This is a genomic window from Acinetobacter soli, from assembly GCF_000760595.1.
Lineage (GTDB): Bacteria > Pseudomonadota > Gammaproteobacteria > Pseudomonadales > Moraxellaceae > Acinetobacter > Acinetobacter soli.
Map to the genome: position 1 here is coordinate 115,344 of NZ_BBNM01000002.1, position 57,671 is coordinate 173,014.

Annotated in this window: 53 protein-coding genes (1 of these 53 only partly in view); 19 read left to right on the top strand and 34 right to left on the bottom strand. The window is 44.4% G+C overall.

Features of this window, described 5'->3' with window-relative positions; all coding sequences use genetic code 11:
* Positions 1 to 51 precede the first annotated feature (51 nt).
* Positions 52 to 663, top strand: a complete 612-nt coding sequence (locus Aso01_RS02980) for an NAD(P)-dependent oxidoreductase (RefSeq protein WP_004934372.1) — start codon at positions 52 to 54, stop codon at positions 661 to 663.
* 184 nt (positions 664 to 847) lie between these two features.
* Positions 848 to 2,998, top strand: a complete 2,151-nt coding sequence (gene yccS, locus Aso01_RS02985; protein ID WP_004934369.1) for a YccS family putative transporter — start codon at positions 848 to 850, stop codon at positions 2,996 to 2,998.
* A gap of 8 nt (positions 2,999 to 3,006) precedes the next feature.
* Here the strand turns inward: yccS and craA are convergent, their stop codons facing one another.
* Entirely contained in the window at positions 3,007 to 4,236 is a 1,230-nt protein-coding gene (gene craA, locus Aso01_RS02990; protein ID WP_004934367.1) for a chloramphenicol efflux MFS transporter CraA, read from the bottom strand.
* Positions 4,237 to 4,739: 503 nt separating this feature from the next.
* Between craA and Aso01_RS02995 the strand changes: the two genes are divergently transcribed.
* Both Aso01_RS02995 and Aso01_RS03000 read left to right on the top strand, forming a co-directional pair.
* A complete protein-coding gene (locus Aso01_RS02995; protein ID WP_004934366.1) occupies positions 4,740 to 5,366 on the top strand; it encodes an NAD(P)H-dependent oxidoreductase in 627 nt (208 codons plus the stop codon).
* Positions 5,363 to 5,674 carry a putative quinol monooxygenase gene (locus tag Aso01_RS03000; RefSeq protein ID WP_004934363.1) on the top strand — a complete coding sequence of 104 codons (312 nt, stop codon included), beginning with the start codon at positions 5,363 to 5,365 and terminating at the stop codon, positions 5,672 to 5,674. The genes Aso01_RS02995 and Aso01_RS03000 overlap by 4 nt, the downstream gene beginning before the upstream one ends.
* 44 nt (positions 5,675 to 5,718) lie before the next feature.
* Here Aso01_RS03000 and Aso01_RS03005 read toward each other — a convergent pair whose 3' ends face one another.
* From Aso01_RS03005 to Aso01_RS03030, 6 genes are all read right to left on the bottom strand, one after another.
* Positions 5,719 to 7,266: an anti-phage dCTP deaminase gene (locus Aso01_RS03005; RefSeq protein ID WP_004934361.1), complete on the bottom strand. Its 1,548-nt coding sequence runs from the start codon at positions 7,264 to 7,266 to the stop codon at positions 5,719 to 5,721.
* 120 nt (positions 7,267 to 7,386) lie between these two features.
* Positions 7,387 to 8,061 carry a DUF799 domain-containing protein gene (locus tag Aso01_RS03010; RefSeq protein ID WP_004934360.1) on the bottom strand — a complete coding sequence of 225 codons (675 nt, stop codon included), beginning with the start codon at positions 8,059 to 8,061 and terminating at the stop codon, positions 7,387 to 7,389.
* A complete protein-coding gene (locus Aso01_RS03015; protein ID WP_004934356.1) occupies positions 8,058 to 8,426 on the bottom strand; it encodes a DUF4810 domain-containing protein in 369 nt (122 codons plus the stop codon). Before Aso01_RS03015 ends, Aso01_RS03010 begins: the two co-directional genes overlap by 4 nt.
* 17 nt (positions 8,427 to 8,443) lie before the next feature.
* Positions 8,444 to 9,118 (bottom strand): CsgG/HfaB family protein, encoded by a 675-nt coding sequence (locus Aso01_RS03020; RefSeq protein WP_004934354.1) that lies wholly within the window; start codon positions 9,116 to 9,118, stop codon positions 8,444 to 8,446.
* A gap of 169 nt (positions 9,119 to 9,287) precedes the next feature.
* The gene (locus tag Aso01_RS03025; protein WP_004934352.1) at positions 9,288 to 9,662 is read right to left on the bottom strand and encodes a hypothetical protein; all 375 of its coding nucleotides are present in this window, start codon (positions 9,660 to 9,662) and stop codon (positions 9,288 to 9,290) included.
* 102 nt (positions 9,663 to 9,764) lie between these two features.
* Positions 9,765 to 11,174 carry a D-2-hydroxyglutarate dehydrogenase gene (locus tag Aso01_RS03030; RefSeq protein ID WP_004934350.1) on the bottom strand — a complete coding sequence of 470 codons (1,410 nt, stop codon included), beginning with the start codon at positions 11,172 to 11,174 and terminating at the stop codon, positions 9,765 to 9,767.
* A gap of 358 nt (positions 11,175 to 11,532) precedes the next feature.
* Between Aso01_RS03030 and serA the strand changes: the two genes are divergently transcribed.
* The 3 genes from serA (at position 11,533) to Aso01_RS03045 (ending at position 14,620) form a co-directional block, all read left to right on the top strand.
* A complete protein-coding gene (gene serA / locus Aso01_RS03035; protein WP_004934348.1) occupies positions 11,533 to 12,765 on the top strand; it encodes a phosphoglycerate dehydrogenase in 1,233 nt (410 codons plus the stop codon).
* 90 nt (positions 12,766 to 12,855) lie between these two features.
* A complete protein-coding gene (locus Aso01_RS03040; protein ID WP_004934344.1) occupies positions 12,856 to 13,731 on the top strand; it encodes an EamA family transporter in 876 nt (291 codons plus the stop codon).
* Between the two features lie 22 nt (positions 13,732 to 13,753).
* A complete protein-coding gene (locus tag Aso01_RS03045; RefSeq protein WP_004934342.1) occupies positions 13,754 to 14,620 on the top strand; it encodes an EamA family transporter in 867 nt (288 codons plus the stop codon).
* A 39-nt stretch (positions 14,621 to 14,659) separates the two neighbouring features.
* Here Aso01_RS03045 and Aso01_RS03050 read toward each other — a convergent pair whose 3' ends face one another.
* The 3 genes from Aso01_RS03050 to truB form a co-directional block, all read right to left on the bottom strand.
* Positions 14,660 to 15,109 carry a hemerythrin domain-containing protein gene (locus Aso01_RS03050; RefSeq protein WP_004934341.1) on the bottom strand — a complete coding sequence of 150 codons (450 nt, stop codon included), beginning with the start codon at positions 15,107 to 15,109 and terminating at the stop codon, positions 14,660 to 14,662.
* Between the two features lie 155 nt (positions 15,110 to 15,264).
* On the bottom strand, positions 15,265 to 16,035 hold the full coding sequence (locus Aso01_RS03055) for a sulfite exporter TauE/SafE family protein (protein ID WP_004934338.1): 771 nt from the start codon (positions 16,033 to 16,035) through the stop codon (positions 15,265 to 15,267).
* Positions 16,036 to 16,048: 13 nt separating this feature from the next.
* Positions 16,049 to 16,954, bottom strand: coding sequence for a tRNA pseudouridine(55) synthase TruB (gene truB / locus Aso01_RS03060; protein ID WP_004934336.1), 906 nt, complete (start codon positions 16,952 to 16,954; stop codon positions 16,049 to 16,051).
* 148 nt (positions 16,955 to 17,102) lie between these two features.
* On the opposite strand from truB, the gene Aso01_RS03065 reads away from it, so the two are divergent.
* Positions 17,103 to 18,140 (top strand): lipase secretion chaperone, encoded by a 1,038-nt coding sequence (locus Aso01_RS03065; protein WP_004934331.1) that lies wholly within the window; start codon positions 17,103 to 17,105, stop codon positions 18,138 to 18,140.
* Positions 18,141 to 18,274: 134 nt separating this feature from the next.
* Positions 18,275 to 19,246, top strand: coding sequence for a lipase family alpha/beta hydrolase (locus tag Aso01_RS03070; RefSeq protein ID WP_004934328.1), 972 nt, complete (start codon positions 18,275 to 18,277; stop codon positions 19,244 to 19,246).
* Between the two features lie 66 nt (positions 19,247 to 19,312).
* On the opposite strand, the gene rplS is transcribed toward Aso01_RS03070, so the two are convergent.
* From rplS to ispH, 12 genes are all read right to left on the bottom strand, one after another.
* Positions 19,313 to 19,684, bottom strand: coding sequence for a 50S ribosomal protein L19 (rplS, locus tag Aso01_RS03075; protein ID WP_004934323.1), 372 nt, complete (start codon positions 19,682 to 19,684; stop codon positions 19,313 to 19,315).
* Between the two features lie 209 nt (positions 19,685 to 19,893).
* Positions 19,894 to 20,628: a tRNA (guanosine(37)-N1)-methyltransferase TrmD gene (gene trmD, locus Aso01_RS03080; RefSeq protein ID WP_004934319.1), complete on the bottom strand. Its 735-nt coding sequence runs from the start codon at positions 20,626 to 20,628 to the stop codon at positions 19,894 to 19,896.
* Positions 20,629 to 20,676: 48 nt separating this feature from the next.
* A complete protein-coding gene (gene rimM, locus Aso01_RS03085; protein ID WP_004934317.1) occupies positions 20,677 to 21,225 on the bottom strand; it encodes a ribosome maturation factor RimM in 549 nt (182 codons plus the stop codon).
* Between the two features lie 17 nt (positions 21,226 to 21,242).
* Positions 21,243 to 21,500 (bottom strand): 30S ribosomal protein S16, encoded by a 258-nt coding sequence (gene rpsP, locus Aso01_RS03090; protein ID WP_004934313.1) that lies wholly within the window; start codon positions 21,498 to 21,500, stop codon positions 21,243 to 21,245.
* 141 nt (positions 21,501 to 21,641) lie between these two features.
* Positions 21,642 to 22,085 (bottom strand): type IV pilin protein, encoded by a 444-nt coding sequence (locus Aso01_RS03095; RefSeq protein WP_004934311.1) that lies wholly within the window; start codon positions 22,083 to 22,085, stop codon positions 21,642 to 21,644.
* The gene (locus Aso01_RS03100) at positions 22,079 to 22,549 is read right to left on the bottom strand and encodes a type IV pilin protein (RefSeq protein WP_004934308.1); all 471 of its coding nucleotides are present in this window, start codon (positions 22,547 to 22,549) and stop codon (positions 22,079 to 22,081) included. The genes Aso01_RS03095 and Aso01_RS03100 overlap by 7 nt, the downstream gene beginning before the upstream one ends.
* Before the next feature lie 65 nt (positions 22,550 to 22,614).
* A complete protein-coding gene (locus Aso01_RS03105) occupies positions 22,615 to 26,970 on the bottom strand; it encodes a PilC/PilY family type IV pilus protein (protein ID WP_004934306.1) in 4,356 nt (1,451 codons plus the stop codon).
* Positions 26,971 to 26,987: 17 nt separating this feature from the next.
* A complete protein-coding gene (locus tag Aso01_RS03110; protein WP_004934303.1) occupies positions 26,988 to 27,656 on the bottom strand; it encodes a PilX N-terminal domain-containing pilus assembly protein in 669 nt (222 codons plus the stop codon).
* A complete protein-coding gene (locus Aso01_RS03115; RefSeq protein WP_004934300.1) occupies positions 27,653 to 28,621 on the bottom strand; it encodes a PilW family protein in 969 nt (322 codons plus the stop codon). Before Aso01_RS03115 ends, Aso01_RS03110 begins: the two co-directional genes overlap by 4 nt.
* Entirely contained in the window at positions 28,622 to 29,158 is a 537-nt protein-coding gene (gene pilV, locus Aso01_RS03120) for a type IV pilus modification protein PilV (RefSeq protein WP_004934294.1), read from the bottom strand.
* A complete protein-coding gene (locus Aso01_RS03125; RefSeq protein ID WP_004934293.1) occupies positions 29,155 to 29,601 on the bottom strand; it encodes a GspH/FimT family pseudopilin in 447 nt (148 codons plus the stop codon). The genes pilV and Aso01_RS03125 overlap by 4 nt, the downstream gene beginning before the upstream one ends.
* A gap of 120 nt (positions 29,602 to 29,721) precedes the next feature.
* Complete coding sequence (gene ispH, locus Aso01_RS03130; RefSeq protein ID WP_004934289.1) at positions 29,722 to 30,672, bottom strand: 4-hydroxy-3-methylbut-2-enyl diphosphate reductase; 951 nt, start codon at positions 30,670 to 30,672, stop codon at positions 29,722 to 29,724.
* Between the two features lie 135 nt (positions 30,673 to 30,807).
* Between ispH and gmk the strand changes: the two genes are divergently transcribed.
* The 6 genes from gmk (at position 30,808) to bfr (ending at position 35,804) form a co-directional block, all read left to right on the top strand.
* The gene (gene gmk / locus Aso01_RS03135; RefSeq protein ID WP_004934286.1) at positions 30,808 to 31,431 is read left to right on the top strand and encodes a guanylate kinase; all 624 of its coding nucleotides are present in this window, start codon (positions 30,808 to 30,810) and stop codon (positions 31,429 to 31,431) included.
* A 68-nt stretch (positions 31,432 to 31,499) separates the two neighbouring features.
* Positions 31,500 to 31,781 (top strand): DNA-directed RNA polymerase subunit omega, encoded by a 282-nt coding sequence (rpoZ, locus tag Aso01_RS03140; protein WP_004934284.1) that lies wholly within the window; start codon positions 31,500 to 31,502, stop codon positions 31,779 to 31,781.
* Positions 31,782 to 32,169: 388 nt separating this feature from the next.
* On the top strand, positions 32,170 to 34,284 hold the full coding sequence (locus Aso01_RS03145; RefSeq protein ID WP_004934280.1) for a RelA/SpoT family protein: 2,115 nt from the start codon (positions 32,170 to 32,172) through the stop codon (positions 34,282 to 34,284).
* A gap of 75 nt (positions 34,285 to 34,359) precedes the next feature.
* The gene (ridA, locus tag Aso01_RS03150) at positions 34,360 to 34,743 is read left to right on the top strand and encodes a deaminase RidA (RefSeq protein WP_004934278.1); all 384 of its coding nucleotides are present in this window, start codon (positions 34,360 to 34,362) and stop codon (positions 34,741 to 34,743) included.
* 152 nt (positions 34,744 to 34,895) lie between these two features.
* Entirely contained in the window at positions 34,896 to 35,090 is a 195-nt protein-coding gene (locus Aso01_RS03155; protein WP_004934275.1) for a bacterioferritin-associated ferredoxin, read from the top strand.
* A 249-nt stretch (positions 35,091 to 35,339) separates the two neighbouring features.
* Complete coding sequence (gene bfr / locus Aso01_RS03160; protein ID WP_004934272.1) at positions 35,340 to 35,804, top strand: heteropolymeric bacterioferritin subunit Bfr; 465 nt, start codon at positions 35,340 to 35,342, stop codon at positions 35,802 to 35,804.
* Positions 35,805 to 35,840: 36 nt separating this feature from the next.
* On the opposite strand, the gene Aso01_RS03165 is transcribed toward bfr, so the two are convergent.
* Complete coding sequence (locus tag Aso01_RS03165) at positions 35,841 to 37,409, bottom strand: PglL family O-oligosaccharyltransferase (RefSeq protein ID WP_162179347.1); 1,569 nt, start codon at positions 37,407 to 37,409, stop codon at positions 35,841 to 35,843.
* A 106-nt stretch (positions 37,410 to 37,515) separates the two neighbouring features.
* Positions 37,516 to 37,953: a pilin gene (locus Aso01_RS03170; RefSeq protein WP_004934263.1), complete on the bottom strand. Its 438-nt coding sequence runs from the start codon at positions 37,951 to 37,953 to the stop codon at positions 37,516 to 37,518.
* A gap of 825 nt (positions 37,954 to 38,778) precedes the next feature.
* Between Aso01_RS03170 and Aso01_RS03175 the strand changes: the two genes are divergently transcribed.
* The 4 genes from Aso01_RS03175 (at position 38,779) to Aso01_RS03190 (ending at position 45,123) form a co-directional block, all read left to right on the top strand.
* Positions 38,779 to 39,645 (top strand): carbon-nitrogen hydrolase family protein, encoded by an 867-nt coding sequence (locus tag Aso01_RS03175; protein ID WP_025094673.1) that lies wholly within the window; start codon positions 38,779 to 38,781, stop codon positions 39,643 to 39,645.
* A gap of 61 nt (positions 39,646 to 39,706) precedes the next feature.
* Positions 39,707 to 42,496, top strand: a complete 2,790-nt coding sequence (locus Aso01_RS03180) for an aminotransferase class I/II-fold pyridoxal phosphate-dependent enzyme (protein WP_004934259.1) — start codon at positions 39,707 to 39,709, stop codon at positions 42,494 to 42,496.
* 137 nt (positions 42,497 to 42,633) lie between these two features.
* Positions 42,634 to 44,097, top strand: coding sequence for a biotin carboxylase (locus Aso01_RS03185; protein WP_039909783.1), 1,464 nt, complete (start codon positions 42,634 to 42,636; stop codon positions 44,095 to 44,097).
* Positions 44,098 to 44,106: 9 nt separating this feature from the next.
* On the top strand, positions 44,107 to 45,123 hold the full coding sequence (locus tag Aso01_RS03190) for a C45 family autoproteolytic acyltransferase/hydrolase (protein ID WP_004934253.1): 1,017 nt from the start codon (positions 44,107 to 44,109) through the stop codon (positions 45,121 to 45,123).
* Between the two features lies 1 nt (position 45,124).
* On the opposite strand, the gene Aso01_RS03195 is transcribed toward Aso01_RS03190, so the two are convergent.
* From Aso01_RS03195 to Aso01_RS03240, 10 genes are all read right to left on the bottom strand, one after another.
* Positions 45,125 to 45,685: a TPM domain-containing protein gene (locus tag Aso01_RS03195; RefSeq protein WP_004934250.1), complete on the bottom strand. Its 561-nt coding sequence runs from the start codon at positions 45,683 to 45,685 to the stop codon at positions 45,125 to 45,127.
* Positions 45,679 to 46,761, bottom strand: coding sequence for a TPM domain-containing protein (locus tag Aso01_RS03200; RefSeq protein WP_004934248.1), 1,083 nt, complete (start codon positions 46,759 to 46,761; stop codon positions 45,679 to 45,681). The genes Aso01_RS03195 and Aso01_RS03200 overlap by 7 nt, the downstream gene beginning before the upstream one ends.
* Before the next feature lie 23 nt (positions 46,762 to 46,784).
* The gene (locus tag Aso01_RS03205) at positions 46,785 to 47,375 is read right to left on the bottom strand and encodes a LemA family protein (RefSeq protein ID WP_004934245.1); all 591 of its coding nucleotides are present in this window, start codon (positions 47,373 to 47,375) and stop codon (positions 46,785 to 46,787) included.
* A 128-nt stretch (positions 47,376 to 47,503) separates the two neighbouring features.
* A complete protein-coding gene (locus Aso01_RS03210) occupies positions 47,504 to 48,394 on the bottom strand; it encodes a metal-dependent hydrolase (protein WP_004934242.1) in 891 nt (296 codons plus the stop codon).
* 166 nt (positions 48,395 to 48,560) lie between these two features.
* Positions 48,561 to 49,982, bottom strand: a complete 1,422-nt coding sequence (locus Aso01_RS03215; protein ID WP_004934238.1) for a glutamate synthase small subunit GltD family protein — start codon at positions 49,980 to 49,982, stop codon at positions 48,561 to 48,563.
* 73 nt (positions 49,983 to 50,055) lie between these two features.
* Positions 50,056 to 54,537, bottom strand: coding sequence for a glutamate synthase large subunit (gltB, locus tag Aso01_RS03220; RefSeq protein ID WP_004934236.1), 4,482 nt, complete (start codon positions 54,535 to 54,537; stop codon positions 50,056 to 50,058).
* Between the two features lie 455 nt (positions 54,538 to 54,992).
* Positions 54,993 to 55,841 (bottom strand): hypothetical protein, encoded by an 849-nt coding sequence (locus Aso01_RS03225; protein ID WP_004934234.1) that lies wholly within the window; start codon positions 55,839 to 55,841, stop codon positions 54,993 to 54,995.
* Positions 55,842 to 55,850: 9 nt separating this feature from the next.
* Positions 55,851 to 56,939 carry a 3-dehydroquinate synthase gene (aroB, locus tag Aso01_RS03230; protein ID WP_039909809.1) on the bottom strand — a complete coding sequence of 363 codons (1,089 nt, stop codon included), beginning with the start codon at positions 56,937 to 56,939 and terminating at the stop codon, positions 55,851 to 55,853.
* 23 nt (positions 56,940 to 56,962) lie between these two features.
* Positions 56,963 to 57,505, bottom strand: coding sequence for a shikimate kinase AroK (gene aroK / locus Aso01_RS03235; protein WP_004934229.1), 543 nt, complete (start codon positions 57,503 to 57,505; stop codon positions 56,963 to 56,965).
* A 36-nt stretch (positions 57,506 to 57,541) separates the two neighbouring features.
* Positions 57,542 to 57,671, bottom strand: partial view of a type IV pilus secretin PilQ gene (locus Aso01_RS03240; protein ID WP_004934227.1) — the 3' portion only. It continues 1,967 nt past the right edge of the window; 130 of the gene's 2,097 nt are visible here — the last part of the coding sequence; its start codon lies off the right edge, out of view — the gene reads right to left on this strand; it ends in the stop codon at positions 57,542 to 57,544.

The window sequence follows — 57,671 nt, forward strand, 5'->3', positions numbered from 1 at the left end:
AATCAGTCACTTTTATTTTTGTGCATTTTATAAACGTCAGAGGAATAAAATATGAAAATTGCATTAATTGGTGCAACAGGTATGGCGGGTTCTCGAATTTTAGAAGAGTTGGTGTCACGCGGTCACTATGTTAAGGCAATTGCTCGAGATATTCATAAAGTTGCAGAAACAGAACGCGTTATGGCGGTTGCATTAGATTTAAATGATCACGATGCTTTGGTCGATGCGTTGAAAGGCCAAGATGCAGTGATCAGTTCAGTGCGTTTTCATGGCCTCGATGCCAATGCATTGCTCAAAGCCATTTACGAATCGAAAGTGAAACGTTATATCGTGGTGGGCGGCGCAGGTAGCTTACATGTTCCGCATCAGAATGTTCGATTAATCGATACAGAAGAATTCCCAGAGGCGTATCGTCCCGAAGCTGAGGCAGCAGGACATTTTCTGGATAAATTAAAACAGATTGACGATCTGGACTGGACCTATATTTCGCCATCTGCCGAATTCGGCCCGGGTAAACGTACCGGCGAGTTTCGTTTGGGTAAAGATGAACTGCTGGTTGCCGATGATGTCAGTAAAATTTCAACCGAGGACTTTGCCGTTGCATTGGCCGATGAACTTGAACAGCGCAACCATGTTCAGGAACGCTTTACCGTAGGTTATTAATTTCAGTTTCTGATTTTCAGTCGCTGTTAATGACTGCATTCTTGTTCGCAGTTTGAAAGAGGAGCCTTCAAATGGCTCCTTTTTTACATGAGTGTGCTAGTAGCGATGATACGGTAAACGGATTGACAGCCTGTGTAAAAAAGCCCAATCTACAAACATAAAAAACTTAACAACTATAACATTTATGCGCAGTCGCTTTGAATTTTTGTCGTCTTATCAAATTAATGCAACGCTGGTGTATTGCGTCCAGATTTTTATTGTTTTGCTCGGGACCACCTTGGGGCTTCGAAGCTTAGGTCTACATGAACTGATCATTCCAGTGACGCTGGGTGCAATTGCAACCGCCCTCACCGATTTTGATGACCGCTTGACTATTCGTTTACGCAATTTAATGTATGTGTCGGTACTATTTTTTGTGGTCAGTACCATACTTGAGTTACTGGCGCCCTATCCCGCTTTTTTTATTGTGTACCTGTCGTTATCGAGTGGCTTTTTAATTTTACTGGGTTCACTTGGTCAACGTTATGCGACCATTTCATTTGGTACTGTGCTGCTGTCTGTTTATACCCTTTTTGGATTAGGAGAATACACACACTGGTATCAGCAACCTCTGTATTTTGTTTATGGTGTGCTTTGGTACGGCCTGACCTCTGTGCTGTTTTTTATGATCAAGCCTACACTTGCCGTGCAAGACAATCTGGCTCAGATTTTTCAAAATTTATCGCAAGTACTCACCTTAAAGTCACGCTTATTTGATCCCGATAATCTCGACAATGTTGAGCAGTTGCTGTTTGAACTTTCACTCGAAAACAGCAAAACCGTGCAAAGTCTGAACAGTGCCAAAAGTTCATTACTCAGCCGTTTAAAGGCATCGCGGGTCAATAAAAACAGTATGCAATGGTTACATTTATACTTTGTCGCACAAGACATCCATGAACAGGTCAGCGCCAACTATTTGCATTATGAGCAAATTCAGCGCAATTTTAGCCGCAGTGATCTGATTTTTCGAATTCAAAAAAATATTCGCCTGCAAGCACAGGCCTGCGAACAATTAAGCCAATGCATTCTGAGTCGCCAACCCTATCAGCCTAGACCGGAAATCAAACAGTCATTGCTGCAACTAGAGCTGTCGATGCAAGACTGGATTGCCGAAAACCCGCACAACATCGAGGTGAAAAATCTCAAATTAATTTTAAAGAATTTACATAATCTGGATGATCAACTGAGTAACCTCGATGATCTTCAAGCTACCTATCCACAGCGGATGCAACATCATATCGATAACCTGAACTTACTGGATGACGATATTCATGGCATACGGGATTTATGGCTTAAGTTTCGTCAGCATCTGACGCCTCAATCGGCCTTATTTCGTCATGCCACGCGTATCGCCTTTGTGTTTGCTGCCGGTTCGCTCATCTCGCTGCTGCCTTTTGCGCAAAATGGCTACTGGATTTTACTGACCGGACTGTTTGTCTGTCAGGTGACTTATTTTGCGACCAAAAGTCGCTTAAGATTACGTACGCTTGGCACCCTGCTCGGCGTTATATTTGGTTTGCCCATCCTGTATTTTGTTCCCAGCGTTGATGGGCAACTCATGATCACCGTGATCTGTGGGGTGTTTTTCTTTTATCTCAGACAAAAAAAGTACGCGCTGGCCACCAGTATGGCCACGCTTATGGTGTTGCTAATTTTTAATTTAAAAGGTGCAGGCTACGCGATTATTTTACCGCGTGTGATCGATACCTTACTCGGTTGTGCCGTGGCTTGGTTTGCGGTCAGTTTTATCTGGCCTGACTGGAATTTTCGCAATATTTCCAACAATATTCGTAACAGTAGCCAAGCCTGTGTGGCGTATTTTTCTTCTGTGATTGAGCAATATCAAACGGGCCGCAATAATAGCATGGCGTACCGGATTGCTCGGCGCTTGGCACACAACAGCCAAATTGAACTCTCGACCATGATTTCGAGTCTTAGTGCAGAACCACACCCGAACCCCGAATTAATTCATTCGGCTTTTCGCTACTTGGTTTATAGCCACAGTCAGTTAAGCTACATTTCAGCTTTGGGGAGTCATCGGGAAAAGGTGGAGGATCCAGAGATTTTGGCACTCATGCAAAAATGTCAGCAGATGCTGCATGCCGTTTTACAGCAGCACCAGCCATTGCCTCAGGGTCAAATCGAACAACAATTGCGTGAAATTGAGCGTTTGGCACAAAGCAATTCAGGCGCCGATAACCTGATGCTGGTGCTCAAACAGATCAGTTTGATTTTGGAGACCCTTCCTGAGCTGATCAACTTACGTACGCAACTGTTGCAGCAAGAGATTCGTTAAAGCTTAAGTTAGAATTGATCATTGGCTTTGCGGATACGCATTTGTTGCAGCAGTACCTTACGCGGAAAGCCAAACCACAATGCAATTAAAAACACCGAAGATAAACTAAATGCCATGATATGAAACTCGACATAAAGCGCGCGCACCAGTTCAATAATCAGGAAAAAACTAAACATCAATAACATGGATACCGCTGCGGCTACTGTGCCTTTGGCCACAGGTGAAGACATCAATGCAAAACGGTAAATCACCGAAAAGCTGAGACCTTCACCAAAACTGATCAAAGTCATTCCGAGTAATAAACATGGTATGAGATATTGCTGCCAGATCGCTCCAACCATAAGCACCAAAGTACCCAATAGCATGATCGGCAGCCCGATTAAAATGGTGCGACCTAAAGTCAACCTGTCGATGATTTTAATTAAAACAATATTGCCCGCAATCAGTCCCAGAAAAATCGGAAACTGAGCCAAACCATACTGCACACTACTCAGTTTTAGCTCATCCACTAGCATCACCGGGGATAACGCAATCCAGAGCATCAATGGCATCGCCACCAGTGGGAGTGCCAGCGTAAGGCCTAAAAAGGTGCTATCGCTGTAAATGCGTTTAAAATCATCAAATAAATATATAAATGGCTGACGCGTTACACTTTGCTGCTGGCTCGGCATTTTGGCTTTCAGCCCAAACCAGCTTAAAAAAGCTAAGGCAGCAATGGCCACAAATCCCCAGTGCCAAGAAACATAATCAATTAAAAAAGCGCCCAGTACCGGGCCAAGCAATGGTGCTAATAACGAGATATTGGCCATCAGTGCCATCACCTTAATGGCATCCCGCTCTTCGAAATTTTCCTGAACAGCCGCATAACCCACAGCAGAAATTACAGTTAAACCAATGCCTTGTAAAAAGCGTAACGCCAAAAACTGGGCCATATTGTGTGTGAGTAAAATCAGCAAACAACACACTGCAAAGAACAAGACGCCAGCCAGCAAAACACGCTTACGCCCCAAACGATCCGACAATGGCCCTAGCAGCCAAGCCACGCAGGCACCGCCAAGAACATAAAACGACATCGACGACGGCGCCCATGTGGCACTGACACCAAAGTCTTGCGTAATGGCCAACATCGCTGGCTGAATCAGATCGTTGCCGATATAGACCGCAAACTCAAACAGCACCAAGGCCAGCGGAAACATCAACGTTGCACGATTTAGGGAAGTAGTGTGTTTCTTTTGCATGATGCTCAACGTATCTCACATGCTCATTATCGAGCATCGGTATTTTTGAAAAAATAAAGCCCCTGATGACGAGCACCAAGTATTAAAAAATTGATATGAATCACGAGCTGAACTGCTCAATAAAATTCACCCTGCATACAAGGTGAGAATAAAGCCAAGATCATTATGCTGCGTGTGCGTTTTGAAGCACGATTTGCATAATGCCTGATCTGTATTTCAATGTGATGATTTTAGCATTTTTGACTTAAATCGTCGATGCAAGAATTGTTGACGGTCTGCTATGGCCACTTAAAACAGCTGATTTGTTTAAGCCTGAAATCACGCAATCACAGGCTAAATGTTCTTTTAATCCGATTGAAATTGAAGTGTAAAAATTTCAGTTCGACTGTGTAAATAGATATTTTCATGATTTTTAATCAATAATATTTTTCTCATTCCAGCATTTTTCAGCAACATTATGCGCTTTATACTGCCTTCAATTTTTACAATTTCTATCCAATCCTATGAGCAAAATTTTACTGATTAATGGTGCAAAAACCTTTGCACATTCCAAAGGTGAACTGAATGACACCCTGACCGAATTCGCCACAGACGTATTGAATGAACTGGAGCATCAGGTACAGGTTACGCGTGCAGACAGTAAATACAATGCAGATACAGAGGTTGAAAAATATCTCTGGGCGGATGTGGTGATTTATCAAATGCCTGGCTGGTGGATGGGTGCACCGTGGACAGTTAAAAAGTATATCGATGATGTCTTTACCGCAGGTCATGGCAGTTTGTATGCCAGCGATGGCCGTAGCCGCTCAGATCGTACGAAAACTTATGGATCAGGTGGCCTGATTCAAGGCAAACAGTATATGTTGTCCTTAACGTGGAATGCCCCACTTGATGCATTTGAAGATCCAGATCAGTTCTTTCATGGTGTAGGGGTCGATGGTGTGTATCTCCCTTTTCATAAAGCCAACCAGTTTTTGGGTATGACGGCACTACCAACCTTTATTGCCAACGATGTGATTAAGCAGCCAGAAGTCGAGGCCTATAAAACGGCGTATCGTCGACACCTTGAAACCGTATTTCCATCGACTGCTCTATCATCTGAGCAGCACGATCAGGAGCAGCATGCATGATTACCGTGATTGCCGAAATTAAAACCCACGCAGGTGACGAGCATCGTGAAGCCGTGCTGGCTGCTCTACACAGTATTCGCACTGAAGTGCTTGCAGAAGATGGCTGCCAAGGTTACCAGCCAATGATTGATCATGCGTCTGAGGTCAGTTTTCAACGTCACGATGCACAGTCAATCGTCATGCTTGAACATTGGGAAAGCGTTGCACATTTAGAGGCACATTTACAGACTGCACACATGCAAGCTTATCAAGCGCGTGTAAAAGCACACGTGATCGAGGTTGATATTCGTATTCTGGATCATGCGTGATAAGGCGTTAGGCCGATGTAACAGGCCCTGCATTGGGCCTTGTTTTAATTTTGGTCTTTGAGCAACTGCTCAATCTGCTGTTCTAGCTCGTGGTACGATTGACCATACATCGGCAAGCGTGGCTGCGCCGTTTTGCCATCCCACTGCAACACATACCCATCTTTGGATTTACGTTTGAGTTTACGTCCAATCCCCAGCGACACCGAAAACAGATTGACAAAGCTACGCGCACCAACGCCCACAAATGGCTCAAAGATTAACTTTGGCTGATCGGCCGCCTCTCGACCCTCCCATTTTTGCATGATGGAGTCTTCATGCATCATCAGGGCTTTACTTTTAGGGTATGGCTCAACAAAAACGACCTTTTCAATACCGGCAGAAATAATATGTTTGGCACAGTTATGACACGGAAAAGTCGTCACAAACAATGTCGCCCCTTGCGTTGAAATGTTGCTTCGACTACAGCTGAGCAAGGCATCCATTTCAGCATGGACCACCCGCCCATATTCGGTAATTTTTTTGATTTTACTTTCTTTTAAGATTTGCTGAATTTGAAGTTTTAATGGCGCTGTTCGTTCTTGCTCTACCGATTGATCAATCACCTCAGCCAGTTGCTGAAACAGGTCATCGATAATTTTATTTTTTTCAATGGTATTGGCATCGAAACCACGCATAAAATCACGGCCCGATTCGAGATCGCGTACCTCGCCGGTGTCATCATCTAGATACGGCCAGTATGTACCGCCTTGAAATTTCGGTACATCATTCGATCCCACTGCCAAAATCGTATTGTTACGCGCAATGACTGCCCCAACCTGTCGCGACAGATCGGCTGAACGTACACTGGCCGTAAACGACATATAGGTCGCAAACTCGTTAAAGGTTGGCGTGATGTACGGGTCTGCAAACAGAATTCTTAAAAAGCGTAAACACGATGCCCGTAGCTCCAGCTCAGGTTGACGTGATTGTTCAGGATTATACTTATCGAGCTTTAAAAAATAATCGGCCAAGTGAAACGCTTCACTGGTGTGCTGACCATAAGCATTGGCTTCGCCTTCGTCGCGCTCAATCAAGATGCGGGCACTTTCCGGGCTAATGCCATAATGTTGAATCAATGAACTGTGACGCGCCGTTTTTGATTCATACAACGACAGCTGAAAAAAACCATTGGTATAAATTTGTCTGAGCGCCTGAATTTCAGCTTCATGCTTTAACGAATCGATGATATAGGCTACACGGCGCTGGCTTGCATCTTGATCTGGATGTTGTGCCTGCCATGCTTGACGGTGCTTGGCAATCAGACGTGCAATCTGAAGAGCCAAAAAGTCGGTATCGTGGTCATGGCGTAGCTGATTGCCGACATCCATATAACGATAAATCCGTTCAAATGCATTCAGTGGATGTGCTGGCTCGTCGACATGCTGCGCCAGAATATCTTTGGATACCGTAATAATCTCGACGTCGTAAGCAAATTCGGTTTCTAGCAGATCGGTGAGTGTAGTGGTCAGGATGTTCAGACTACTTCCCACCGCCCCGACTAAACCGATAATCAGTTCATTGCTTACTTTTTGTATTTGCTCTAGCAACCGCATTCTCCAGCAAACAGATTGACAGACTTGATTAGTGTAACGTGTTTAGATCAAAAAAGATCGCATGCGGCACATTGGTCCGCTGCGATCTGAATGAAATCATACTTGGTAATCCACAAGCGGTTATTTCGCACTCGCCTGCTGCTGAAACTGCGGTGAACGTGGGCCATAAAGTAGCCCTATTCCCGGATTTGCAGGCGTTGGTGTAAGCATTTGATAATTGACTGCGCTGGCAATTGGGTAAGCACGGTCATTTAAGCTACTGGCAATCTGTTCGACCAATGCACCGACCAGAGCACCAATCAAACCGCCATTGCCGTTATTGCTCGACTGCGCAATTCGCTTGCTGCCACTCCAGAGCACATCTCCGGTTTTCAGATCGATCAATTTGGCATCGGCGGCCACTGTGGTCACACTCTGTAACACCTGATAGCTCGATCCGTATTCCTTCACACGGATATACAACCCGGCATCGGCCCCAAAAATCTCCTGCAACTTCTGCGGTGCAATCGATTGTGCATCGCTGCCATTGGTGACTCCGTTTTCTTTAAACATGCTGTCGACAACAGCCAGCGGGAATACATAGTAACCCGCTTCTGCAACCGGCACGGTTACACTCGACCAATAGCTGTAGGTCGCTTTGACATCGGGTGAATCATTAACCGGTGGCAAAACCAGAATGGATTTAGGCATATGCTGCTGATAGGCCGTGGTGTCTTTTTGCAATGCAGTCGAACTGGCACACCCTGTCATCAGTGCGGTTGCGGCAAGGCCAAACAACATTAAAAGTGATTTCATGAGCGTACCTGACCCGTACTTGCCGTAAGTTTTTTCGAAAGACGATCCATCAAAATGCTCGATTCAGGATACACCTGCTTCTCAAGCTGAAAATACTCGCCTGCTTTTTGGCTGTTGCCTTGCTGGAGGTACATCAGCCCAAGATGTGCATATAGTCCTGGCGGAACAGCCAGACCTTTGCCCTTCGCTTTTTCAATATCGGCTTCAAGCTTGATAATTTGCGCGGCCGGCGTGGCTTTTTGCGGCGCACTGTACATCAGGTACGACTGCTCAGGATAACTTCCCCAGCTATACAACGATTTGGGTGCAGAAACACAACCTGTAAACAGCACACTTAAGCTGCTCAATAGAATTAGTTTTTTCATTTGCGGTGGCTCGGCTATTACTGCATCGACCAACGATTCGACTGGATATCGGTCACCAAATGATTAACAGCTTCGCGTACAGCCAAATCCAGAACCTTGCCATTTAAGGTTGAGTCATATGAAGCGGTAGAGCCAAAGCCCAACACCTCACGGGCACTCAGCGCATATTCACCAGCGCCTTGCACCGAATGCACTACTTCAGAGGTGCGTACATCCACCACATTTAAATTGACTTTGGCATAGGCAATCTGCTCTTTACCACGGCCCAAAATACCAAATAACTGCTGATCGCCGACTTCCTTGCGCCCAAATTCAGAGACATCACCAGTAATCACATAACGCGCACCCTTGATGGCTTGTGTGCCGTTACTAAAGCCTGCTTCTTGTTTGAGTTCAGACAAATTATCGCGATTTAAAACCGAGAAATAGCCCGATTGCTGCAAATGCGTTTCCAAAATGGTTTTGGCTTGTCCGCCTAAACGATCGACGTTGTCTGAAAAAATCCCGCGCATGTAGCTTGAGCGATTATCAAATTTACCAATCGAAACTGGTGTTTTTACCCCTGCGTATCGTACTTGAGCTGTTGCAGCAGTAACCTGCGGGCTCTGAATTGTTTTAGATGTTTCTGTTGTTGAACATGCGCTAATAAGAGCAGATGCTGCCAGCACACTGAGAATCAATACATTTTTCATTGTTTAATTAAAGATATGGTTTTAAAGAGAACACATAGTATAAAAAAATTTAACGCGGCTTAATATCTTTAGATTGGACTTATTTTAGTGCGTGATCGGTCGAATAAATACATGCGGGTATAGCGCCATCCATCGGGCACAGATGAATCTAGACCCACATGCAATAGAATTAATCACACTTTGCCGTTTGAAAACCACGATGTGATTTAGCGCGTGCGCACTGGTAACTTAGTTGTTTATTTTGCAATTGCCATGCATTGTCGAGGCGCTTAAACATATATTCGGTACGCATCGCACGGACTGAATCGTCTAGCAAGCCGGTTTGAATCACGGTAATACGTGACACAGTCGGCGACTCGGCACGGTTAAATACCTGCTCTATCGAGGTATTTTGATAATCTTTGGCAATTTCAGGTTGCGCATGGAGCACCTGTTGCATTGGCGTTTGGCCTGCTTTGTCCTTAAACGGCATCAATTTACTGGTGGTAGCACAGCCGGTCATGAGTCCCACACATAAACCTGAAATCGCAGCTAATCGTAACATCGTCATCCAATACATCTTGAAAATAAAAAAGCGTAGCATCAAGATGCTACGCCCTAAAGGATTACAATGTGGTAACTATGTAGTCACACAGCGTGATTCTGCTTATAAATCAAAGAGTTTACCCGGATTCATAATACCTTTTGGATCAAATACTTTTTTCAGTGCTTTCATGTATTCGATTTCTTCGGCAGAACGTGAGTACTCCAGATACGGCTTTTTGGTCATGCCCACACCATGCTCGGCAGAAATCGAGCCATCGTATTTTTTAACCGTATCAAATACGTACTTATTGACCACCTGACATTTTGCAAAAAATTCGTCTTTGCTTAAGTTTTCAGGTTTTAAAATATTCAAGTGCAGGTTGCCGTCACCGATGTGACCAAACCAGCAGATCTCAAAGTCCGGATAGTTTTCTTGTACAATGGCATCAATTTCACGAATAAACGCCGGTACATGAGTAATCAACACCGAGATATCGTTTTTATACGGAATAAACGGTGCAATCGATTCTGAAATATCCTCACGCAAACGCCATAGATTGGCTGCCTGATCCAGTGTCTGGCTCATTACACCATCGTATACCCAGCCTTGTTCCATGCAGTGTTCAAAAATTTCCATCGCCTTGTCCATGATAGGCTCATACGGCGCTTCAAATTCAAGCAACACATAAAATGGGCATTGGGTTTCAAACGGACGCTGGACATGTCCGTGATCGAGCACTTTTTGCATGGCCAATTCGCCAAAGAACTCAAATGCAGTCAGGTCAATTGCTTTTTGAAATGCATGTAAAACTGGCATGACCGCATCAAAATCTGGTACGCCCAGTACCATCACCTGTAAGTTGTGCGGTTGACGCTCGAGTTTGATTTCCGCTTCTGTGATCAGGCCTAAGGTGCCTTCACCACCAATAAACAAATGCTGTAAGGCATAGCCCGTCGCATTTTTGATCATGCCTTTATTCAGACGTAAAACATCGCCCTTACCGGTGACCACGGTTAAACCGAGCACCCAGTTACGGGTCATGCCGTATTTAATTACTTTAATACCGCCGGCATTGGTGCCAATATTACCGCCAATCTGACTTGAACCCGCAGAGGCAAAATCGACCGGATAATACATGCCTTGTTCTTCGGCATAGTTTTGCAACTGTTCGGTCACCACACCTGCCTGCACACGCACCATACGGTCTGCAGGATAAAACTCAAGGATCTGGTTCATTTTGTCCATACTGATGACAATTTCACCGTTGGCTGCCACAGCACCTGCTGAAAGTCCGGTACGTCCGCCAGATGGCGTAATCGCAACATTAAAGCGGTTGGCAAGCTGAACCACAGCTTGAACTTCTTCCGTAGTCGACGGAAATACGATGATGGATGGATTCGGATCAAAATGCTTTGTATAGTCCCGCCCCCAATTTTCAAGGCTATCGGCATCTGTTTTAATGCGGTTTTCACCGACAATTGCCGTTAATTGGGTGAGTAACTCAGGTGTTAAAGCGACTGGAGCGTTCATCGTTTGCAGACCTAGCAAGAAGTAACAGGTGGGAAGAGACCATCGCATCACGGCACAAGCGCAATACGGGCAAGGCCTCTTAAGCATCTCAAGTCTGAGAGCCAAGCAGTCTATTTATTTTACATGTAAGCGCCGAGCGGATAAAGCGTATACGCACGCATAATGCATATTCGCTTTTAAAACTTGTAAGAAAACACGAATAAATCTATAAAACGCACCGCTTCGGGGCATGATGGCGCGGCATTTCCCCTGCAAATACACGCTTTCCGATGACAAGTCGGTATATAAGAAATGAACAACTTGCATGACTCTGTGATATGATACCGCGACTAAATTTGGCCTTTGTAGCGGAGCCGTAATGAGCCAACATCTATCACTACCTAAAGACAAAATTCGTTTCTTGTTGTTAGAAGGCGTTCATCAAAACGCCGTCGACACGCTTCATGCAGCGGGTTATACCAATATCGATTATCGTAAAACAGCACTGGATGGCGATGCGTTAAAAGACGCCATTAAAGATGCTCACTTTATTGGTATTCGTTCCCGTACTCAATTAACCGAAGATGTCTTTGCAGCTGCGAACAAGCTCATCGCAGTGGGTTGTTTCTGTATCGGAACCAATCAGGTAGATTTAAAAGCAGCAATGGCACGTGGTATTCCTGTATTTAACGCGCCTTATTCCAATACCCGTTCAGTGGCTGAACTGGTGCTTGCGGAATTAATCCTTCTTTTGCGTCGTGTCCCTGAAAAGTCGGCAGTCTGTCACCGCGGTGGTTGGGACAAATCTGCAGTGGGTTCGTATGAAACACGCGGCAAAACATTAGGTATTGTTGGTTATGGCTCCATCGGTTCTCAGCTTTCAGTATTGGCTGAAAGTCTGGGTATGCACGTGATTTATTACGATGCAGTAACCAAACTTCCAATGGGGAACGCGCGTCAAGTCGGTTCACTCGACGAACTTCTGGCCACTGCGGATGTAGTGACCTTACATGTTCCTGATGTACCGTCTACACGTAACTTCTTCAAGAAAGAACAGTTTGCCAAAATGAAAGAAGGCGCAATCTTCTTAAATGCGGCACGTGGTACGTGTGTGATCATCGAAGATTTAGCCGATGCGCTAAAATCTGGTCACCTTGCGGGTGCAGCTGTTGACGTATTCCCGAAAGAGCCAAAAGCAAACGGTGAAGAATTCGTATCTGCCCTGCGTGGTCTAGACAACGTCATCTTGACACCGCACGTGGGTGGTTCAACCATGGAAGCGCAAGCGAACATCGGACTTGAAGTATCTGAAAAGTTTGTTGCGTATTCAGACAAAGGTATGACGCTTTCTGCGGTGAACTTCCCGGAAATCGCATTGCCACTGACTGAAGGCAAACATCGTTTATTACATATCCATAAAAACGTGCCGGGTGTGTTGTCTAAAATCAATAACCTGTTTGCAGAGCAAAATGTCAATATTTCAGGCCAAAGCCTGATGACCAAGGGTGACATTGGCTATCTCATTATGGATGTCGATGCATCGGCGTCTCAAGAAGCCCTAGACATGCTCAATCAGGTTGAAGGCACAATTCGCGTTCGCGTCTTGTTCTAAGCCTGTATGTTTTGAAAAGCCACAGCACAGCCTGTGGCTTTTTTACGTGTAGATCGATTATGATCAGCAAAAATATACCAAACATTAAAAATGTCTTTATCTGATTCCAAATCTCATCTACACGCACTCTTGATCCTCTTGATTGCGATGATTAGTGTGCAAAGTAGTGGCTCGTTGGCCAAAATGCTGTTTGCACAGTATCCAGCACTGACCGTTTCTGCAATGCGTTTATGCTTCGGGGCGCTTATTTTATCGGTTATTTTTAAAGCATGGACCATCAACTGGGGGCAAATTCGCTGGCGGGCAATTATCAGTTATGGCATAGCACTGGCCGGAATGAATGCGCTGTTTTATTTGTCACTCCAGCGCCTACCACTAGGTATTGCGGTGGCTTTTGAGTTTATTGGACCATTAAGCGTGGCTCTGTTTTACGCACGGCAAAGATACGATCTGCTCTGGGTGGGGTGTGCCATTTTGGGCCTGATTTTGCTGTTTCCTTTTGGTCAAGCACAGCATGGCTTAGACAGCTTGGGCATTGTACTGGCACTCGCGGCTGGCGCCTGTTGGGCGTTATATATTATTGCGGGCCAAAAACCTTCAGGTGTTTCGGGAAATCATACTGTATTTTTGGGAATGACGGTTGGCGCACTGATTTTATTGCCCTTTGCCTTGCTCAGCGGAAATATTGGTCAGGTGTTTGAGTTTCCAAATCTTTTTCTATTTATTATTCTGGCCATCTTGGCCAGCGCTTTACCCTTTTCACTGGAAATGCTGGCCTTGAAGCGCTTAACGCCATTAAGCTTTGGAACTTTAATGAGCCTCGAACCTGCAGTTGCCGCATTTTCGGGATTTATTTTTCTGGGTGAAATACTGCTTTGGAATCAGTGGTTGGCCTTGGCGACCATTATCACGGCGTCGGTAGGTTGCACCCTCACCACTCAACGTGCCCGAAAAATGCAGGATTAAATCATTTAAACTGGATCTCTTTATGCCCAATTCAACGCTGATCGCCGTGATTGCAATGCTGCTATCCATGACGTGTTATCAAATCAGTGCCTCATTTGCCAAACAGCTGATTGCCGTACTTGATCCTTTGAGTGTGACCATTTTGCGTTTATGTTTCGCATCGATTCTGGTGTTTATCATGTTTCGCTCATGGAAAATCTTGCGTAAGCTGCCAGTACTCGCTTGGCGCGATTTACTGTGTTATAGCGCAGCACTGGCCTTAATGAACGTCCTGTTTTATATGTCGCTGGGCAAATTGCCGCAGGGTATTGCGGTGGGGCTTGAGTTTATTGGGCCACTGGGTTTGGCCTTGCTGTCGATCCAGCAGCGTAGTGATTCGATCTGGGTTTTGTTTGCAATTTTAGGGATTGCCCTGATGGTACCTTGGCAAGATGCAGCACAGGCCAATTTTTCATTGTTAGGTGCAGTTTTTGCTTTGAGTGCGGGGCTGTGCTGGGCATTTTATATTTATTTTGGTCATAAAGTGGTTCGGCAAAATATTGGTATGCACGCCTTAACCATTGCCATTACCCTCTCTGCTGTAGTGCTACTTCCCGTGGGGCTCATACATCAGCCACAACATCTGCTTCAGCCAGCATTTTGGCCTAAAGCACTGTTAATTGCAGTACTGGCAACTGTTATTCCCTATGCTTTAGATCTGTTTGCACTTCAGCGCTTAACCAAGCTCAGCTATGGCACTTTATCGAGCCTGTCACCGGCATTGGCAGCACTGGCTGGACTGATCTTGTTACATGAGCAAATTACCGCATTGCAGTGGCTGGCATTGGGCTGTGTCATTCTGGCCTCGATTGGCGTAACCTTTAAAAAGAAAGTCGATCTTGCTACCTAAATAGTGCAAGATCGCACAGTCACAGATCAAGTAGACAGGTTACACAGACGCTGTTTTTTTGTACTTGGCATACTCGTTCAAATATTGCTTGCCCAGTTTCTCTTTTTCAGCATCGTCGAGAATTTTACCGGCCTGCTGAAAAAACTTGTGTTCTTCTTCTTTTAAATGATGATGTACTTTGTCGGCCAGTTTTTTCGCCGTTGCAATCCAGCTTGGACTGCTCATATCGGTTTGTTCTAACTCCTCGACCATTTCATCCATTTCGTGGTGCTCGGCCAGAGCATGGCGTGTAATATCCAGACCGGTATCGTTAAACATTAGTGGAATATACAAATAGCGGTCTTCTGCCACCGAGTGTGCATACAGTTCATTTTTCAGTGCATCAAACAGTTGTTGGCGCTCATCGCTATCCCCACTGGTTTGAACCAGTTGTTCAGACAAGTGACGCTGTTGGTCGTGGCTCTCACGTAAGGCTTCAAAAATATTCATGTCATATTTCCTATTCTGGCTATTTATAATTTTGGCTAAACAAGAAAAAAAAGAGCAACCTGCGCATCAAGTTGCTCTTAGAGTGTATGTCGAATTTTGAAATTAAATTGAATACTTCGTGTCAGTGCTGTGTATCAAAAACGTTGTAGCCGAATTTATCCTGTCACAAACATTTGATAACCAATACGGCAAATCAAGACAGATACCAGAATTAAAAAGATAATCCGGACAAAGCCACTGCCATATTTCAAGGCCACACGAACACCGACCACCGAACCAATCACGTTGGCAACGGCCATCATCAGACCAATCTGGAAAATGACATGACCTGTGGGTGCCAAAAAGCTCAGTGCTGCCAGATTGGTCATAAAATTACCAATTTTAGACAAGGCAGAGGCATGTAAAAAATCAACATTTAGAAAACGAATAAAAAAGAAGATGAAGAAACTGCCCGTTCCTGGGCCAAAAATACCGTCATAAAAGCCGATCAGTAAACTGCCAATTGCTGCAAGCACCAGGAGTTTAGGGGTAATCGAGATTTCAGAATGTACCTGCCCAAAATTTTTCTTGAGTAAGGTATACACTGCAATCACGATCAGCATTACAAACACAAATGGTCGTAGAAACGATTGTGGAATCAAGGACAAACAAGCAGCGCCCAGAAACGAACTGATCAATGCACATACGGCAATCACTGCCAGTAATTTCCATTGAAGTTTGACCTTGCGAACAAAGGTATAGGCTGCTGATGCTGTACCAAAAATCGATGATAATTTATTGGTACCAATCACCGTTGCGGGCGGCATTTGCGGAAATGTGCTCATGATGGCGGGAATCTGAATCAACCCACCTCCCCCAACAGCCGCATCGATTGCACCTGCACAAAACGCAAAAAAGATTAAGCTGAGTAGAACTTCAATTTCCATCTGAGGTTATGCCTTATAAATTTAAAATACGTTTCGGCACCAATCTTTTTTTATCTGTAATTTCAGCGAGTCCTAGACATCGTTCGCCATCAAACACCAATACTTCTGACGCTGCATCATGATCGATATTGCTTTCTTGCCCGTTGCAGAAAAATTTCAGGCGACCGTCCGGAATTTGAACCTTTGGTAAATATTCAACTGGTGCATAGGGCGGCAATAATAGCACATCACGCTCAGATTCATTGAGCTGTTCTAAATATTCAAGCGTGTATTCTGGAATTAAATCAAAATGGCCAGTCTGAGTCCGGTGTAATGCTTTTAAATGCCCACCACAACCGAGTGCTTCGCCAATGTCTTCACCCAATACACGAATATAAGTACCTTTGGAACAAGTCACATCCAGCGTGAGACTATCGGCATTAAAATCGATCAAGCTTAAATCATAAATCGTGATCAGTCGTGCTTCACGTTCAATTTCGACCCCTTTACGCGCTAGCTCATACAAGGGACGACCGTCACGCTTGAGCGCCGAATACATTGGGGGAATCTGCTGAATCTCACCGCGAAACTGCGCCAATACCGTTTCGATGAGGTCACGTGTCAATACAGGTACAGGGCGAGTCTGGACAATGTCACCCTCAACATCACCTGTCGTGGTGGTTTGACCCAACTTGACCACGGTTTGATAGCGCTTGGTTGAATCGAGTAAATAATGCGAAAACTTGGTCGCTTCACCTAAACAAATCGGTAAGAGTCCGGTAGCAAGCGGATCAAGCGCGCCCGTATGCCCGGCTTTTTGTGCACGAAATAGCCAGCGAACTTTCTGCAAGACACCATTTGAACTTAGACCTAGCGGTTTGTTCAGTAAAAATACTCCACTAATGGGACGTTTGGATGGCTTACGAGAATCTGCGGTCATAATCGTACTGTGTGTCAATAAAATCAGCCGCCATGGTATCAAATCCGTTCATCCGTTTTTTAATTATTTCGCCAGAGATATGCTATTTTTTTAGTGAGATTGATTGACATCATCATCGAATAAAAATAAGTGCGGTTTGGAATGTTGTATGCAAGGATCGAAAAAAATTTATATCTGGACAGGTGTCCTCGGTTTGGTGGTCTTGGTGACCTTACTGGTGATGTGGTTAAGGCCTGCAGCTTCATCGGCACAGCGCAGTGATGTGACTGCAACGCAATTGTCGGCAGCAAGTGCTGTGCATCCTTCTGCACAAAATACTGCCAACACTACAATGCCCTTTAGCAGCACCAGCCAACGCGATACCGAGATCAATTGTCAGCTCAAACGTGATGGATCGAATCGGTTGGTGGTCAATGAGCAAACGCGCAATTGCTTTGAATATTTCCTAACACAATATGGTGAAAAATCCATAGCCCAAATTGATCAGGATTTTAAAGCCTACCTCGCCGCGAGTTTAACCGATCCTGCTTTAAGCCAGACCACGGATCTGTGGCAACGCTACTTAAAATATCGGGAGGCTCTGGGCACCCTACCTGAACCCGCTGGCCCTAAAAATGAGCTGGCTTACTTCCAAAGTGTTTTTGCATCACGCATGGCACTTCGGCAGCGTTTCTTTTCTGCCCCCGAGATTGAAGGCTTATTTGGCTCAGAAGATCTTTACAATCAGTACACGCTTAATCGTATGCGCATTTTAAATAACAATGCACTGAGCGATGTAGAAAAGGCCAAGCAACTGCGGGCACTGTTTGATCAGTTACCTACAGACTGGAAAGCCAATCTGGAACAGCTTTCAACACTCGATGATTTACGTCAGCTAACCGCCTCCATAAAACGTAAAGGTGGCTCAGCACAAGAATTACACGATATGCGAACCCAACTGGTTGGCCCCGAAGCCACTACTCGTTTAGAAAATCTCGATACACAGCGTACAGCGTGGAAAGCCACCGTGACCCAATATCTTGATGCGCGTCAAAGCATTTTAGACAGCTCCATGAGTGACAGCGCCAAGCAAAAAGCCATCGAATCACTTCGTAATTCCACTTTTAGTCGCCAGCAAGATCAAGTGCGTATTCAAACCTTTGAAGCCGCGAAAGATCGTGGTCAGCGCTTGCCACTTACAGAATAATTCACAATTTGATCATCTAAACAAAAGGAGTTGAGCCACACTAAAAATGATTTTTGTTAACAAGGACATAACATCCGATTTGAACATCATTAGCAGATTCAAATCCAGAAAAAATAAATGCAGGGAACATTTCAATGAAAGTTAAATTATTACTCAGTGGTATTCTAATGGTATTGGCTCAGCCTGTTTTAGCCAGTTCTGCACCTATTCAAAATGCCAAGACATCCTTTGTCATTTCAAGCTATGCCCAGACCAAGTATCCAATTGTACTTGCACATGGCTTATTTGGTTTTAATAAACTGGGTACAGAAGCCTTTGGTCTGGATTATTGGTATCAGATTCCGCAGGATTTAGCCAAAAACGGGGCAAATGTCTGGGCCACGCGCCAATCTGCTGCCAATACCTCCGAAGTTCGTGGTGAACAGTTACTGGCCGAAGTACAAGATATTTTAGCCATTACCGGTGCACAAAAGGTCAATCTGATTGGCCATAGCCATGGTTCACAATCGGTTCGCTATGTGGCAGGGGTACTGCCGGATCGAGTCGCTTCGGTGTCTACTGTGGGCGGGCCTGCAAAAGGGGCACCTCTGGCCGATTTAATTTATAAATCCTTGGGTGGAACGTTACTTGAAGCACCGATTGCGACACTGGTCAATGCAGCCACCAACCTCATTACCATTGGTCAACTCGACGATCCACGCCAGTATCCGATGGATTCACTCGGCGCAGCCTATAGCCTCTCGACCGAAGGCGCCAATAAGTTTAATGCGACTTTTTCTGCTGGTGTACCCACAACAGCTTGCGGACAGGGCGCAGCCAAGGTCAATGGTATTCAATATTATTCATGGAGTGGCGCCAGTGTTTTAACCAACCCTGTTGATCCAACCGATTATCTACTTGGCCTTACCAGTGTGTTTAGTGGCCAGAATAATGATGGCCTAGTACCGGCCTGTAGTAGCCATATTGGTACAGTCATACGCGACAATTACGTGTTGAATCATCTCGATGAAGTGAATCAGGTACTTGGGCTTCGCTCGGTCTTTGCTCAAGATCCGGTATCGATTTTCCGTCAACATGCCAACCGTCTTAAACTGCAAGGCTTATAAATTAAATTTCAAACATAAAAAATGCGCCCAATGGGCGCATTTTTTTGCAAGCATACAACGTTAAGATTAACCTTGTTTGCGTGCTGGCAATTTTTCACGAATACGTGCAGCTTTACCAGACAACTCGCGTAGGTAGTAAAGTTTAGCACGACGTACGTCACCACGACGTTTCACTTCAATTTTAGCAACAACTGGTGAGTGAGTTTGGAAAACACGCTCAACACCAACACCGCTAGAAATTTTACGTACTGTGAATGCAGAGTTTAAACCACGGTTTTTCTTCGCGATTACAACACCTTCAAATGCCTGAAGACGCTCACGGTCACCCTCTTTTACTTTAACTTGGACAACAACAGTGTCACCAGGAGCAAAAGCAGGGATATCAGATTTCAACTGTGCATTTTCAACAGCTTGAACTAAAGGATGTTTACCACTCATTGTGGAATCTCCAATATGTGCGGGCGAGAAGAGGTCTCTGACGCCGCTGGGGATAGAGGCTAAAGCGCATATCACCCTGTTTAACTTTCCCTTTAAAGCAACATTACCTTAAAGAGCCTATTATTCAGCTTAAACAATGTTTAAGCAGTAACTCGAAGCATGGCTTCTCGTAGGGTGCAAGGACAAACTCGCACTTGACTTGGCTGTCCTTACTTATCTTTTAGCCATTTTTTTTGCTGCGCACTCAACTCAACGTGCTCAACCAGCTCTGGTCGGCGTTCAAGTGTACGTTGGTAACGCTGCAAAAACCGCCACTTTTCAATATTGGCATGATGCCCCGATTTAAGTACCTCGGGTACATCTAGCCCTTCAAAATGATCAGGCTTGGTATATTGTGGGCAATCGAGTAAACCATCCACAAAAGAATCTTGTACATGTGACTGTTCGTCAGACATTGCATCGGGCAAACGCCGAATGATGCTATCGAGGAGTACCATTGCTGGCAACTCACCGCCTGACAGGACATAGTCACCAATCGACCATTCCTGATCGACATAGTGTTGAATCAGTCGCTCATCGACCCCTTCATAACGTCCGCAAAGCACAATCAATCCATCATAATGAACGAACTGCTGCACGGCGGTTTCATTTAAGGTTTTGCCTTGTGGCGACATGTACACTACAGGTGCATGTTGACAGCCTGCTTGCATGGCAAGCGCTTTTGCATGGGTAATTGCTTTTGCCAGTGGCTCGGCCATCATTACCATGCCAGGGCCTCCACCAAATGGACGTTCATCCACTCGTTTGTAATTACCCTGTGCAAAATCACGTGGGTTGATGCAAGTGACTTTTGCAATCTGACGCTTGGTTGCGCGTCCACTAATTCCGTAAGCCGTAATTGCATCAAACATTTCTGGAAAAAGTGTTATGACTGCAAAAAACATCGCAGACTCCTATATTTTCCAACTGCGTTTGTGGCTAAGCCCACGATTTTAGTAATCTACGCCCCAATTGACGTAAATTCGACCTGCTTGCAGATCGACACGTTGTACCACATCTTTATGCCATGGAATCATTCGTTCTTCAGCATCCACACTGTCCGCAGTCGCACGTACGACCATGACATCATTGGCACCGGTTTCAAATAACTCATGGATTTGACCCAAATTCACTTCATGCTCTTCTTCATCCAGACCCAGTACTGTCAGGCCTTTTAAATCTGACCAGTAGTACTCGTCTACATCGGCTTTCGGAAGTTGTGATTTTGAAATCCAGATGGTGGCACCCACAAGGTTATCTGCTGCTGTACGGTCACTGACATTTTTCAGCGAAACAACCAGACCTTTGCCATGTGGCTTCCAACGTTTTACATCGACAGTTTGCCAACCTGCTTTGGTCTGAATGTACCAAGGCAGGTAGTCAAACATGTTGCTCATAGGTTCTGTATTGGAATACACCCAGAGCCACCCATTTAATCCATAAGCGGAACGTAACTGTCCAATCTGAAGACGATCTTCAGGTACATTCTGTGTTGGTGTCATGGGCTACCTACTACAAATTATGCAGCAGTTGTAGCTTTTTTAGCTTGAGCAGCCAAAGAAGCAACACGCTCAGATGGTTGAGCACCTTGAGATACCCAGTGAGCAAAACGATCAGCATCTAAACGTAGTTTCTCAGCTTGACCTTGAGCAGTCGGGTTGAAGAAACCAATACGTTCGATGAAACGACCATCACGTGCATTACGGCTATCCGTAACAACGATTTGATAGAATGGACGTTTTTTTGCGCCACCGCGTGCAAGACGAATAACTACCATGATAAAAGCCTTATAATTCTTACGGATTATCCCTGCGCCGACCATCGGCAACACTTCAAACCCCTTTCATAGAGGGCAGTATTCTACGTCAAATCGCAAACGAATGAAAGATTAAATTTTGACTTATCCATAGTTTTGAATTTATTTTCCGTCCCAGTCCGAGGCGCTACTCAAGCTGCAACTGCTGCTGCCTTTGGCCCAGTACTTTTGTCCATCCTGATTCAAACATACAATACCATTTCCGGCCTGCATCGTTGATGCATTGGGTGTTGCCGTCAGCACATAGCCCTGATTATCAGTATCGAGCGTTAATCCTAATGTATAAAATGCTGTTCCTGTAGCCGGAAAATTCGATGTAATACCCAAACCGCTGAGTGAAGCATTGGCATAACTCCGATTCACCACTTTATAACTTTGTAATTGCTGCGCCATACGAATCAGCTCGGCCTGAACCTCACCGCGATTCACTCGTATTTTATAATTCTGATAACTCGGATAGGTAATTGCCGTCAGAATCCCAATAACTGCCACCACAATCATCAGCTCAATTAAGGTAAATCCAGCATGAATTTTTCTTACTACCATATCTCTGTACCTTCATTACAGTTTGTAATGCTAGATGCTTTTTTCTTACAACTCTCGCCACTACTTGTCGTGCGCAATGAATAATTTAGTGGATCTTGACTATTAGCTACTATTGTCCAGGAATTAGTTGATGTATCTAAACTCAGATTTAATTTGTATTTTTGCGACCCACTGCTACTGTTTAATGGCAATAGTAAAGCGGTATCGCTCGCATTCGCGACATCGTAATAAGGCCCTTTACTCTCGGCTGTTCCTTTTAAGGCAAAGCCTGAATAACTAAAGTTACGTGAACGATGTCGTTCTAGCAAGGCTGCAATTTTCTGCATTTCTTGCTGTGCCGCTGCCAGATTAGAGCGACGGACATATTCCTGATAACTCGGAATCGCAATGGTGGCAACAATGGCAATCATGACCACGACCACCATCAGCTCAATTAAGGTAAACCCTTGCGTGCTACGCGACATAGATGCGCTCCTGATTGGATGATGACAGCTCACATCCCCATAAAGAGATGTGAGGCAATCTGCATTTAAGGGGTGTACTGTTCATACCATTTTAATGGCACAATTTGACGCCGCGTGGTTTGGGTACTTGAGAGCACATCTTTGGTCGAGTCACGATCGGTTGAACTCCCCCCCAAGATTTGTCGGGTCGTTACGCCATTGCTGGTGGTACCGGCGCCAATCGTCACGGGTAAAATGCCTTTTCCAAGTTTAAGTGTTGTTGTCAGGTCAGCCGACTTTTCGCACACACCATATGGCAGACAAAAGCGACGGACACTACTCAAACCTTGCACACCAATTGAGCAATCTGCCACACGTCCTTCTTGTGCAATTGGATCAAAAATACTCACATACAGGTTTTTATTGATGACCACAGGTTCATCCATCACCTTTTGCTGGTTGCTTAATTTGGCATACCAACCATATTGCGGGCGATTGACCATGGTCAGCTCCCCATATTTTGGCAATTGAGCATAAGCGACTAAATTTTTATTGTTTGCTGCCATATCACGGGTGCTAAAACTCACCTGTGTGACATCGTTGTCGAAAAGATTAAATACCACCCCGGCACTTTGATCACTAATCGGTAAACTGCGGTTAGTGGTTGCAATACTCAACACAGCAAGTGAATTGGCGCCATATCCATACACACTAAAAATAGGTACTTCATAAAAACGTAAATTGGCATCAGTTAAATCACTGGGTTTATTGTTTTGCAGATCGAGCAGCTGTGCTGCCTGTGCAAACTGTTGAGGATTATTGCCGTTATTAATATCGACACGCCAGAGTTGTCCGCCCAAATCACCAAAGTACAAATGATCGACCAGACCATCACTATTTCGATCTACTGCATTGATCCGGCTGACGACGCTATATTGCATGTTGGTTTTCAGAGCCATGGTGGCACCGGTATTCGCTGTGGTGGCCAAATTGCTGGCCCACCAGAGCAGATCGCCATTTTCGGCATCAAACATGTACACACCCGAGCCAATCTTGTTGCTCTGAGCGTAACTGACCTGTTCGTATCCGCCATTATTGGCATTACCATCGGTTCCACCTGCATCGTAGCCACCACCCACAAACATGACCAATTTGCGTTTGCCCTGCCAGTTCACCCATGCCACGGTTGGTTTCGACCAGCTTTGCCCCATGTACTTGATGGCATCGAAGCTTTTTCCTTCTGGTGTGGTGGATGAATAAACTTTGCCAGAAGCAGGATCAATATAGAATTTTAAGCTTGGTTTGGTTTGATCATCCCATAGGCTCAAATCCAAGGCATAATAACTGCGTCCACCCATACGTAATCCACCATAAAGGTATTGCTTACCGCAGGCGCCCGTCGAGACGCCGTCTTTTATACAGGTTGCATCTGTGGCCGACTTACCAACAGTAAGTTTGCCATCTTTAGTGTTCCACACGTATTCACTGTAGGCGGTCCACGGCGCATCAATGCCGTATTGCATATTGTTAAAGTTGTCGTGTCCCTCAAGATTTGTACCTGTAAAGGCTTTACGCTGCTTTGCATTTTCAAGTAGCTCATTGGGTAAAAATGCAAATTTTTCTACACCTGTACTGGCATTGACCACATGTAAAAGCCCTTGCACGGTACCAAATACCAAATAATCATCACGTGTCAATGAACCATCATTTTTAATGGTAGCCGACTGGGTAATTTTGATTGGCGATGAATGAAGCACCATCCCGACTTTTTTATATTCAGGTTTGGCAATCAGACTTTCTTGATTATTGGTGGTTTGAATTTGATAGCCCAGCAGGTTCATCAAATCGCTACGACGCGGGTCTTTACTTTGACTTTCGCAGAGCTTGGTATAGTAGTCGTTTCCAATCAGCCCAATTGAAGCGGAAACATCATATTTTTTATCTTTCGTGATACACGCGCGATTCACGTATAACTGCCGGCTAGATGCACTGCTACTGGTCGCTGTAGGTAATTTGTCTGCAAACCCACCCGTTAAAATACTGGTTTTGGTGGATTGTATGTTGCTATTACTCCAGACATCGGTGATGGTTTTGGTCTGAATCGTTTCACCTGTATCGGCCAGATATTTTTTTACATTCCCAAACCAAGTTTGTTTGTCGTCGGGAACAAACATGTTTTGAAAAACATAGTTATCAAGATTGTATGGGGTAAGTGGATCTGTTGGCACCACAGGTACGCCTAAAAAGGTTTCCCGATTACTAATGCCCAAATTGGCATAAAAGTTATAAATACTGTTGGCAATATTTTCTGAGCTGGCTGAGTTATACCAGCCCCCTTTACCCAGTACGCCCCACCGTGCCAGATTTTTGACATCCTCGGCATCGGTTGGAAATACATTGCCAAGCAAACTGGTTAAACCATTCACCAACGTACCACCAAGCAATACGTTTAAGGTGTCCTTTAATAAATTCGGAACAATCTGACCCAATAGCGAATTATTTACACCCGTCATAGATGCTTCAAGCTGGGCTGAATCTGTAGTGCTTGGAATCGTGGTAAATTCACGCCCAACGCCAATTACACCCGTGGTGATATTTTTATCGAGTAGCTTTTTGGTGTAATTACCAATGCAGCTCCACGTGGCATAATCACGGCTACTTAAAGTGGTCGATTTTAATCCTGCCGATGCATCACACTGAAAAACGTTACTGAGGTCGAGCTTCGACAAGTCTGTGGCCGAAGTATTGAGTGAACGGCCCATCAAACGCTCAATCGCATTTTGTGTGCCCAGCCCTTCCGCGCCTTGCTTAAGCAGTGCATCGGTAACCGTTGGGGTGATATTTGGTACGCCACCAGTAATCACCATAATACCGTTAGCATTACATTGCGGTGTATCTGTCGGTGCGCGATAAAATGTAGTAGAACGTTTGCTGGCATCGACCGAATTACTAAAGCCGCTATATTCGGAATCTTGCTGCGCGTGATAACCGTAATACAATGTTCGACTATTGATCTTGGCAACTGCTCCTACAATGTTGGTGAGCAAATTATCGCCTAACAGGCCACTTACCAAATCGTTTGAAACCACAATCCAGCTACTGTCTCTTGTATAGCCAATCCCAAGCCATTTGTAATTCCAAGCATTTTGCTTACAGGTACCATCTGCTTCCCAGTTACGGTCATCATTGGTGCCGTAAGCATCACAATTGTAACGTTTGGTGAGAAGTCCCAAGCCCAATAGTTGCAAGATGTCTACTTCTAATGCCATTTGGCGCGCACCAGTACCCTTGGTGGTGGTTCCCATCAAATAGGCACCCGTCTCTGCATAGGTACTGGCGGTTGGAACATTGCCTGCGAGTCCAAGAGTTTTGAGCAAATCATTAACGGTGCTGGCTGTGCCCTTAAATTCTAATAACTCGGATAGGCCTTTTAGTGGATCGGACAAAATACTCCAGAGTTTACTAAAGATATCACCCACCAACGCTGCAATCAGTTTCGGTACAATCACCAATACATTTTGTAGGTTAAAATCGCCTTTGGACTGAATATTTCCTGCAATTTTTTCGACTAGATAGTTACGATACGTGGTGGCACTCCCTGTGTAGGTCTTTTCAAAACAACGGAAATTGGTATCACTGGCTCGAGTGGTCGACAGCTTACAGGCAGGCGCCAAAATACGTCCCGCACGATCATCGGTCATAACATCAACCGGCATGACCGATATCCCGACACTGACATTGTCTGGCAAAGGTTTGAGCCCGGTACTACTATTTCCAAGCAATACGTCCGTTAAGGCATTTTTGACCCGTGAAAGTTTGTCATAGCATCGATAGACACCCACCGCAGAAACACTGTTCAGCAGTTTAACATTGGCCTGAAAATCACAGGTATTTTCGATATAACTTTTGGCGTCTAGTCCAGTTGCACCCAGCAGCGGTTTTAATAAACCATCGAGTGTTTTTACCACCAAATCTGTGGTGACCACGGTACAGTAATTGCGTGCATAGTTGTATTTACTGCTCGGTGACTCTGTGGTGATCTTTAACAGCGGATCTAGACTTCCGCCCAGTAAGCCCTGTAAAGCCACCTGATCGACTGCACCTACGGTATTGGTAACCAACTCAAGCGCGTCTTTATCGCCTAGCAGCCCCAGCCCACCCCCTGAACCTAAAATATTAGAGACACCTTTCCCCACACAAATAGGATATTCTTTTAATAAATCGAGTGCTCCTGCTCCCCCCATGGTGCGGGACTGATCGACCATCAGCATTAAACGCTTATCAAATTGTGCCCCTTGATGATAAACCTCGACATCACTGGCCTGAGCGTTGCATGCAATTATCAGTGAAACACTCATCATAGCTGTACACAGCATCCGATGATGCTGAGGTGTAGCGGTACCAAGTAAGGGATTAAATCTTTTAGATTTCTTGTTTTTCATAATTGTTCTCCCTTGACCTACTTAGGTGGCTCAAAGTCAGATAAGAAGCGATACTCGGCCACCTGTGAATTAAACAAGACCTGCTTCTGACTCAAACAACTGATGGCACTGCTGGCCGATTTATTCAAACAGTTATCGATATTTTCGGCAGATGAAAATCCGGTCATGACAGAAACTGAAGTCAGTTGTAGGCGTAAACTGCTTTCCGTTTTTGCAGTGGTGATATCGGTACCACGCGCATAGTCAGCAAATGGCTGATTGTCCGATGATGCTGCCTTTTGGATATACACCTGTGTGACCACCTGCGTGCGCCCACCCGCAGCATCGGTACTTTTACATGAGGCTTGGTTATCGACCGTGCCTGAACTATTGACCATACCCATATTGCTCATCACAAACGGCGCTGTCTTATTAAAGCAGCTCACCATTTCCTGATTAAGATTACCGACATTACGAAAATAATTAACGACACCATTTGCAGAAGCCAAGGTGCTGGTATTCACAGGGTTTTGGAAATACATCAGGGCAGCATCCGAATTTTGTAGCAATAAAGCCTGAATCTGATTATTTGCAACCATTTTGAGCGAGCTGACACTTTGCCGGATAGCCAAAGTTCCCACCACCATGATCAAGAGTAAAATCATCAGCACCACGATCAGGGTTGCACCTTGTTGATTGGTTTTCATTGTGTGACATACCCCTCTTCCACCCAACCCATGGCATTTCTTAATGAAATGGTCTGGGTCACTACCTGACGCAATCGTGTATCTTGATTTGTACTGTTTAATGCAACCGACTGCCCCAACACATCAAAAGTCTTTTTATTACGATTTCTAACGTTTACATCATTGCCTGCTGTTTCATTTGACTGCACCAGTAAGCCAATTTGAATCACATTGATGTATGGCTTGATCTGCTGTGAGATACCATCAATATTTTTGGTCATTGCGGGTGTTTTTGCGGTGTCGAGATAATCTGCCACAGACACGTAATTGAGCGCTGTTGGATTATTCAAAGCGCCTTTCACATAGCCCACTTTAATGCGCATATAATCGACCGAGGGAATAATAATTTGCCCCGCGCCAGACAAATCCAGTGTGGTTTTTGGCTTGCCATCTACTGCGGTTATCGTGTTTCCATTTCGCATATATTGATCGGCCACACAGCGCAATGCTTTGTCACTGCCAACAAAATATCGCTGAGCCACATAGGTACCTGCGGCAAGGGTTTTGCCGGTACAGTCATAATCGCTTTGCGTTGCCTGATAACGAATCGTAAGCTGATCACTTTTTTGATCGACATTACTGTCTCCAACTGCGCTTTTGGTCAGTGCCGTCTCGGCAAGCGTTAATAAGTATTTTCCACTCACTTGATCACTGACGTTACTTGCAGTCAGAAGCAATCCCGCATTTGCTTGTTGATCGTTGATATATGCAGACGATGCGCTCAAATTAGCCTTACGAACATCTTCTAAAATATAGTTCACCCCAAAACTGGCACTGTCTTGAATATTCGACATGGCTTTTTGCACATTAAAACTGGTGATACTGGTGAGGTACAGCTGAATGGCTGCCGCTGTAATCAAAAGCCCCAGCGTAATGGCTACCATCAGTTCAATTAGTGTAAATCCGGCCTGATGTAATCGGGTCATTTAATAGGCCTCCAGAAAAATACACGTCGCATTGCGCTCATAACTGGTGGCACCATTTTTGTAGCATGTCTCTGAACTGCTAAAACTTTGTGCGGTTTTATCCCACGCCACATAAATGCATTGACGCCCCAAATTTGTTCCTGCATTGCTGGCATTGGGACAGGTATTCACAATAACGCTTATATCTGAATTTGTGGTTTGGTTATAAATATATTGTAAATCACTGGTGGCTTGGGCACTGGCCTGACTACTCACAGTTGTGGCGCAGTTAGAGGCTTTGGTATAGGCCTTTGTTGAGCTGTTAATAGAACCTTCTGTGTGATACAGCTTACATTGTGTGGCCTGAGGGTTGGCACGCATACGCTCGGTTAGGTCTCGTGCAATATTAAGCGCAGCCACTTGATTGCCTGCTTCCATACTGGCACTTACCGCACGCAACTGAAGCGCTGTAAATCCAAGCACACCGATGGCCAGTAGCAACAACGCCACCATGACTTCGACCATGCCGACACCATGTTGAGGCCCTATAAGCTTCATGTGCACGCTCCTTCTTTGTAAGTGGTGTCTCCTGTTACACCGACTTCGATACAACGTGCAACGCCTTGGCGCTGTAATGAAAATTTGCTACTCGCAACTGGAATTCCTTCTACACGAAAAATCAGTTGTGTGGCTGAACCAGATGCAAGAGTGACTTCCTTATCGAGCTGCGCAATGAAAATGTGATTCTTATCTATATTTGAAATCGGAGGATTCTTTTCACAATTAGTCACGGTGCTGACGCATACGCCCGTGGTCTGGCGAATAGTCAGAGCTTGAGTGCGTGCCTCGACCAATTTCGACATTAATTCACGCGCCGAGGCATTCAGCTTTTGCCTATTGAGCAAGCTGTTAAATGATGGCACTGCGATTGTGGCCAATATTGCCAAAACAGTTATGGTTATAATGAGTTCAATGAGGGTAAATCCTTTCATTTTTTGCATATCGTCACTCCCCCTAGTGTCTAGCTTAACTTATTTTTTTACACAACCCATACAATCAAGATTAAGGGCATAAAAAAGCGGATGAGTGACACTCATCCGCTTTTTTAAAACAATTCAGGTTTAAGCTTGGGTAACATGAATACGTAATTCTTTAGGCAAGCTAAAGGTAATATTTTCTTCGCGCCCTTCTAATTCTTTAGGTGCATCTGCCCCCCAATCTTGCAAGCGCTGAATCACTTGCTTGATTAAAATTTCAGGTGCAGATGCACCGGCAGTCACACCAATTTTATCGACACCCTCAAACCATTGTTGCTCAAGCTGATCCGCGTTATCGACCAAGTACGCCGCCTTGCCCATGCGCTCTGCTAACTCACGCAGACGATTGGAGTTAGATGAATTTGGCGATCCGACCACCAAGACCACATCGCAGCGATTGGCCAGGTCACGAACCGCATCTTGACGGTTTTGAGTGGCATAACAGATATCATCTTTACGCGGCCCCTGAATCTGGGGAAATTTGCTGCGCAGTGCATCAATCACTTTGGCGGTATCATCAATTGACAGTGTCGTTTGGGTAACAAAGGCCAGTTTGTCTGGATGGCGAACCGCCAGCGCTTCAACATCCGCTTCATCTTCAACCAGATAGATATGACCGCCTTTGGTTTTATCGTACTGGCCCATGGTCCCTTCGACTTCAGGATGGCCTTCGTGTCCAATTAAAATGGCTTCGGTACCTTCACGCGCATATTTGGTTACTTCAATATGCACTTTGGTGACCAATGGACAAGTGGCATCAAACACTTTCAAACCACGGCGTTCAGCCTCTTGCTGTACGGCCTTTGACACACCGTGCGCACTGAAAATGACGATTGAGTCGTCAGGTACCTGATCAAGTTCATCGACAAAAATAGCACCACGCTGACGCAGATCATCGACCACAAATTTGTTATGTACCACCTCGTGGCGAACATAAATAGGCGGATTAAAACATTCAAGTGCACGATTTACAATTGCTATGGCGCGGTCAACACCTGCGCAAAAACCACGTGGATTTGCCAACACAATTTCCATAGAATCCTCAATTATTCGCTAGATGTTTCGTTCAAATTTGACGTCGGTATAAACTTTTATAGTGGACTATATTTTGTTTAGGTCCGTAGTACACTACAATAGCCAAGATATTTTATCATAATCAGGAAAAATATCATGTCGGGTCTATTGTTTGTCGTTTCTGCTGCATCAGGAACAGGCAAAACTTCTCTCGTCAAAGCGCTTTTAGAGCGTGTGACCAATTTACACGTTTCTGTATCGCACACCACACGAGGCCAAAGACCTGGTGAACTTGATGGCGTTCACTACCACTTTACCAGCAAAGAAAACTTTCTGTCTCAAGTTGAGCAAAACGGCTTTATTGAATATGCAGAAGTTTTTGGTAACTATTACGGTACCTCACAAGCCACAGTGAAACAACAGCTCGCCAAAGGTCATGATGTTTTACTTGAAATTGACTGGCAAGGTGCAGAGCAGGTTCGCAAACTTTTTCCTGAATCCAAACAAATTTTTATTTTGCCACCAAGTCAGTTCGATCTGCGTCAGCGTTTATCTAACCGTGGAACCGATAGCGTAGAAGTGATTGAGCATCGCTTAAGCTGCGCGGTAGAAGACATGCAGCAATACGTCAACTTTGACTATATCATTATTAATGATGACTTTAACAAGGCTTTGCATGAGCTAGAGTCGGTGATTAGTGCCAACCGTCTGACCCTGAATCAGCAGGTACACCGTCATCAACACCTCATTCAACAACTTATCACACCGAACAACGAATAAACTTGAGTATAAATTGAAAGCATTTTATACTTCGCAGTCTAGTCAGATTTACTTAACCGAGAACATATATGGCACGCGTAACCGTTGAAGATTGTTTAGACCATGTAGACAACCGCTTTGAGCTTGTACTAGTGGCAAGCAAGCGCGCGCGTCAACTTGCTCGTCAAGGCATCGAGCCAACTGTAGAATGGGACAACGATAAACCAACCGTTGTTGCACTTCGTGAAATTGCAGAAGGTCATGTGACTAAAGATATTTTAAAACAGCGCGAGCAAGACTATCAGACTTCTTCTCTTGATCTTGCGTTGTCTGCAAACAGCTTGAACTTGGAAGGTTTTTCTTTCCAATAAGTTTAAGACAAGAGCAAAGGGCGCCATTATTTGGCGCTTTTTTTATGCCAGTTGATATAAAAATGAAAGCCCAAAAATGAAAATAATCCGGTGCTTTTGAAGCTAAATCGATCCAATCAATCAGCAAATAATTCGATGCAGCACTATAACCGATCAAAATACCAACAAAAAAAGAGAAAAAAACACGCAAATTGAGGAATAAGTCTCATTAAATTAGTGCGCTTCAAGCAAAGATTTGATACAAATGTAGGTTTACATCGTTTCTCCCAATCTTAACGATAGAAAAATATTTGCGATTTTTTTTGTGAACAAATTGACAAGTTTCGCAATATGCTTTTCATTAAGAGATATATCGTTATCCATCTCCCAAGCGATCAAAAGGTGTTTTATGCCAGGTGAAGAGGTCAGTCAAGCCAAGCAACAGCTTAAATTAATTATCGAAGCGTACTTGGATGCAAGTGACGTCGATAATGTGCTTGCTGCTTGCGATTTTGCCGATCTAGCGCATTCAGGCATTACCCGTAAAAGCGGTGAGCCCTATATTGTGCACCCGATTGCCGTCAGTTGTATTTTGGCACATATGCGTCTCGATGCCGATACACTCATGGCCGCGTTGTTGCATGATGTGATTGAAGATACCGACTACACCAAAGAAGAAATTAGCGAACGCTTTGGAAAAGTAGTGGCAGATCTGGTCGATGGTGTGACGAAGCTGACTCATTCAAGCGATAAACAGTACAACAAGGCTGCATCGTTTCGAAAAATCTTGCAAGCCACCTTACAAGATCCACGCGTGATTATCATCAAGCTTGCCGATCGTTATCACAACATGACCACGCTTGATGCACTGCGTCCAGATAAACGTGCCCGTATTGCCCAAGAGACCTTCGATATTTTTGTTCCCATGGCACGTATTGTGGGCATGAATGAAATGGCCGATAACCTTGAGCTGCTATGCTATCAAAATCTCGATTTAGATATGTATAACAATGTGCAAGAAGCATTGCTCGAAACCAAATCTAAACGATGTGAATATCAAAGCAACTGGGAACGACATTTAAGCGACTTATTAAACACCTACCAAATTCAAGGCCGAATTAAAAAGAAAAATAACAATATCGAATTACTGCGTCACTTTGTTAAAAATGAAATTAACCTTCACGAACTCACACACAGCCATGCTTTTGAAATTATCTTGCAAAGCATTGCAGACTGTGACCGTTTAGTCGAAGCACTCAAAGAAAACTTCCAGATTGTCGATTTTGAAGATCACATTCGACGCCCGTTACCCGGCGGAAATCAGTCTCTGATGATGAAGTTAAAAGGTGAACAAACCACGCTTTCTCTGACCGTTCAGACTGAACTGATGCGTAAGGCAGCGCGCTTTGGCGTGGTACTTGGTGAGAATGCACCGCAAGCTTGCCGCTCGGCGATTCAAGCCTCCATGCAGAATCTTACGACCTTAATTGACGGTGAATGTGCCAAAACCACATTTAACGATCTGCTTGATTATCTGCATCAGGAAAAAATTTGGGTTTATACCCCGCACGGGCATTTGCACGAATTACCGCAAGGTGCCACAGTGATTGATTTTGCATATTCGGCCAGTTTATTTCTTGGCAACCATGCAGTCGGAGCCAAAATTGACGGTGAAATTCGCCCGCTCTCGACCCCATTGGTGAGTGGACAGGTAATCGATATCATTACCGATGTACTAGCGACGCCGAATCCAGACTGGCTCAGCTTTATCAATACACAAAAGGCACGTCGTGCAATCCAAAATATGCTGCGCGATCAAGATTTCGATGAGCAACTCTTGGTGGGTCAACAAGCACTCAACCGTGCTCTCAAGCTGTTTAATCGCTCGATTCATGATTTGTCGGAAAAAGACTGGTTAAGTGTCTTGCAATGGCGCCATGTAGAAACCAAAGAAGCGCTTTTTGAACAGATTGCTGTGGGTGATCTATTGCCACAACTGGTGGCCAACCACTTATTTTCTCAAGATACGCCACAAAAAACCGATGAAGTGTCGGACCGATTGATTCAGGGAACAGAAGGCGTCGATGTCAAATATGCGCATTGCTGTAATCCGATTTTAGGCGATCCAATTCAGGGGCATTTGTCTCGTCGTGGCCTCATTGTGCATCGTGCGCGCTGTCGTAATTTGCTACATGAACAACATATGCACCCGGAAAATATTATGCCGCTGCAATGGACTTCAGACGATCTGGATGATGTCAGCTTTACCGCATATTTGTGCATTGATATGCCACTCGATGGCGAACAGATTTCAGAGCTGATTTATTTATGCCGTAAATCGCATACGGGCGTTGAAATGGTTCAGCCGCATGGCGATCATACCTATGCCAATATTGTGGTCAGTAACCGTAAAGTGGTGGCACAAATTATTCGCGATCTGCGCATGCTTTTTGGATTCCCACGCGTTTCTCGGTTATATCTTCCTTCTGCGGTAACCGAAGCAAATAAAATTAAAGCAAGTTAATCAATTATATCGATGATACTGTTGTCCTTTGGACTCATCGATTATGATGTTTTGTATTGAGAAGAGGAGTCATCGATGTCACGCCAAGTTATTCATACTGAAAATGCACCTGCCGCTATTGGAACATATTCACAAGCGATCCTGATTGACAACACCTTGTATTTATCAGGCCAAATCGGTTTAGATCCTTACAGTATGGAATTGGTTGAAGGCATTGAAGCTCAGATTCGCCGTGTGTTTGATAACTTAAAAGCCGTTTGTGAAGCTGCGGGTGGTTCATTAGCCGATATTGCCAAACTCAATATTTTCCTTACCGATCTCAGTCATTTTCAGCTGGTCAACCAGATTATGGGTGAATATTTTGCCCAGCCCTACCCGGCGCGTGCTGCTTTAGGTGTAGCGAGCTTACCTAAAGGGGCTCTGGTCGAGATGGATGGTATCGTTGTTATAAATCAATAAGTTATATTTCGTCATAAACACCACCTATAAGGTGGTGTTTTTTTATTCAAAAACTCAATGATAAAAATAGCAATCCCAAATGAATTTCATTGACAAACGATAAATATTATCAATAATACCTATTATCCCATTTAAGATTGTGAATCACTCCGATGTATGTATGTTTGTGTCGTGGTATTACAGATCAAGATATTAAAGATGCCGTTGCCAATGGTGCTGAAAGCTATCGCGAGATTCGTGAATTGCTCGATTTAGGTACGTGCTGTGGCCGCTGTGCGCCTGAAGCCAAAAGTATCATCAATGAAGAACTGGCTGAAATTGCCGCACGCATTTCTGTCGCTGCATAAACCATACGCTGTGTGAATAAGTACTTAATTTATTTTATAATTTTTAATTGATATTTAGTTTTCATACTCCTCCCCGCTCATCACAGTCAGCGGGTTTATTTTTTTAAAAGCACGATATTCGACTGTTTTTGATTGCGATTTTCATTTGCTGTTCAATAAACTACTCGCCAGCACCTAAAGAGTTGATTAAACTTTAAAACATATTGCCTTAACTGTATAAGGCGCATCATTTGTTGTTGGAGTCATATCATGAAAGGCAATCGGGACGTTATTAATCAACTCAATCAAGTGCTGTATCATCACCTGACCGCAATCAACCAATATTTCTTACATTCACGTATGTTTAATGACTGGGGCATTGAAAAACTCGGCTCTGCCGAATACAAAGAATCGATCCGCCAAATGAAACACGCAGACAAAATAATTGAGCGTATTTTGTTTTTAGAAGGTCTGCCAAATTTACAGCATCTGGGTAAGCTTTATATTGGTCAGCATACCGAAGAAGTGCTGAACTGTGACGTGCGTAAAGTGAAAGAAAATATTGAGACGCTCAAAAAAGCAGTTGAAATTAGCGAAATCCAGCAGGATTATGTGTCGCGTGATTTAGTTCAAGAGATTTTAGAAAAAGAAGAAGAGTATTGGGATTGGACCACGACACAACTGGATCTGATTGAAACTATCGGCATTGAGAATTATATTCAAAGTCAGGTGTAAATTAGTTTAATTAAAGACCCCCAATTGGGGGTGTTTTCAATTATTACATTTTTTTATATGTGGTTGATATACGCGATTACTTATCACTTGATATGCTTGTACTATATTTTCTGCATTTTTTAAATTATCACTTTGAGTCGAGTAATATTTAGAAACACTAACAGTACTCGGATATCTATATGCTACTCTTCTAAAAAATTCTTTATCTTTGTTTTTTATTAGATAGCAGTAATCTAAATATTCTATATCTAATTTTTCTGAATAACCATCCAAAATAAATAGATTGCTTTGAATAGGTTTGACACTGCTCTTAAACAGGTATTGTAAACTATAACTTTCTTTTTTCTCGCCCAACTCAATTAATTGATAAGTGAATAAAGTAAATAACAACCAAGATAAAAAAACAACAATACATAAATACATTTTTTTCAAAACAAAAATATCATCCGATTTCAGCTTCAACAAAAAACCAGATATAATACCAATAGGAATTAAAAAATAAAAATAACTATAAGGGTACTCTAATAAACAGTGAAAGAAAAATACTAATATAATAACAAATAAATAAGTTTCATTTCTATTAAGATCTGATTTAGAAATCTTTATAAGTAAGGATATAATAAAAAAAGATACTAAAGACCCAACTATCCAGCCATACCAAATTACAAAATCCAAAAAAATATTATGTGAATAAGTAAACCACTCACCTCTTGTTGAGACATTTGAAATACTTTCTATTTGCGCCAACCCAACTTGTCCAGCACCATAACCTAGAAAAGGTTTATCAAAAGTTGCTAAAAATAATTGTGGCCAGATATCAAAGCGTGATGATGAAAGTTTCATCCTATCAAGGGTTGTATAACTATTTCCAATCGGATAAAAGTAATTAAAGAAAAATGGTATCAAAATTGTGCTCAACCAAAAAACCAAGTTTAAACAAAAAACACTTAATACATTTTTCTTATCTGGAAATTTAGTTATGAAAAAAATACTTATTAAAATAACACTTAACCAAGCACTTCGCGATTGAGTTAAAACATTACAAAAAATTAGACTTATAATTATAGAGTAGAAAAATAATTTATTTATTTTATAATATTTTTTCAAATAAAATAATGAAAAAAATGCCATCAAAGTCAATGTTGACAGTTGATTTGGTTGACCCAAATTTGCTGTAGCGCGTCCATTGTACGACACACCAAATAGATATGGACTTTCAATTATTCTTATTTTTTGATTTAAACCAATAAGAAATGATATAAGAGCCGAAAAAATTAATGAAAATAAAATCCAATGTATTAAAATAATTTGATTATACTTTTTAGAATTTAATCCAAATATTATACTTAAAAAAAATACAGATATATAAATTAAGTTAAAAAATAGATCTTGAAAACTAATGATTAATTTAAACAAATATTGAAAAAATAAAAATAAAAATAAAAATAAAAATAAAATAAATAAAAGCGGTGCTTTTTTTGGTAAAATAATTTCTTTCAAACTTAAAATTTGATTAGTTAATAAAATAAGAAAACCCAATACTACAACAATTTCTTTGAACAAACTGGAAGAAAAATATGAGGTATTGGGTAGAATAAAGGTCAAACAAAAGCACACTATGCCTATAAATAAGACATAAAACTTTAATTTAGAAATTAAAAAATTCATCAGGTTGAAAGAAGAACTTCTAAAAGTTCTTCTTCAAATTAAATTATGTACCACGACATTCAGAAGGTACATATTTTTTATCAGAACTTGTTGTACATTTCCATCCAACAGAACCTGTTGATGAAAAGCTAGGAGTTAATTTTATTGAAACCCCTTTCGCTTTATCTGTCATCGTAACTGTAATAACACCATCACTATCACTGCACTGAGCTGAAGCAACATTTGTTGTAGCTGCTGAAGCTCCTGAAGCGATTTGAGTTACACCTGTACAGTTACCACTACTTGGCATACTGGTTCCCCCAGCATTCATGATATTCTCTGAAACTGTTGCTTTCATTGCAGAAGCAGTTGTTAGGCCTTCTGTAACACGTGATCGAACCGTATAATCTGTGTATGCAGGAATTGCAATCGCCGCCAAAATACCAATAATCGCAATAACGATCATCAATTCAATTAAGGTAAAACCTTTTTGTGCATTCATAAAACTTCTCCAATAATATTGTTTTTTATATCGCGTGTATCGCTATGCAAGTGATTGCACAGAATATGCCAACTTTTTCATTTAATTTAATAACCATTAAAAACAATTACTTATTCATATTATAAGAATATTTTTTTAAATTAAGTCACATAAAATGTAAGAAACTGACAAATTTTGTCAGTCTAAGGGTGTAAAAATTGTCAGATTATTTAGTGTAAAAATAAACTTAGAGTATTAAGCTCGGCATAATTCAGTTTTCAGCTAAAAACTTTAATGTTTCAGACATAAAAACGATAAAACATCATGTGATATATCCACTATCTGACTATTTAAACAAATTTTTTAGTTTTTCTTCAAACTTATTCATTTGCTGATTTAAACGACACAACACCTAAAAGGATTAGGCTTTCTTTGAACACCCAACACACTTAATTGTTTCTTTTTTAAACAATCAAATTTAAAACCCGAGCTTTTATTTTTAAAAGTTATTTGTTAAACAATACTTTACAATAGCCAAAATTGGCACCTAGTATTTTGATCAAATTGGCCCTTGTACGAACGATCTCGAAAGCAGAAATTAATCTTGTAGGTGTGAAAAAAAACATCATGGAGTGATGCAAGTTTTTTAAAAAAGAACATATTTTTTATGCAATTAATTTTAATTTTTTATTGCCAAAACTGATTATTAGCGGCGTAAAGATGTGCCTAAAAACGATTTTTTAAACAAAGGCAGATCTACTCCTTCGATCAAGAATCATCAACTTTAACCATACGTTAAAACAATGACATTCAAATATCGTAGGACATGTAAGTGAGGGGAAAATGATGTCAAGCACCTTTGGTATAGCAGGGATTCAAATGCAGGTATCTGCATTTACCAGTAACGTCGAGCAAATGGGCAATTACATGCGTCATATTCGCATGCGTTTCCCATGGGTCAAAATGGTGCTTTTTTCAGAACTGGCGCCACTCGGTCCCAAGCATCACATGGCAGAAGCACTGCCGAGTCAAACCGAGGCACAACTGGCAGAACTGGCACGTGAAACAGGTTTATGGGTCATTCCAGGCTCGCTGTTCGAACGCACTGAAGGGCCAGACGGCGAGATTGTCTACAACACTTTATCGGTGATTAATCCAGAAGGGCAAATTGTTGCTCGTTATCGCAAAATGTTTCCGTTTCGCCCATATGAAAAAGATGTGGCGGGTGGTGATCAATTCTGTGTATTTGATGTACCCGATGTAGGCCGCTTTGGCGTCTCGATCTGTTATGACATGTGGTTCCCGGAAACTACACGAACGCTTGCTGCAATGGGTGCCGAAGTGATTTTACACCCGACCATGACCGACACGATTGATCGTGATGTGGAACTGGCGATTGCACGGGCCTCTGCTGCTCAAAATCAGGTGTATTTCATCGACATCAATGGTGTGGGTGATGGCGGTAATGGCAGGTCGATTGTGGTCGATCCGTCAGGTTATGTTTTGCATCAGTCGGAAGCAGGTGCAGAAATTATTCCAATTGAAATCGATTTAGAAAAAGTACGTCGTGAACGTCGACGCGGACTTCGTAGTCTGGGCCAGCCACTCAAAAGCTTTCGTGACCGCGATTGCCATTTTACTGTGTACCAAAAAGACAACACCGAATTTCCTTATCTGGATAGCTTGGGGCCTTTGGTCAAACCTGAAGACTAACTCACGCCTCACCTAAGCTTTACAAGATAAAGAAAATTTCTATAAAAAAAGACATATGCTTATGAAAAATACATATTCATTAAGCCAGCACCGTAGCGTATGGGAGATACGCTCGGATAGCTGGATTAATTTAGTTGAAGATATTGGGTATCTAACGGATTTAGCAGTCGATCATGTGGAGCGTGCTAAAGCACTTACACGGGTCAAATTAACGCTCGATTTTCTGGTTCCCATTGAAAGTTACTGGGCCTTTCCAAGTAAACGCGTTTTTAATGAACTCTGCCAGAATATCGAGCGAGAAGAGTTTTCTACAGCACGCGTTTTAGCGCGCCGGATTCATCGTGCACTCTCGGCCGGAAGCTATCGCCACGATCATACTGTTTTACAAAGCGAACGTGAATTGTCGTGCCAGATTGAAACCACAAGCGATCAGCAAGCACGGTTATCTCAGCCGTACTTTGAGGTTCTGATTGTCGATGAAATGAGTGCAGCAGAAGAAGATGCGTTACGACGCCGAGTCATCAGCAAACGCAATGCCGATGATCCGTTTATTTTCGATATTGTGGTGGTTCCGAGTTTTGAAGATGCCCTCATTGCCACGCTCATCAATTTTAACTTACAGGCCGTCGTGATTCGTCATGGCTTTCCATATCGCTCGGTCAATCATCTCGATATTCTGGATCGTCTGATGATCGATCTGGATCGAGATATCGAAAGCTTGCCGGAAATCGAGCGTGGCACCTTGCTCGGTAGCCGGATTGCACAACTACGCCCAGAGCTGGATTTGTATCTGGTGAATGATGCGGGCGTCGAAAACATTGCCTCACAAGCTGGCGGCGAAGTATTCAAACGAATTTTTTTCGGTGAAGAAGATCATATCGAGCTTTATAATGCCATCATGAAAGGTGTGGGCGAGCGTTATCGCACGCCATTTTTTAATGCTTTACGTGATTATTCCAAACAACCTACCGGTATGTTTCACGCCTTGCCCCTAGCGCGCGGTAAAGCCATTTTAAACAGCCACTGGATTAGTGATCTGGCACAGTTTTATGGCATGAATTTATTTATGGCTGAAACCTCTGCAACCTCAGGCGGCCTCGATTCCTTACTTGAACCTATTGGCCCGCTTAAACATGCACAGGAATATGCAGCACGCGCTTTTGGTGCCAAACGGACCTTCTTTGCCACCAATGGCACCTCGACCTGCAATAAAATTGTGGTGCAGTCGCTGGTACGCGAAGGCGATATCGTACTGGTCGACCGTAACTGCCATAAATCACACCATTATGGCTTAGTGCTCACAGGCGCTAACGCGGCCTATCTGGACTCGTACCCACTGAACGAATATTCCATGTATGGCGCGGTACCGATTCGCCATATCAAGCAAATGCTGCTCGACTTTAAGCGTGCAGGCAAACTCGATCAGGTCAAATTACTTTTACTAACCAACTGTACTTTCGATGGCGTGGTATACGATGTCGAACGTGTCATGATGGAATGCTTGGCGATAAAACCCGATCTCATCTTTTTATGGGATGAAGCATGGTTTGCATTTGCAAGTTGTCATCCGATTTATCGTCAGCGAACTGCCATGGCCAATGCTGCCAAACTGGCCGAGCGCTTTAAAAGCGACACGTATGCAGCACAGTATGAACAGTGGCAACAGACGATTGATTGGGACAACGATGAACAGTTACTCGACACCCGTCTGATGCCAGATCCATCAAAGGCACGTGTCAGAGTTTATTCTACCCACTCGACCCATAAAACCCTTACCGCACTGCGTCAAGGCTCGATGATTCATATCTGGGATCAAGACTTTAAAGAAAAAAGTGAAGAGGCCTTTATCGAAGCCTACATGACCCATACATCTACATCGGCCAATTACCAAATTTTGGCATCGTTAGATGTCGGGCGTCGCCAAGTCGAAATGGAAGGTTATCAATTGGTGCAGCGTCAGTTAGAACTGGCCATGAGCTTGCGCGAGCAAGTGATGCATCACCCTTTGCTCAAGCGTCATTTTCACTTTTTACGCGTGGGCAATGTTATTCCGGAGGCTTACCGCGAATCGGGCGTAAATAGTTATTTTGATGAAGGCAAAGGCTGGGCCAATCTGGAAAAAGCGTGGAGCATGGATGAGTTTGTCATGGACCCAACCCGCGCAACACTCATGATCGGCATGGTTGGTATGGACGGCGATACCTTTAAAAATACCGAACTGATGAACAAATACGGTATTCAAATCAATAAAACCTCCCGAAACACCGTACTGTTTATTATCAATATTGGTACAACGCGCTCCGCAATTGCATATTTGATTGAAGTACTGATCAAGATTGCCCGCGATGTCGATCGACGCGTAGCAGATATGAGCTCGGCAGAGCGGCGTATTCATCAAAAGCGCGTGAACTCTCTCACGCAGGAACAGCCACCATTGCCTGACTTTTCGGCATTCCATGCTGCATTTCAGGGGCAGCGCCTTGATCCGGCTATACAAACCCGAGATGGCAATATCCGTCAGGCCTTTTTCCTGTCATATGAAGATACCAGCTGTGAATATATCGATATTGCTGATGCTGCAGCGGCGATTGCAGCCGGACGAGAACTGGTTTCAGCATTGTTTGTTATTCCGTATCCACCCGGATTCCCGATTTTGGTGCCAGGCCAAGTGATCAGCGCAGAAATTTTACAATTTATGGCTGCATTAGATGTCAAAGAAATTCATGGCTTCCGACCTGAGCTTGGTTTTCGAGTGTTTACGCAAGACACGCTGAATCGGGTACAGCAAGCCAAAGAGACCTATGAGTCTTTGCAGCAATTCCAACATATTCATCATTTACGCGCAGGTTAGTTCCTGCGCACAGCACTCAAATACCGTACGGAACACAAAATATGAGTCTTCAGTCTCTGCCCTCTATTTATGCGTTCCTCAGAAAATACTGGCCAAGTAGTACGCCTCAGAAAACCGCTGAGCTTAAGGAAGTGAACATGAATTATAGTAATAAAGTGACGAGCATTTCTGATATGTTGCTGATGTTTCATCGTAACGAACGTCCGATTTACTTCATCAGCGCGACAAATTTTAACTTATTGGGCATCGATCGTTGGGTTAACCGCTTTCGCTATATCAATTACATCGACTGTTTTGATGGTCGTCATCCAAATGTTTTTGTTCCACCCGAATCTTTGCACGACGATTTTAATTCGATTGAAGACATCAATAATTATCTGCTGCAACATAAAGATGTGGTCGATCTGATTGAGCGGCGTGGTGGAAATCCAGTGGCCACCTTTTTGATGTTTGATGAAAAAACCGAGGAACTGGCCAAAGAAATTGGTCTGGACATCTGGTTCCCACCTGCGGCATTACGTCAGCGCTGCGACAATAAAATGGAAACTGTACGGATTGGCAATAAAGCCGGCGTATATTCGGTACCCAATGCGCTGGCCAAAGTGAGCAGCTATGAGCATTTGCTGCAAATTGCCGACCGTCATGGTTTAGGCCATGATCTAGTAATTCAAACTGCATTTGGTGATTCGGGCCATACCACCTTTTTTATTGCCAGCGAAAATGATTTTAACAAACATAAAGATGAGATTATTCATGATCCTGAAGTCAAGATCATGAAACGCATCAACTGCCGTGGCGCAACGCTTGAAGCCTGTGCCACGCAATCTGGAACACTGGTGGGGCCATTACTGACCGAAGTGGTCGGTGCGCGTGAACTGACGCCTTATCAAGGCGGCTGGTGTGGCAATGAAATTTTTCCGGGTGCTTTTTCCGAGCGGGCAAGAATTAAGGCACGCGAGATGGCGGAGAAATTTGGTAATCAATTACTCAACGAAGGTTATCGTGGCTATTTCGATCTGGACTTTTTAATCGATATCGATACCGATGAAGTCTACTTGGGTGAGTTGAATCCTCGCATTTGTGGCGCCAGCCCGATGACCAATCATGCCGCTTTTGCCTATGCCGATGCGCCTTTGTTCTTATTTCATCTACTAGAATTTTCAGGCGTACCTTTTGATCTCAATGTAAAAGAAATTAACGAGCGTTGGGCGCAGTCGCATTTTATCGATTCGTGGTCACAGGTGGTAATTAAATACACCGAAGATAAAGTCGATCAGGTTACCCATGCACCGCCAACCGGGATTTATCGTATGGCTGAAGATGGCAGCATCTCTTATCAGCGCTTCGATTATGCACGCCGCGCCATCGACACCGAACGTGAAGCCTTTTTCTTGAGAATCACAGGCCCTGGCGATTTTCGTTATGAAGGTGCCGACTTAGGTATTTTGATTACACGTGGCCGCTCTATGGATGATAACTTCCGTCTTAACATTCGCGCACGCGACTGGATTCGTGGAATCAAGAGTTATTATGCTGGTAAGCCGATTGCCACAACACATCACGATTTGGCCCCTGCGCCGGGATCTTTCAAAATACTCTAAGGAAAACTTATGTCTGTCGAACTTCAGTTCCAAGCTATTTTAGAAGATACGCCCGATGAAAAATGGAAAGCGATCTTCCAGCAATTCTGGCCAGGGTATCGTGCATGGTTCTTGCGTAGTGGTGTTGCAGGACGTCCAACCTATCTGGAGTGTCGACAGGCATTACGCACCTACATGCCAGAGCTGATCCCAATTTGGGAAAAACTCATTGCACTGACCGGAGGCGGTGACGTAGAAGCACGCTTTTTATCACTCTGGTGTCCACCAGCGTACATCGCTGGGTGCTCTCAAGGCGTATGGTTCGATCCTCATGCCCAAGAAGAACCGATCCTGCTTCGTAATTATGATTTTGCACCTGTATTACTCGAAGGCAATCTGCTCAATACACGCTGGGTGAATCAACGCGTGATGGCCATGAGTGATTGCCTGTGGGGCGCACTCGATGGCGTAAATGAAGCAGGTGTTTCGGCTTCGCTTTCGTTTGGGGGGCGAACCATCACTGGCACAGGATTTGGTATTCCGCTGGTACTGCGTTATGTACTGGAAATGGCGCAAAACACCGAAGAAGCCGTGGCTATTTTAAAGCGCGTGCCTGTGCACATGACCTATAACGTCACGCTACTCGATCGTAACGGAGACTGGCGCACCGTTTTTGTGAGTCCAGATCGGGAAACTGAAGTGGTTAAACGCCATGCGGTGACCAATTATCAGCATCAGATTGAATGGCCACAGCATGCCACTGCCACACTTTCTTACGAACGTCTGAACTTTTTAGAACAGGTCCTCACACACTCCACCCATTCGTCACAGGTGGTGCAAGGTTTGCTCACCAAACCGCTCTACCAAGATGCATGGCTTCGGGGCTACGGGACGCTGTACACCGCGATTTATCGTCCGGTGTCCCAGCGCGTGGAACTGTATTGGCCACAACAGCTGTGGCCACAGTCATTTGAACAGTTTACCGAAGAGCAGCGCACCATTATTTTGGCGGCACAAGCCGATCCAATGTTGTATTCAGCGCCGTAAACTAACCCAGAATAATGGGCTCATTGCCCAGCTCATTCTGGTCTTGATCATCGTGCTGCATATAAAACTGATCCAGCACCTCACCAATGGCCAAAACCGCATCGACAACCGCAGCACGATAATCACCGTGCTTCAGTTGTTGCACCATAGTGCGACAAATGGCTTCCCACGCCAGCGTATGCGTTTCGGTACAAATTCCTCGATCTACCACCAGTTCGACCTGCTGTTCACATAAATTCAGATACAGCAAAATGCCACTATTATGGGCAGTATCCCAGACACCAAGTTCGGCAAAGAGTTGCTCGGCTCGGCGCCTCGGAGTTTGTTGATAGGCTTGCAAGCATGGGATATGACCTTCAATCACCACCTGTATTTCACCCACGTGGCCATGTTCGGCCTGTGTCACCGCCTGCGCAATTGCAGTCATGTCGGTTTTAGAAAAGTAACGCTTCGCCGCAGGCAAAAAGAAAAAATGTTTCAGCCAGCGTTTTAAACTGGGTTGATTTTGCGCCCTAATTTTAGGCTGGGTAATAATTTGTGTTGTATCGGTTGTTGTTACCATGATCCTGATGCTCCCCCACCACCAAAGCCGCCGCCACCGCCGCTATAGCCACCACCGCCACCGAAACCGCCGCCGCCGCCAAAACCGCCCCCACCACCGCGACCACCGCCCGATGCAAACAGCTGAAAAATTAATTGTGCCAAAGACGTGACCAGCAATAGAAAAATACCCAGACCTGCCAGAAGGCTGGTGATAATTCCCACACCACTAATGATACCGGCTGCAATCCCCGCAACGCCTGCTGTTGCCGCGCTGAGTCGATTCCCCACAATAAAGGATGCAAAAATCCCGACCACAATAATAATCATCGAATAAGTGAGCATCTGTGAACGGGCCTGTTGCTCATGAAGTGCCTGTTCTTGGCTTTCTTTTAACTCCTGTGCTGCCTGCTGCGCGACCTCGGGATCCATATTCAGAATTTTTTCAATTTCATTTAAACCTGCCTGTATCCCTTGCGCATACTGAGCTTGGTTAAAATACGGCGTGATTTGATTACGTATAATCCGCCCAACCACAATATCTGGAAGAACACCTTCTACACCGTAGCCAGTCAGAATCTGAATCCGACGGTCATTGACCGCAATGGTCATTAAAATACCGTTATCACGCTTGGCACTACCCAATTGCCACTGTTGTGCCACACGCATGGCATAATCAAAAATATCCTCTTGACCTGTAGTCGGCACAATCACCACCGCAATCTGGGCTTTTTTTGCTTCGTACAACTGACGGATTTGTTGCTCAATCTGCTGTCTTTGTGCCTCGGTCAGTAAATTGGCCTGATCGATCACGGGGGCATTTAAACTGGGTAATGATCGTATCGATTGCCCTTCGGCCAGATCATTGGCAATTTGGGGTTGCTGTGCAGTAGCCACACTCGATGAGGGTGCTTTCTGATTGCCTTGCTGCTGTTGAATGATCTGTTGTGCTGCCAGCAGTTCGGTATTGTCTTGGGTTTGGTCGCTACCTTGTGCGCTAAATGCGAGACTGCACCACATCAGCGTCAAACAGCCGAGTATAACTGCCCAAGATCCTTGATATAGGCGCCATCGTAATCTAGCCAGAGGGAGCGTCATGGCATTCTCCAGTTCAGGCAAAATTAATTAAATGAGACTGTTGGTGCTTTCTCTGCGCCTGCTTCTGCACTAAAGTTTTGTTTGGTATGCATCCCAATCACTTTGGCTGTCATGGCCTGCGGGAACTGTCGAACATAGGTGTTGTAATCCTGTACCGTACTGATATAACGATTACGTGCCACCGCAATACGGTTTTCTGTACCTTCGAGTTGAATCTGTAAATCGCGGAACTGCTCATTGGCTTTTAAATCGGGATAGTTTTCAGAGACGGCAATCAAACGAGACAATGCGCCAGTCAGCTGACTTTGTGCCTGCTGATACTTTTCAAAAAGCTGCGGGTCTTCAAGGACGGCTTTATCAACTTTCAAGCCAGCCACGTTTGAACGCGCCTGCGTGACGTCGGTCAGCACCTGCTGCTCGTGTTTGGCATAGCCTTTCACCACATTAACCAGATTCGGAACCAGATCGGCACGGCGCTGATACTGGTTTTGTACCTCAGACCATGCTGCCGTCACCGATTCATCTTTGGCCTGCAAGGTGTTGTAGCCACAGCCCGAAAAGATTAGCGTACTGGCCAATACACTGGAAAGTGCCAATTTTTTAAATAAATTCATGTTAATCACCTCATTATTTTTAAAATTTGTGTTTTAAAGGCATTGTAACGAGGATTTTGGCGCTGTTTTGTTTATTTTCTTTATCATAAAAAAACGGGCCAGACGCCCGCTTTTTGGTTGATTCAGGTTCAGCTGTAACGAAGCTGGGCAGAAGTCTCCTGAAATGCCGGCATATCATAATCTGCCGCCATTTTTTCTTTCCAGTATGCAATCAGTTCGCTGTAATCGTGATCGGCAGGGTGAAAATCTGGTTTGTAATAGGCCAGATATTCTGGCAATAATTGCACAAACATTTTGGCCACCAAATAAATCCCGAAAAGATTAGCGCCCACTTTAGGTAAGCTTTTACGTCGATCCTGCATGAACAGTTTGCTGGCCGAGTAAAAGGTAAGGCTGGCAAAGCCTGTAGTGACACTTCGCATTATCAGAGTGCGCAGCTTATGATCGCCATAAATCTCTTGGTACACATCGAAGGCCACAGCACGATGTTCGATTTCTTCAATCGCATGCCATACCCAGAGCTTCATGGCATCTTCATCTAATGTACTGAGTACCTCAGGATGCCTTAAAATATAGCCTCCCAACAAAGCAGTAAAATGCTCAAATGCACAGGTAATGGCAAGCTGCACTTTCGGATGCAAATTACGTACATGACGATCTTTTCGCATAAGCCATGCTTGAAAGCGATCCAGATTATAATCGTCTTTGCGCCATGCATCATTAAACTCAGTATGCGCCTTGGAATGCATCGCCTCTTGACCAATAAAAGCTGCAATTTGAGCCTGAAGCTGTGGATCTGCAATTCGATCACGCACATTACGCACGCTATGCACAAAAAACTGCTCTCCTACTGGAAAGGTCGATGAAAGTGCAGTGAGCAAATGCGACATGACAGGTGAATTGGCAAAGTAATGCCGCTTGATTTTTTCAGGATGGAATTGTAAGCGCCGCACGGTAATGCCCAACGCTTTAGGACGCTGCTGATATGCTTTCGATGCCTGCTGAATCACTGTTGCCATAGCCGAATCCTGCTGTTTTTATCGAGTATGGCGAGTGAATCGATAAAACCCTATGGCAAAACTGCTTGTACAATTGACCGAACTGCTCAACCCGATTAATGCACAAAAATGACAAAAGCCTGCATCCGTGCAGGCTTTTGGAAATGGGTCTTTGGATGTTTTAACGTTACACGTCGAGGTAATCCAAAATACCTTCTGCTGCCTGACGACCTTCCCAGATTGCAGTCACAACCAAGTCAGAGCCACGCACCATATCGCCACCCGCAAAGATTTTCGGGTTAGATGTCTGGAATTTATATTGTTGCTGTTCAGCAGCAAGTACGCGACCCGAGCCATCCAAACCAATATTGGCAGGTGCAAACCAGTCTGCCGGACTTGGACGGAAACCAAATGCCAGTAATACAGCATCTGCTGCTAGAACCTCTTCAGAACCCGGAATCGGTTCTGGACTACGACGGCCACGACTGTCTGGCGCACCTAACTGTGTGGTCACCACTTTCACGCCAGTCACTTGACCATTTTCGCCCATAATTTCGATTGGCTGACGGTTAAACAAGAAATTAACGCCTTCTTCGCGCGCATTTTTTACTTCACGACGTGAACCCGGCATGTTGGCTTCATCACGACGATATGCACAGGTGACCTGCTCCGCACCCTGACGGATCGAAGTACGGTTACAGTCCATTGCCGTATCGCCACCACCCAGCACGATCACTTTCTTGCCTTCAACACTGATGTATTCGCTTGGGTTTTGCTCCCAGCCTTGCGTACGGTTGACGTTGGCAATCAGGAAATCCAGTGCATCATACACACCCTCAAGCTCTTCGCCCGGGAAACCACCCTTCATGTAAGTGTAGGTGCCCATTCCCATAAATACTGCATCGTAATCTTGCAGTAACTGGTCGATGGTGATGTCCGTTCCGATTTCAACATTTAAACGGAATTCAACGCCCATGCCCGTGAAGATTTCACGGCGACGCTTCATCACGTCTTTTTCCATTTTAAACTCAGGAATACCGAAAGTCAGCAAACCGCCAATTTCAGGGCGCTTATCGAAGACCACCGGTTTTACACCATTACGCACCAGAATATCTGCACAGCCAAGTCCTGCCGGGCCTGCGCCAATAATGGCCACTTTTTTGTCGGTCCATTTCACTGACGACATATCTGGACGCCAGCCCAGTGCAAAGGCTGTATCGTTGATATATTTTTCTGCATTACCAATTGTTACCGCACCAAAACCGTCATTGAGGGTACATGCACCTTCACACAAACGGTCTTGTGGGCACACACGACCACACACTTCCGGTAAGGTATTGGTTTGATGGCACAATTCTGCCGCCTGAAAAATACGGCCTTCTGCAATCAGTTTTAACCAGTTTGGAATATAGTTATGTACCGGACATTTCCATTCACAGTACGGGTTACCACAGCCCAAACAACGATGGGTCTGATTGGCAGCCACTTCAGCCGTGAACGGTTTATAAATTTCCACAAACTCAGATTTGCGGACATCAATATCTTTTTTCTCTGGATCTTGGCGTGCTACATCCAGAAACTGAAAGTCATTATTTAGGCGCTCTGCCATGTCTTGCTCCGTGGGTCAGTGTGGAAAACTCGAAAGTTATCCACACTTGCCTGTCAAAATATGAGTAGTGGAATTATTGAGGATCGGCTTTGGTTGCTTTCAACAGCGTCAGTAAGTTAGCAGCTTTTGGCTTGACTAACCAGAACTTGCGACTGTAGAAATCAAACTCGTTGCGGATCTTATACGCCCATGCACTGCCTGTTTCTTTGATGTGTTCATCCAGAATACGCAGTAAGTTTTCTTGATGATCTTCCATCGATTCAGTTGAAATACGAGTTAAATCAATCAACTCATGGTTGTAGTAATCGACGAAGTTATTTTCAAGATCCAGAACGTATGCAAAACCACCGGTCATACCGGCACCGAAGTTATGCCCCACTTTACCCAATACAGTCACGATACCGCCGGTCATATATTCACAGCAGTGATCGCCCGCACCTTCAATAACAGCAAATGCACCAGAGTTACGTACTGCAAAACGCTCACCCGCAGTTCCGGCAGCAAATAACTTACCGCCAGTCGCACCGTACAAACAGGTGTTTCCAATGATGGCAGTATTTTGAGTCTGGAACGGCGAACCTTTTGGTGGGAAGATCGAGATACGACCACCTGCCATTCCTTTCCCTACGTAATCGTTGGCATCACCTTCAAGCTTAATGTGCAAACCACCAGCATTCCATACCCCCAGAGACTGACCTGCTGTACCGTTAAGGTTAAGTACGACCGGATGCGCCTCCATATCGAGATTGCCATAACGACGTGCAATTTCGCCCGATAAACGTGCGCCAATTGAACGGTCACAGTTACCAATCTCGAAATTGAACTCGCCGCCAGTACCTGCTTCAATTGCAGGAAGCATTGCACTCACCATTTTCTCAGCAAGAATGCCTTTGTCGAACGGCTGGTTGCCCTGAACTTGACAATATTGTGCCTTGCCTTCAGCCGATGGATGCGACTGGATTAAAGGTGTTAAATCTAGATGGGCATGCTTGTCGGTTTCACCTGGCAAGATTTCAAGCAAGTCGACACGGCCAATCAAATCTTTAAGCGATGCGACACCTAGTGCAGCCAACCACTCACGTGTTTCTTCCGCAATAAAGTGGAAGAAATTGATCAGCATTTCTGGCTCACCAATATAATGCTCTTTACGCAAGTGATCTTGCTGAGTTGCAACACCGGTTGCACAGTTGTTAAGGTGGCAAATACGCAGGTATTTACAACCCAATGCAATCATTGGAGTCGAGCCAAAACCGAAACTTTCTGCACCCAAAATGGCGGCTTTAATTACGTCTAAACCGGTTTTGAGACCACCATCTGTCTGTACGCGTACTTTGCCACGCAGGTCATTAACACGAAGTGCCTGATGCGCTTCAGACAAACCCAATTCCCAAGGCGAACCAGCATGGTGGATCGAAGACAATGGAGATGCCGCAGTTCCGCCGTCATAGCCTGAAATAGTAATGAAGTCGGCATAGGCTTTTGCTACACCCGCCGCAATTGTTCCTACACCCGGCTCAGACACCAGTTTGACCGATACCATTGCCTGCGGGTTGACTTGTTTCAAGTCAAAAATCAACTGCGACAAATCTTCAATCGAGTAAATGTCGTGATGTGGAGGAGGTGAAATCAAGGTCACACCCGGCACCGCATAACGCAAACGCGCGATCAAGCTGTTGACTTTACCGCCCGGCAACTGACCACCCTCACCCGGTTTTGCACCTTGTGCCACTTTAATCTGCAACACTTCTGCAGAAGTAAGGTAAGCCGGTGTCACACCAAAACGGCCCGATGCGATCTGCTTGATTTTCGAGTTACGAATGGTACCGTAACGTGCTGGATCTTCACCGCCCTCACCCGAGTTTGAGCGTCCACCCATGGTGTTCATGGCAATGGCAATGGCTTCATGCGCTTCTGGCGATAAGGCACCAATCGACATCCCTGCCGAGTCGAAACGCGGTAAGATTTGCTCAACCGGCTCCACCTGTTCAAGCGCAATTGAATTGCTGATTTTAAGCTTGAACAAGTCACGAATAGTTGCTACCGGACGGTTGTTGACCAGTTCGGCGTATTCTTTAAAGTCTTGGTAATTGCCTGAACGTACAGCTCTGTGTAATGCATTGATGACGTCTGGGTTAAAGGCGTGATATTCCTTGCCAAATACAAACTTGAGCATACCGCCTTGGTCAATCGGCTGACGATTTTTCCATGCAGTTGCGGCCAGTTTTTTCTGGTCATTTTCAAGATCGGCAAAAGTTGCGCCTTCGATACGGCTTGGTACACCAATAAAGCAGGTATTGACGACTTCCTTCGATAGTCCCACCGCTTCGAATAACTGACCGCCACGGTATGATGCAACGGTTGAAATCCCCATTTTTGAAAGGACTTTCAACAGGCCTTTTTCGATACCTTTACGGAAATTGGCCTGAGCGTGTACCGGATCGCCGAGGAGTTCACCCTTGGCAACCAAATCATTGATCACGTCATAAGCTAGGTATGGATAAATCGCAGTCGCACCAAAGCCCAAGATCACCGCAAACTGATGCGGGTCACGCGCCACACCGGTTTCAACAATAATGTTGGCATCGGTACGTAAGCCGGTATTGATCAAATAGTGATGGATGGCACCAGTGGCCAATACTGCATTGGCTGGCAGGTAACCTTCGCGGATTTTCTTATCCGAAATCACCAGCAAGGTTTTACCATCGCGAATCGCCTGTGCAGATGCCTCGCAAATACGCTGAATCGCCGCCTGTAAGCCTTCTTCTTCTGGATAGTTCAGATCGATATCGGCAATTTCGTAGCCTTTACGTCCGAGGGTACGAATCTGATGCATTTTGGAGTTTGACAATACCGGACTTGAAATAATCAAGCGATCGGCATGCTCTGGCCCTTGCTCAAATACGTTTTGCTCGCGCCCCATACAGGTTTCAAGCGACATCACAATCGATTCACGTAATGGATCGATTGGCGGGTTGGTGACCTGTGCAAACTGCTGACGGAAGTAATCCGATACAGGACGCACCTGACGAGACAATACCGCCATTGGCGTGTCATCACCCATTGAACCAACCGCTTCTTGACCACTTTCAGCAATAGGACGTAACAACTGGTCACGTTCTTCAAAAGTGACCAAGAACATTTTTTGTGCAGCTTTCAGGTTGTCGCCTGCCAAGCCTTTATCAATTAAATGCTCTTCAAGCTCTGGGCTACCTTGTAGACGCAGCGAGTTTTCACGTAACCACTGACGGTACGGGCGCATACGTTTAAGATGGTTGCTGACATCTTGTGTATCCAGCACTTTACCTGTAAAGGTATCGACCACCAGAATCTGACCCGGACCAACACGGCCTTTCGAGATTACATCTTCTGGTTGATAATCCCATACCCCAATTTCAGAGGCTAAAGTGATGTAATCATTTTTGGTAATCACCCAACGCGCTGGACGCAAACCATTACGATCTAGCATACAAATGGCATGACGGCCATCTTGAATCACAAGACCCGCAGGGCCATCCCATGCTTCCATGTGCTTTGAGTTAAATTCATAAAATGCACGTAAATCTGCATCTAGGGTTTCAACGTTTTGCCATGCAGGCGGCACCAGCATGCGCAAGGCACGGAATAGATCCATTCCCCCGCCGATCAGAATCTCAAGCATGTTGTCGAGACTAGATGAGTCTGATCCGGTACGGTTTACAATCGGTGTGAGCTTGGTCAAACCAGGAAGGAGTGGATTTTCAAATTTTGGTGTACGCGCCATCGCCCAGTTACGGTTGGCAGTAATCGTGTTGATTTCACCATTGTGGGCAAGATAACGGAACGGCTGTGCCAACGGCCAACGCGGTAAGGTGTTGGTCGAGAAGCGCTGATGGAACACCACAATATGCGATGCAAGACGCTCATCTGCTAAATCGGTATAAAAGTCCGCAATCGCTGCTGGCATCATGAGGCCTTTATAGCTAATTACGGTCGAGCATAACGTGGTCACGTAAAACAACGGATCGTTACTGAGTTGTTGCTCTGCACGACGGCGCGCCAAAAAGAGCTTACGGTTGAATTCAACCTCAGTCACGCCCATTGGACAGTTCACAAATACTTGTTCGAAGCCCGGCAACGATTGCAAAGCAATTTCGCCTAACGCGTCGTTATTGGTTGGAACAATGCGCCATCCGATGACACGCAGGCCATCCGCTTCAATTTCTTTGGTTAAAATCGTTTTTGCATGTTGCGCCAAGGCAGGATCAATATTTAAAAACACCGTACCGACTGCAAAAATTTCGCTGAGTGTAATGTCACTGAGCTTTTTTGCTTCTTCACGGAAAAATTGCTTTGGCATAGCCAATAGTAGACCGCATCCGTCCCCGGTTTTACCATCTGCGGCAATACCACCACGGTGCGTCATGCAACTTAAACTGTGAATTGCGGTTTGTACAAGATGGTGGCTAGAATCCCCTTTCATATGGGCAATCAGACCAAAACCACAGTTATCTTTAAACTCATCCGGTTGGTATAAACCTTGAGCGGGAGCTACAGTGTGAGGCGATGGCAAATGCATAGCGTACCCTTCTTCAACATGGCTCTTTCGAGCGTATAACGATCAATTATTTCTTCGCGACGTTGTCTCATTACTCACGTAAAGCTAAATGTTCCACAACCCATTTTTGCGTTACTTCCTGAATATACGCTTTTTTAGCTCTATATGGCAGCAACTTCATGACAAAAACGTGTTGAGTTATTTCGCACTTTTTTAAAGCAGGCGAAACGACGATTTCGCATGCTAATTGAATTTTATGACGGCTTAGCGCCAAAATAGAACAAATTGATCAATTAGCGCATCAAACATGCAAAAAAGATGCCACATTTATTTATAAACGGTTAACTTATTTATTTGTATAGCAATAATATTTTTTATTATTCTGTAAAATTAAAAGCACAGTTTTAAAATGCACCAAAATATTGCACAATTTTAATATTGATCAAAAATAATGCTCTATTTTGGTTCTTTTATCATCAATTAAATGGGTCGCTGATTTCGCGCTCGGTCTGTTTTGGTGCCTTTTGATCGATGGCTGATGCTTTGGTTGAAGACGCTGGTAATTCGGCATTGGAGCGTGACTGGCGAACATCCACCACATTGCCTTGCGCATCACGGCGCGTAACCGTGGTGCTGGTCGTAGATGAGCTCGGCGCGTTTGCCAATGGATTAAAAGTTTGAGGTTCCACGCGCGGCAATGCGGCTGGTTTTAAATTGATTTCATGCAATTGTGCCACCAGCCCTAACTCGTCAGACCCCAGATCATTCACCAGAGGCGCCAGACTGGCAAAAGATACTGCATGCGGGCGAACCGATGCCGGTAGTTTTAATTCAAGCTGTTTTAACTGCGAATTGGCAGCAGACTCACTTCCAAAGGTGCCGTAAACCAGCATATATTGCTCTTGCTGATCGGACCCAGTTAGACGGAAGTAGTAAAACTGATTTCGGTCAGCACGAGTTTTTAAATAGTTCTTAATGATGTCTTCATCTGAAGCACGAAAAAGCTCTATCGTCCAGCTTTTCTTGTTTTCACTGACGAACTTGGTGCCCCGAAACTCGGACTCATGCAAACTGGCCGTAACCACGCGGGTGGTTAAATCCAGGGGTTTCACTTCTTGAGATAGCATCCCAAGATGACTGGTGGCCGCCACTTTCTCGGGTTGAATTTGCACTTGGGTTTGCGCAATATCAGTACGATCCATTTCGACCAGCTTGTCGGTGTCGTTAATTGCCCAAAACACCAATGCAAAAAACAGACAGACAAGCGCACACACCAGCCAGCTGTAATGCTGAATTTTTTGCCATAGTGTGCGATGTGCTGTCATGCATTCACCTTATTGATTTACAGTTTGATTTGCAAGAATTGCGGCTTTCATTTGATCGACATCAAAAGTCTTGGTAATGACCGCCTGACCTAGACGCTGCAATAATACCAGTCTTAGCTGTCCATTGAGCACTTTCTTGTCATGCGACATATAAGACAAAAATGCGTCCAACGGAATTTGCGGACATGATATCGGCAAACGCGCACGCTGAATAATCTTTTTTGTACGTGCCAGATCTGCTTCAGAAATCCAGCCCATGCGCTGCGACAAATCAGCCGCCATAACCATACCGGTTGCCACTGCCTCGCCATGCAGCCATTCACCATAACCCAAATATGATTCAATGGCATGACCAAAGGTGTGACCCAAATTAAGTAAAGCGCGTTCACCTTGCTCTTTTTCGTCGTTTGCTACAATTCGCGCCTTATGAGCGCATGAGCGATACACCGCTTCTGCAAGCAAAGTTTCATTTCCAGCGACCAGCTCGTCCATGTGTGTTTCGAGCCATGCCAAAAATTCAAGATCCCCGAGCAAGGCATATTTAATCACTTCGGCTAAGCCCGCAGACAGCTCACGCGGTGGTAAAGACTTTAACTGTGACATATCGGCCATGACCACTTCAGGCTGCTTAAAGGCCCCGATCATATTTTTGCCTAATGGATGATTAATGCCTGTTTTTCCACCGACACTTGAATCAACTTGAGACAACAATGTGGTTGGCACCTGAATAAAGTATACGCCACGCTGGAAACTCGCTGCGGCAAAGCCAGCCATATCGCCAATCACGCCACCACCAAGCGCCAGCACGGTACAATCCCGATTAAACCCGGCTTGGAGCAGCGCATCAAAAATAAGATTCAAGTGCTCGATATTTTTGTATTTCTCGCCATCTGGCAGCACACATACAGCCACTTGCTTGTCTAGAGCAGTCAACGCATCTACATAGTGTTGCAGATAGAGCTGTTCCAGCGTGGTATTGGTCACGATCATCACCTGACGACCTTTGATATACGGCGCAAGCAGGTTATGTGTCTGTAATTGACTACCAATAAAGATTGGATAACGGCGATCGCCTAACTCTACGTGAAGTGTTTGCATAAACATTTAAACCGGTGAGAAAACTAGTGCAATTGGGGCGTTAAGATCACGCGTAAAATTTGCTGGGCAAGATCACGTGCTGCGCCTTGATTTGTTTCAATAATATGATGGGCCACTTCACGGTACAACGGATCTCGGGTACTGAGTAAATCTCGAAGGCGTTGCTCCGGATTCTCGACCTGCAATAAAGGACGATTTTTATCACGATAGGTGCGTTGTAATTGTAACTCGACAGGCGTAAATAGATAAATCACGACGCCGCGTGTTTTTAGATAGTTTCGGTTTGCTGCTTGGGTGACAGCGCCACCACCTGTAGCCAATACCAAATGGTGACGAGAGGTAAGATCATCGAGCACATTGGTTTCTCGGCCACGAAAGCCCAATTCACCTTCTTTTTCAAAAATCCATGGAATCGTAGCACCTGTTCTGCGTTCAATTTCATGATCGCTGTCGAGAAATTCACGCCCCAACAATTCTGCCAAATGCCGCCCAACGGTGGTCTTTCCTGCTCCCATGGGACCTACCAAATAAATATTGGGTAGGCTGTCAAACTCTTTGCTTGGCAAGGAGTCACCTATTGAATTACTTGAATTAAAACTATATTAATGATTTCCAACAATAGTGTCATTAACTATTCGAGGTGTCACAAAAATTAGCAGTTCATTTTTCGCTTCACTTTTTGCGGTCTTTTTAAATAAACGCCCCACATAAGGCAAATCACCTAAAAATGGC

Bases quoted from the DNA above. Each gene is read 5' to 3' on its own strand.
- Aso01_RS02980 (WP_004934372.1), top strand. From the start codon at position 52: ATGAAAATTGCATTAATTGGTGCAACAGGTATGGCGGGTTCTCGAATT.
- yccS (WP_004934369.1), top strand. From the start codon at position 848: ATGCGCAGTCGCTTTGAATTTTTGTCGTCTTATCAAATTAATGCAACG.
- craA (WP_004934367.1), bottom strand. From the start codon at position 4,236: ATGCAAAAGAAACACACTACTTCCCTAAATCGTGCAACGTTGATGTTT.
- Aso01_RS02995 (WP_004934366.1), top strand. From the start codon at position 4,740: ATGAGCAAAATTTTACTGATTAATGGTGCAAAAACCTTTGCACATTCC.
- Aso01_RS03000 (WP_004934363.1), top strand. From the start codon at position 5,363: ATGATTACCGTGATTGCCGAAATTAAAACCCACGCAGGTGACGAGCAT.
- Aso01_RS03005 (WP_004934361.1), bottom strand. From the start codon at position 7,266: ATGCGGTTGCTAGAGCAAATACAAAAAGTAAGCAATGAACTGATTATC.
- Aso01_RS03010 (WP_004934360.1), bottom strand. From the start codon at position 8,061: ATGAAATCACTTTTAATGTTGTTTGGCCTTGCCGCAACCGCACTGATG.
- Aso01_RS03015 (WP_004934356.1), bottom strand. From the start codon at position 8,426: ATGAAAAAACTAATTCTATTGAGCAGCTTAAGTGTGCTGTTTACAGGT.
- Aso01_RS03020 (WP_004934354.1), bottom strand. From the start codon at position 9,118: ATGAAAAATGTATTGATTCTCAGTGTGCTGGCAGCATCTGCTCTTATT.
- Aso01_RS03025 (WP_004934352.1), bottom strand. From the start codon at position 9,662: ATGTTACGATTAGCTGCGATTTCAGGTTTATGTGTGGGACTCATGACC.
- Aso01_RS03030 (WP_004934350.1), bottom strand. From the start codon at position 11,174: ATGAACGCTCCAGTCGCTTTAACACCTGAGTTACTCACCCAATTAACG.
- serA (WP_004934348.1), top strand. From the start codon at position 11,533: ATGAGCCAACATCTATCACTACCTAAAGACAAAATTCGTTTCTTGTTG.
- Aso01_RS03040 (WP_004934344.1), top strand. From the start codon at position 12,856: ATGTCTTTATCTGATTCCAAATCTCATCTACACGCACTCTTGATCCTC.
- Aso01_RS03045 (WP_004934342.1), top strand. From the start codon at position 13,754: ATGCCCAATTCAACGCTGATCGCCGTGATTGCAATGCTGCTATCCATG.
- Aso01_RS03050 (WP_004934341.1), bottom strand. From the start codon at position 15,109: ATGAATATTTTTGAAGCCTTACGTGAGAGCCACGACCAACAGCGTCAC.
- Aso01_RS03055 (WP_004934338.1), bottom strand. From the start codon at position 16,035: ATGGAAATTGAAGTTCTACTCAGCTTAATCTTTTTTGCGTTTTGTGCA.
- truB (WP_004934336.1), bottom strand. From the start codon at position 16,954: ATGACCGCAGATTCTCGTAAGCCATCCAAACGTCCCATTAGTGGAGTA.
- Aso01_RS03065 (WP_004934331.1), top strand. From the start codon at position 17,103: ATGCAAGGATCGAAAAAAATTTATATCTGGACAGGTGTCCTCGGTTTG.
- Aso01_RS03070 (WP_004934328.1), top strand. From the start codon at position 18,275: ATGAAAGTTAAATTATTACTCAGTGGTATTCTAATGGTATTGGCTCAG.
- rplS (WP_004934323.1), bottom strand. From the start codon at position 19,684: ATGAGTGGTAAACATCCTTTAGTTCAAGCTGTTGAAAATGCACAGTTG.
- trmD (WP_004934319.1), bottom strand. From the start codon at position 20,628: ATGTTTTTTGCAGTCATAACACTTTTTCCAGAAATGTTTGATGCAATT.
- rimM (WP_004934317.1), bottom strand. From the start codon at position 21,225: ATGACACCAACACAGAATGTACCTGAAGATCGTCTTCAGATTGGACAG.
- rpsP (WP_004934313.1), bottom strand. From the start codon at position 21,500: ATGGTAGTTATTCGTCTTGCACGCGGTGGCGCAAAAAAACGTCCATTC.
- Aso01_RS03095 (WP_004934311.1), bottom strand. From the start codon at position 22,085: ATGGTAGTAAGAAAAATTCATGCTGGATTTACCTTAATTGAGCTGATG.
- Aso01_RS03100 (WP_004934308.1), bottom strand. From the start codon at position 22,549: ATGTCGCGTAGCACGCAAGGGTTTACCTTAATTGAGCTGATGGTGGTC.
- Aso01_RS03105 (WP_004934306.1), bottom strand. From the start codon at position 26,970: ATGAAAAACAAGAAATCTAAAAGATTTAATCCCTTACTTGGTACCGCT.
- Aso01_RS03110 (WP_004934303.1), bottom strand. From the start codon at position 27,656: ATGAAAACCAATCAACAAGGTGCAACCCTGATCGTGGTGCTGATGATT.
- Aso01_RS03115 (WP_004934300.1), bottom strand. From the start codon at position 28,621: ATGACCCGATTACATCAGGCCGGATTTACACTAATTGAACTGATGGTA.
- pilV (WP_004934294.1), bottom strand. From the start codon at position 29,158: ATGAAGCTTATAGGGCCTCAACATGGTGTCGGCATGGTCGAAGTCATG.
- Aso01_RS03125 (WP_004934293.1), bottom strand. From the start codon at position 29,601: ATGCAAAAAATGAAAGGATTTACCCTCATTGAACTCATTATAACCATA.
- ispH (WP_004934289.1), bottom strand. From the start codon at position 30,672: ATGGAAATTGTGTTGGCAAATCCACGTGGTTTTTGCGCAGGTGTTGAC.
- gmk (WP_004934286.1), top strand. From the start codon at position 30,808: ATGTCGGGTCTATTGTTTGTCGTTTCTGCTGCATCAGGAACAGGCAAA.
- rpoZ (WP_004934284.1), top strand. From the start codon at position 31,500: ATGGCACGCGTAACCGTTGAAGATTGTTTAGACCATGTAGACAACCGC.
- Aso01_RS03145 (WP_004934280.1), top strand. From the start codon at position 32,170: ATGCCAGGTGAAGAGGTCAGTCAAGCCAAGCAACAGCTTAAATTAATT.
- ridA (WP_004934278.1), top strand. From the start codon at position 34,360: ATGTCACGCCAAGTTATTCATACTGAAAATGCACCTGCCGCTATTGGA.
- Aso01_RS03155 (WP_004934275.1), top strand. From the start codon at position 34,896: ATGTATGTATGTTTGTGTCGTGGTATTACAGATCAAGATATTAAAGAT.
- bfr (WP_004934272.1), top strand. From the start codon at position 35,340: ATGAAAGGCAATCGGGACGTTATTAATCAACTCAATCAAGTGCTGTAT.
- Aso01_RS03170 (WP_004934263.1), bottom strand. From the start codon at position 37,953: ATGAATGCACAAAAAGGTTTTACCTTAATTGAATTGATGATCGTTATT.
- Aso01_RS03175 (WP_025094673.1), top strand. From the start codon at position 38,779: ATGTCAAGCACCTTTGGTATAGCAGGGATTCAAATGCAGGTATCTGCA.
- Aso01_RS03180 (WP_004934259.1), top strand. From the start codon at position 39,707: ATGAAAAATACATATTCATTAAGCCAGCACCGTAGCGTATGGGAGATA.
- Aso01_RS03185 (WP_039909783.1), top strand. From the start codon at position 42,634: ATGAATTATAGTAATAAAGTGACGAGCATTTCTGATATGTTGCTGATG.
- Aso01_RS03190 (WP_004934253.1), top strand. From the start codon at position 44,107: ATGTCTGTCGAACTTCAGTTCCAAGCTATTTTAGAAGATACGCCCGAT.
- Aso01_RS03195 (WP_004934250.1), bottom strand. From the start codon at position 45,685: ATGGTAACAACAACCGATACAACACAAATTATTACCCAGCCTAAAATT.
- Aso01_RS03200 (WP_004934248.1), bottom strand. From the start codon at position 46,761: ATGACGCTCCCTCTGGCTAGATTACGATGGCGCCTATATCAAGGATCT.
- Aso01_RS03205 (WP_004934245.1), bottom strand. From the start codon at position 47,375: ATGAATTTATTTAAAAAATTGGCACTTTCCAGTGTATTGGCCAGTACG.
- Aso01_RS03210 (WP_004934242.1), bottom strand. From the start codon at position 48,394: ATGGCAACAGTGATTCAGCAGGCATCGAAAGCATATCAGCAGCGTCCT.
- Aso01_RS03215 (WP_004934238.1), bottom strand. From the start codon at position 49,982: ATGGCAGAGCGCCTAAATAATGACTTTCAGTTTCTGGATGTAGCACGC.
- gltB (WP_004934236.1), bottom strand. From the start codon at position 54,537: ATGCATTTGCCATCGCCTCACACTGTAGCTCCCGCTCAAGGTTTATAC.
- Aso01_RS03225 (WP_004934234.1), bottom strand. From the start codon at position 55,841: ATGACAGCACATCGCACACTATGGCAAAAAATTCAGCATTACAGCTGG.
- aroB (WP_039909809.1), bottom strand. From the start codon at position 56,939: ATGCAAACACTTCACGTAGAGTTAGGCGATCGCCGTTATCCAATCTTT.